Annotated in this window: 56 protein-coding genes and 4 pseudogenes (1 of these 60 running past the window's edge); 9 read left to right on the top strand and 51 right to left on the bottom strand. The window is 37.1% G+C overall.

Features of this window, described 5'->3' with window-relative positions:
- On the top strand, positions 1 to 356 hold the final stretch of the coding sequence (locus tag ACFINO_RS02450; protein WP_375654993.1) for a DMT family transporter. Its footprint begins 589 nt before the window's first position; only the last 356 of its 945 coding nucleotides appear in the window; its start codon lies beyond the left edge, outside the window; its stop codon occupies positions 354 to 356.
- Positions 353 to 1,615 (top strand): acetyl-CoA carboxylase biotin carboxylase subunit family protein, encoded by a 1,263-nt coding sequence (locus tag ACFINO_RS02445; protein ID WP_375643036.1) that lies wholly within the window; start codon positions 353 to 355, stop codon positions 1,613 to 1,615. The genes ACFINO_RS02450 and ACFINO_RS02445 overlap by 4 nt, the downstream gene beginning before the upstream one ends.
- 271 nt (positions 1,616 to 1,886) lie before the next feature.
- Here the strand turns inward: ACFINO_RS02445 and ACFINO_RS02440 are convergent, their stop codons facing one another.
- The 11 genes and pseudogenes from ACFINO_RS02440 to ACFINO_RS02390 all read right to left on the bottom strand — a co-directional run bounded on the left by ACFINO_RS02440 (position 1,887) and on the right by ACFINO_RS02390 (position 16,005).
- Positions 1,887 to 4,640, bottom strand: coding sequence for an autotransporter outer membrane beta-barrel domain-containing protein (locus tag ACFINO_RS02440; protein ID WP_375654992.1), 2,754 nt, complete (start codon positions 4,638 to 4,640; stop codon positions 1,887 to 1,889).
- 949 nt (positions 4,641 to 5,589) lie between these two features.
- Entirely contained in the window at positions 5,590 to 6,039 is a 450-nt protein-coding gene (locus tag ACFINO_RS02435; RefSeq protein WP_375643042.1) for a hypothetical protein, read from the bottom strand.
- A gap of 164 nt (positions 6,040 to 6,203) precedes the next feature.
- Positions 6,204 to 6,605 carry a hypothetical protein gene (locus ACFINO_RS02430; protein WP_375633850.1) on the bottom strand — a complete coding sequence of 134 codons (402 nt, stop codon included), beginning with the start codon at positions 6,603 to 6,605 and terminating at the stop codon, positions 6,204 to 6,206.
- Between the two features lie 362 nt (positions 6,606 to 6,967).
- A pseudogene (locus ACFINO_RS02425) lies at positions 6,968 to 7,365 on the bottom strand (hypothetical protein).
- A gap of 19 nt (positions 7,366 to 7,384) precedes the next feature.
- On the bottom strand, positions 7,385 to 8,089 hold the full coding sequence (locus tag ACFINO_RS02420) for a filamentous hemagglutinin (protein WP_375654991.1): 705 nt from the start codon (positions 8,087 to 8,089) through the stop codon (positions 7,385 to 7,387).
- A gap of 52 nt (positions 8,090 to 8,141) precedes the next feature.
- Entirely contained in the window at positions 8,142 to 8,555 is a 414-nt protein-coding gene (locus ACFINO_RS02415; RefSeq protein ID WP_375633852.1) for a hypothetical protein, read from the bottom strand.
- 113 nt (positions 8,556 to 8,668) lie between these two features.
- A complete protein-coding gene (locus ACFINO_RS02410) occupies positions 8,669 to 8,830 on the bottom strand; it encodes a hypothetical protein (RefSeq protein ID WP_375617748.1) in 162 nt (53 codons plus the stop codon).
- A 952-nt stretch (positions 8,831 to 9,782) separates the two neighbouring features.
- Positions 9,783 to 11,165: an amino acid permease gene (locus tag ACFINO_RS02405; RefSeq protein WP_375654990.1), complete on the bottom strand. Its 1,383-nt coding sequence runs from the start codon at positions 11,163 to 11,165 to the stop codon at positions 9,783 to 9,785.
- Positions 11,166 to 11,614: 449 nt separating this feature from the next.
- Positions 11,615 to 11,974, bottom strand: a complete 360-nt coding sequence (locus tag ACFINO_RS02400; protein WP_375633777.1) for a hypothetical protein — start codon at positions 11,972 to 11,974, stop codon at positions 11,615 to 11,617.
- A gap of 398 nt (positions 11,975 to 12,372) precedes the next feature.
- Positions 12,373 to 13,911: a histidine ammonia-lyase gene (gene hutH, locus ACFINO_RS02395; protein ID WP_375654989.1), complete on the bottom strand. Its 1,539-nt coding sequence runs from the start codon at positions 13,909 to 13,911 to the stop codon at positions 12,373 to 12,375.
- 1,318 nt (positions 13,912 to 15,229) lie between these two features.
- Positions 15,230 to 16,005 (bottom strand): annotated as a pseudogene (locus ACFINO_RS02390) (class I SAM-dependent methyltransferase).
- A 422-nt stretch (positions 16,006 to 16,427) separates the two neighbouring features.
- On the opposite strand from ACFINO_RS02390, the gene ACFINO_RS02385 reads away from it, so the two are divergent.
- From ACFINO_RS02385 to parE, 4 genes are all read left to right on the top strand, one after another.
- Positions 16,428 to 17,054, top strand: a complete 627-nt coding sequence (locus ACFINO_RS02385) for a LemA family protein (protein WP_375633780.1) — start codon at positions 16,428 to 16,430, stop codon at positions 17,052 to 17,054.
- The gene (locus tag ACFINO_RS02380) at positions 17,054 to 17,905 is read left to right on the top strand and encodes a TPM domain-containing protein (protein ID WP_375633781.1); all 852 of its coding nucleotides are present in this window, start codon (positions 17,054 to 17,056) and stop codon (positions 17,903 to 17,905) included. The genes ACFINO_RS02385 and ACFINO_RS02380 overlap by 1 nt, the downstream gene beginning before the upstream one ends.
- Positions 17,906 to 18,051: 146 nt before the next feature.
- Entirely contained in the window at positions 18,052 to 18,789 is a 738-nt protein-coding gene (lipB, locus tag ACFINO_RS02375) for a lipoyl(octanoyl) transferase LipB (RefSeq protein ID WP_375654988.1), read from the top strand.
- Between the two features lie 80 nt (positions 18,790 to 18,869).
- Positions 18,870 to 20,936, top strand: a complete 2,067-nt coding sequence (gene parE / locus ACFINO_RS02370; RefSeq protein ID WP_375643287.1) for a DNA topoisomerase IV subunit B — start codon at positions 18,870 to 18,872, stop codon at positions 20,934 to 20,936.
- A gap of 17 nt (positions 20,937 to 20,953) precedes the next feature.
- On the opposite strand, the gene recJ is transcribed toward parE, so the two are convergent.
- Positions 20,954 to 22,738 (bottom strand): single-stranded-DNA-specific exonuclease RecJ, encoded by a 1,785-nt coding sequence (recJ, locus tag ACFINO_RS02365; protein WP_375634738.1) that lies wholly within the window; start codon positions 22,736 to 22,738, stop codon positions 20,954 to 20,956.
- Between the two features lie 295 nt (positions 22,739 to 23,033).
- Here recJ and rplM point away from each other — a divergent pair, with 295 nt between their 5' ends.
- Positions 23,034 to 23,498 (top strand): 50S ribosomal protein L13, encoded by a 465-nt coding sequence (rplM, locus tag ACFINO_RS02360; RefSeq protein ID WP_015856544.1) that lies wholly within the window; start codon positions 23,034 to 23,036, stop codon positions 23,496 to 23,498.
- Between the two features lie 2 nt (positions 23,499 to 23,500).
- On the top strand, positions 23,501 to 23,986 hold the full coding sequence (rpsI, locus tag ACFINO_RS02355) for a 30S ribosomal protein S9 (RefSeq protein ID WP_015856545.1): 486 nt from the start codon (positions 23,501 to 23,503) through the stop codon (positions 23,984 to 23,986).
- A gap of 312 nt (positions 23,987 to 24,298) precedes the next feature.
- On the opposite strand, the gene ACFINO_RS02350 is transcribed toward rpsI, so the two are convergent.
- From ACFINO_RS02350 to ACFINO_RS02320, 7 genes and pseudogenes are all read right to left on the bottom strand, one after another.
- A complete protein-coding gene (locus ACFINO_RS02350; RefSeq protein ID WP_273724078.1) occupies positions 24,299 to 24,664 on the bottom strand; it encodes a response regulator in 366 nt (121 codons plus the stop codon).
- A gap of 544 nt (positions 24,665 to 25,208) precedes the next feature.
- Positions 25,209 to 25,568 carry a hypothetical protein gene (locus ACFINO_RS02345; protein ID WP_375613153.1) on the bottom strand — a complete coding sequence of 120 codons (360 nt, stop codon included), beginning with the start codon at positions 25,566 to 25,568 and terminating at the stop codon, positions 25,209 to 25,211.
- A gap of 2,197 nt (positions 25,569 to 27,765) precedes the next feature.
- Positions 27,766 to 28,554, bottom strand: a complete 789-nt coding sequence (locus ACFINO_RS02340) for an ABC-2 family transporter protein (protein ID WP_375633785.1) — start codon at positions 28,552 to 28,554, stop codon at positions 27,766 to 27,768.
- On the bottom strand, positions 28,538 to 29,362 hold the full coding sequence (locus tag ACFINO_RS02335; RefSeq protein ID WP_375633786.1) for an ABC-2 family transporter protein: 825 nt from the start codon (positions 29,360 to 29,362) through the stop codon (positions 28,538 to 28,540). The genes ACFINO_RS02340 and ACFINO_RS02335 overlap by 17 nt, the downstream gene beginning before the upstream one ends.
- The gene (locus tag ACFINO_RS02330) at positions 29,337 to 29,990 is read right to left on the bottom strand and encodes an ATP-binding cassette domain-containing protein (protein ID WP_375633787.1); all 654 of its coding nucleotides are present in this window, start codon (positions 29,988 to 29,990) and stop codon (positions 29,337 to 29,339) included. The genes ACFINO_RS02335 and ACFINO_RS02330 overlap by 26 nt, the downstream gene beginning before the upstream one ends.
- Positions 29,991 to 30,124: 134 nt before the next feature.
- Positions 30,125 to 30,211, bottom strand: a pseudogene (locus ACFINO_RS02325) (ATP-binding cassette domain-containing protein); the annotation flags it as partial.
- A 929-nt stretch (positions 30,212 to 31,140) separates the two neighbouring features.
- Positions 31,141 to 32,124 carry an RluA family pseudouridine synthase gene (locus ACFINO_RS02320; protein WP_375633788.1) on the bottom strand — a complete coding sequence of 328 codons (984 nt, stop codon included), beginning with the start codon at positions 32,122 to 32,124 and terminating at the stop codon, positions 31,141 to 31,143.
- 206 nt (positions 32,125 to 32,330) lie between these two features.
- Between ACFINO_RS02320 and ACFINO_RS02315 the strand changes: the two genes are divergently transcribed.
- Positions 32,331 to 34,112 carry a glucan ABC transporter ATP-binding protein/ permease gene (locus ACFINO_RS02315; protein ID WP_375633789.1) on the top strand — a complete coding sequence of 594 codons (1,782 nt, stop codon included), beginning with the start codon at positions 32,331 to 32,333 and terminating at the stop codon, positions 34,110 to 34,112.
- 1,237 nt (positions 34,113 to 35,349) lie between these two features.
- Here ACFINO_RS02315 and alaS read toward each other — a convergent pair.
- From alaS to ACFINO_RS02155, 32 genes and pseudogenes are all read right to left on the bottom strand, one after another.
- Positions 35,350 to 38,016, bottom strand: a complete 2,667-nt coding sequence (gene alaS, locus ACFINO_RS02310) for an alanine--tRNA ligase (RefSeq protein ID WP_375654987.1) — start codon at positions 38,014 to 38,016, stop codon at positions 35,350 to 35,352.
- Positions 38,017 to 38,220: 204 nt separating this feature from the next.
- Positions 38,221 to 39,264, bottom strand: coding sequence for a recombinase RecA (gene recA, locus ACFINO_RS02305; protein ID WP_273791424.1), 1,044 nt, complete (start codon positions 39,262 to 39,264; stop codon positions 38,221 to 38,223).
- A 970-nt stretch (positions 39,265 to 40,234) separates the two neighbouring features.
- Positions 40,235 to 41,560 (bottom strand): replication-associated recombination protein A, encoded by a 1,326-nt coding sequence (locus ACFINO_RS02300; protein WP_375633791.1) that lies wholly within the window; start codon positions 41,558 to 41,560, stop codon positions 40,235 to 40,237.
- Between the two features lie 8 nt (positions 41,561 to 41,568).
- The gene (locus ACFINO_RS02295; RefSeq protein ID WP_375617731.1) at positions 41,569 to 42,963 is read right to left on the bottom strand and encodes a DegQ family serine endoprotease; all 1,395 of its coding nucleotides are present in this window, start codon (positions 42,961 to 42,963) and stop codon (positions 41,569 to 41,571) included.
- A gap of 267 nt (positions 42,964 to 43,230) precedes the next feature.
- Positions 43,231 to 43,659, bottom strand: coding sequence for a 50S ribosomal protein L17 (gene rplQ / locus ACFINO_RS02290; protein ID WP_273791421.1), 429 nt, complete (start codon positions 43,657 to 43,659; stop codon positions 43,231 to 43,233).
- Positions 43,660 to 43,683: 24 nt separating this feature from the next.
- A complete protein-coding gene (locus ACFINO_RS02285; protein WP_375611485.1) occupies positions 43,684 to 44,697 on the bottom strand; it encodes a DNA-directed RNA polymerase subunit alpha in 1,014 nt (337 codons plus the stop codon).
- Positions 44,698 to 44,791: 94 nt separating this feature from the next.
- Positions 44,792 to 45,181, bottom strand: a complete 390-nt coding sequence (rpsK, locus tag ACFINO_RS02280; protein ID WP_007347762.1) for a 30S ribosomal protein S11 — start codon at positions 45,179 to 45,181, stop codon at positions 44,792 to 44,794.
- Between the two features lie 114 nt (positions 45,182 to 45,295).
- Positions 45,296 to 45,664 (bottom strand): 30S ribosomal protein S13, encoded by a 369-nt coding sequence (rpsM, locus tag ACFINO_RS02275; RefSeq protein WP_026500557.1) that lies wholly within the window; start codon positions 45,662 to 45,664, stop codon positions 45,296 to 45,298.
- 180 nt (positions 45,665 to 45,844) lie between these two features.
- Positions 45,845 to 46,423, bottom strand: a complete 579-nt coding sequence (locus tag ACFINO_RS02270) for an adenylate kinase (RefSeq protein WP_375633793.1) — start codon at positions 46,421 to 46,423, stop codon at positions 45,845 to 45,847.
- Positions 46,420 to 47,766: a preprotein translocase subunit SecY gene (gene secY, locus ACFINO_RS02265; protein WP_375617729.1), complete on the bottom strand. Its 1,347-nt coding sequence runs from the start codon at positions 47,764 to 47,766 to the stop codon at positions 46,420 to 46,422. The genes ACFINO_RS02270 and secY overlap by 4 nt, the downstream gene beginning before the upstream one ends.
- A gap of 161 nt (positions 47,767 to 47,927) precedes the next feature.
- Positions 47,928 to 48,395 carry a 50S ribosomal protein L15 gene (gene rplO / locus ACFINO_RS02260; protein ID WP_375617728.1) on the bottom strand — a complete coding sequence of 156 codons (468 nt, stop codon included), beginning with the start codon at positions 48,393 to 48,395 and terminating at the stop codon, positions 47,928 to 47,930.
- A 20-nt stretch (positions 48,396 to 48,415) separates the two neighbouring features.
- A complete protein-coding gene (gene rpmD, locus ACFINO_RS02255; RefSeq protein WP_375611481.1) occupies positions 48,416 to 48,622 on the bottom strand; it encodes a 50S ribosomal protein L30 in 207 nt (68 codons plus the stop codon).
- Positions 48,623 to 48,653: 31 nt separating this feature from the next.
- Positions 48,654 to 49,202 carry a 30S ribosomal protein S5 gene (gene rpsE / locus ACFINO_RS02250; protein ID WP_375617727.1) on the bottom strand — a complete coding sequence of 183 codons (549 nt, stop codon included), beginning with the start codon at positions 49,200 to 49,202 and terminating at the stop codon, positions 48,654 to 48,656.
- 111 nt (positions 49,203 to 49,313) lie between these two features.
- A complete protein-coding gene (gene rplR / locus ACFINO_RS02245) occupies positions 49,314 to 49,676 on the bottom strand; it encodes a 50S ribosomal protein L18 (protein WP_273791414.1) in 363 nt (120 codons plus the stop codon).
- Positions 49,677 to 49,688: 12 nt separating this feature from the next.
- Positions 49,689 to 50,222: a 50S ribosomal protein L6 gene (rplF, locus tag ACFINO_RS02240; protein WP_273791413.1), complete on the bottom strand. Its 534-nt coding sequence runs from the start codon at positions 50,220 to 50,222 to the stop codon at positions 49,689 to 49,691.
- Positions 50,223 to 50,261: 39 nt separating this feature from the next.
- The gene (gene rpsH, locus ACFINO_RS02235) at positions 50,262 to 50,660 is read right to left on the bottom strand and encodes a 30S ribosomal protein S8 (RefSeq protein ID WP_375629006.1); all 399 of its coding nucleotides are present in this window, start codon (positions 50,658 to 50,660) and stop codon (positions 50,262 to 50,264) included.
- A 14-nt stretch (positions 50,661 to 50,674) separates the two neighbouring features.
- Entirely contained in the window at positions 50,675 to 50,980 is a 306-nt protein-coding gene (gene rpsN, locus ACFINO_RS02230; protein ID WP_273791412.1) for a 30S ribosomal protein S14, read from the bottom strand.
- Between the two features lie 24 nt (positions 50,981 to 51,004).
- Complete coding sequence (rplE, locus tag ACFINO_RS02225; protein WP_375611477.1) at positions 51,005 to 51,562, bottom strand: 50S ribosomal protein L5; 558 nt, start codon at positions 51,560 to 51,562, stop codon at positions 51,005 to 51,007.
- A complete protein-coding gene (rplX, locus tag ACFINO_RS02220) occupies positions 51,555 to 51,869 on the bottom strand; it encodes a 50S ribosomal protein L24 (RefSeq protein ID WP_015856579.1) in 315 nt (104 codons plus the stop codon). The genes rplE and rplX overlap by 8 nt, the downstream gene beginning before the upstream one ends.
- A 12-nt stretch (positions 51,870 to 51,881) precedes the next feature.
- Positions 51,882 to 52,250: a 50S ribosomal protein L14 gene (rplN, locus tag ACFINO_RS02215; protein ID WP_004855715.1), complete on the bottom strand. Its 369-nt coding sequence runs from the start codon at positions 52,248 to 52,250 to the stop codon at positions 51,882 to 51,884.
- Between the two features lie 144 nt (positions 52,251 to 52,394).
- Positions 52,395 to 52,634, bottom strand: a complete 240-nt coding sequence (gene rpsQ / locus ACFINO_RS02210) for a 30S ribosomal protein S17 (protein ID WP_012231991.1) — start codon at positions 52,632 to 52,634, stop codon at positions 52,395 to 52,397.
- 11 nt (positions 52,635 to 52,645) lie between these two features.
- The gene (gene rpmC / locus ACFINO_RS02205; RefSeq protein WP_375606714.1) at positions 52,646 to 52,846 is read right to left on the bottom strand and encodes a 50S ribosomal protein L29; all 201 of its coding nucleotides are present in this window, start codon (positions 52,844 to 52,846) and stop codon (positions 52,646 to 52,648) included.
- Positions 52,847 to 52,858: 12 nt separating this feature from the next.
- Complete coding sequence (rplP, locus tag ACFINO_RS02200; RefSeq protein WP_375611475.1) at positions 52,859 to 53,272, bottom strand: 50S ribosomal protein L16; 414 nt, start codon at positions 53,270 to 53,272, stop codon at positions 52,859 to 52,861.
- Positions 53,273 to 53,308: 36 nt separating this feature from the next.
- Entirely contained in the window at positions 53,309 to 54,019 is a 711-nt protein-coding gene (rpsC, locus tag ACFINO_RS02195; RefSeq protein ID WP_273791408.1) for a 30S ribosomal protein S3, read from the bottom strand.
- Positions 54,019 to 54,408 carry a 50S ribosomal protein L22 gene (gene rplV / locus ACFINO_RS02190; protein ID WP_273791407.1) on the bottom strand — a complete coding sequence of 130 codons (390 nt, stop codon included), beginning with the start codon at positions 54,406 to 54,408 and terminating at the stop codon, positions 54,019 to 54,021. Before rplV ends, rpsC begins: the two co-directional genes overlap by 1 nt.
- A 2-nt stretch (positions 54,409 to 54,410) precedes the next feature.
- Positions 54,411 to 54,689, bottom strand: coding sequence for a 30S ribosomal protein S19 (gene rpsS, locus ACFINO_RS02185; RefSeq protein ID WP_375617719.1), 279 nt, complete (start codon positions 54,687 to 54,689; stop codon positions 54,411 to 54,413).
- 15 nt (positions 54,690 to 54,704) lie between these two features.
- The gene (gene rplB / locus ACFINO_RS02180) at positions 54,705 to 55,538 is read right to left on the bottom strand and encodes a 50S ribosomal protein L2 (protein ID WP_375617718.1); all 834 of its coding nucleotides are present in this window, start codon (positions 55,536 to 55,538) and stop codon (positions 54,705 to 54,707) included.
- Between the two features lie 20 nt (positions 55,539 to 55,558).
- The gene (locus ACFINO_RS02175) at positions 55,559 to 55,852 is read right to left on the bottom strand and encodes a 50S ribosomal protein L23 (protein ID WP_375654986.1); all 294 of its coding nucleotides are present in this window, start codon (positions 55,850 to 55,852) and stop codon (positions 55,559 to 55,561) included.
- Entirely contained in the window at positions 55,849 to 56,469 is a 621-nt protein-coding gene (gene rplD, locus ACFINO_RS02170; protein WP_375617717.1) for a 50S ribosomal protein L4, read from the bottom strand. Before rplD ends, ACFINO_RS02175 begins: the two co-directional genes overlap by 4 nt.
- A 2-nt stretch (positions 56,470 to 56,471) precedes the next feature.
- Positions 56,472 to 57,209 carry a 50S ribosomal protein L3 gene (gene rplC, locus ACFINO_RS02165; protein ID WP_273791404.1) on the bottom strand — a complete coding sequence of 246 codons (738 nt, stop codon included), beginning with the start codon at positions 57,207 to 57,209 and terminating at the stop codon, positions 56,472 to 56,474.
- 27 nt (positions 57,210 to 57,236) lie between these two features.
- A complete protein-coding gene (gene rpsJ, locus ACFINO_RS02160; RefSeq protein ID WP_005773267.1) occupies positions 57,237 to 57,545 on the bottom strand; it encodes a 30S ribosomal protein S10 in 309 nt (102 codons plus the stop codon).
- A gap of 61 nt (positions 57,546 to 57,606) precedes the next feature.
- Positions 57,607 to 57,671 (bottom strand): annotated as a pseudogene (locus ACFINO_RS02155) (elongation factor Tu); the annotation flags it as partial.

Raw genomic sequence — 57,671 nt, 5'->3', positions numbered from 1 at the left:
TTATGCCATTATTTATTTTTGATCCTGCCCCACTCTTCTATCTTAAGTTAGAAGATATATTTAAAATATTGATTTTAGGAACTGTTTGCTCGGCACCAGTTTACGTATTATATCAAAAAGTTTTAGCCGAAGGAGGCGTATTATACGCCAACACTATCGGCGTATTATCCCCTTTTGCAGTGATTGCATGTGAATGGATAATCGGCTCGAGCCCTTCTCTCAATATGATCAAAATAATTGCTATGATTGTAGTTGTTATAGGGATGACACTCTTATTTATAGATGCATCAAAGGTATCTACATGGCAACATAAACGCCATTCTCAAAACTCCAAATTTAATAAGGAAACAAAATGAAAAAACTCGCGTTAGTTTGCCAGCGCAATGCAAAATTACCATTTATATTTGAAGCAGCACAAGCAGCTAATATCGAATTAGTAATGATCTATGATACCGCTGAAAGCGTTCCCTCTCAACACCCTGCAGCAGTAACTTCAACTTGGCAACTTCCTGTTTTTGATAACCCAGAGGCAGCTCTAGACACTTTTGCAACAGGAGCAAAAGAACGCAATATTTCTGGGGTTATGACCCTTCGCGAAGAAGCCATCCTATGGACAGCTTTGGCTGCAAAAAAAATCAATACTCCAAGTATTGAACCAGAAGTAGCAGCATTAACCAGAAATAAATATCTCATGCGTCAAACTTTCGCTAAAGCAGGCTTAAGAACACCAGGATTCTTTTATATAGATCATCCAGAAGACCTATCAAAAACACAAGCCTTGGATTATCCAGTCGTTATTAAACCCGTCTCTGGATGGGCAAGTGCAGGCGTCATGTTAGCTAAAAATTCCGCTGAACTTCCTGATCTCATTAAAGCCGTATGGAATGTTCAGCATAAAGACATGGCACGTTTTAATGATAAAAGTAAACCTGTAGGCTTAGTCGTAGAACAGTATTTGCCAGGAAAAGAGTTTGTCGTAGAATGCTTTGTTGATACAGCAGGTGTACACGTTCTATCCGTTGGAGACAAGGGACAGCCTGAGGGACCATGGTTTGAAGAAACAATTTATCGTCAACGATGTGATATAGATGATCCTTTAATTATTGCTTTATGTGAGGCTGCATGCTCTGGAGTTAAAGCTCTTGGTATAAATATGGGTGCTGCCCATGTAGAGCTACGCCTAGATGCTAATAATTTACCTTATATCATTGAGATAGGCGCTCGTATAGGTGGATCAGGTGTTTCCCATTTTATTGTTGAGCAAGGTACAGGAATTTCATTTGCAAAACTATGTATGAATGCCGCTTTAGCTGAACAAACCCCAGACCTTCCCGATATACTCCCAACTGAAAAAGTGGCGGCAAATTATATTATTCCTCTTCATGGGTATGGACGGTTTTCTGGATTTTCAGGTCTGGATAAGGTTGCACAGCATCCTCAAACCGCCAGAACTATCATTTTTTTTGAAACCAATCACATTTCACCACCTCCACCAGCATTTGGTGGATATCCTGGTTTTATTTTCTCTGTTCATAACTCAAACGAAGAAGCACGCAATTACCATAAATGGCTCGATGATACCTTAAGCATCATATGGCAAAATACTGATTTATAATGATAATTTATCGTTATTCATATTGAATGAGAACGCCGATATCGTAGGATTTTCTCATTTTAAATCTGTTTATCAGATGAACAAATTTTTTAAAGCATTTGAAAAATGCTATAGTAGATAAAAATAAATCAACACGATATTTTCATATTTATTAAAACACATGATATCATTATTAAAAGAAGCAACTAAAATTCTGCACAAACAATGGTTTTAATTCCGATAGTAGAACAAGACTTTGAAAATAACATTTATTATTTTTTTAAAAGATTTATTAAAAATGATAGCGCAAACCACCAGAAAAATGAACTCCAGAAAAACCAGCCTTGGTTAACCTATGCTGATAGCTAAGATCACTGTAAAGTGTAACTTTAGAAGAAAACTGCGCATTGATACCCAAACCTGTTTCTAAGGAAGAACCGAAAGCACTCAACTGAAAAACATCTTTAAAATGAACAAATTGTTCTTTACCAAAACAATGAGCAAGATGAATATTGCCATAAAAAGAAGTGATACGATCCTTATCAGAGGCTGTAAATGTTTTACTTAAACGCCCACCAACACGTACAAACCATTGACTCATTTTTTTCATATCAACATCAAATCCATCAATATCACGAAACTTATCAAATTGAAGATGTTGATAAATAAGCTGAAGTTGCGGATCAAAAATAAGATCTTTATATCCTGTCATAAACGTTTTACCAGCAGAAAACGAAACGTTCAAAGGATTTGCTTTTAATGTCGCCGTCTTACCCCAAACATGGCTACGCACATCCCCTTTAAACAAACCATAAGATAAAAGACCATCTATATAAAAACCAGTTTTGTGTTCCACACTACCGTATGACGTAAATGACCATTTATTAAACGTACTCTTTTGGCTTCGTTCCACGTTACGAGGTTGTAAAGAAAGCTTTCCATAGGTTCCCATAATCCCAAAAGATGTCGTACTATATGCGCTCTCTATTGTTTTGAGCAAAATATCTGTTTTTATAGCGTTATAATCAACATGACCATCGTACCCATATTTAAGTATAGAAAGATCTGAGACATAACGATAACTCCCACCATAACCGTGAACAGATAAAGCAAAGTTCCCTTCAACTTTTAATAATTTACGAGGAATAGACCGCGTAGCTTGCAACTGCTTTTGTTGATGACCAATATCCATGAGCCCAACATGAAATAAAGCATTTGGTAACAAAAGATAAGTTGGAACTTGTGGAACAACCTCTCTGACCTTTAACTCGGAAGGGGGAATAGCAGACACCTCTAAAGCAGGCTGAATATATTTACTTTCAAGGCGAAAATCCCAAAAATCTCCATCTCCTTCAACCAATCTTTGAGAAGTTTGTGCATTTCCAAGAGCAGAAGCTGGACCATAAGCATGAAGATAATATTGGTAAGGCAAACCCTCTAATGCGATATAAGCACGATTTAACTGAAAAGAATCCTCTGCCGCTTTTCCAGAAACCTGAATAAGTGAAATACTATGAGCATTTTCACCGGTTGCTATCTCACCCTGATTTCCTGCAACAAATTGCACATAAACTGTTGTTTTTCCAGAAACATCACCATGTATTAAAAGCCGATCAGTTTTTTTATTATCGAGCAAACCATCACTACTGAGATGCGTATTGAGATAAATATCTGCCCTATCTTGCGCACTATAAACTTCTTTTTCTCCCTTCCCAATATGAAGTGTCTGATACTCCTGAAACATTGGAGTCTCAAAAGCAATAAAACTATCAGAAACTTTCACAAATGAAATAGACGAACTTGTACGGTTTGCAACTTGCAAATCGATCTCTCTTCTTTTTGTCAAAAACCATTTTGATCCCCCTGTTAAATAAAGCTCAGCAATAGAATCATCGGCAACACGAGTCCCTCCTATCAATGAAGAAGAATTAGCCAAAATCGCTACACTCCCCCCCTTTTCAACTGTTAATAATAAGTCACCAAAAATTTTTGTACCTTCTGTTACTCCAATATAACTACGACTGTTATTACTATGAACAGCTGTCCCATCTGGAACCTCAAAAATCGTCCTTTTCAAAAAGACAAGCCCCTGTTCATACGCATCATTTTCCCCATCCCTCTCAAAATACATACCATGTTTGTTACCTATTGCTTTAATTGTTGAATCTTCAATATTAACCCGCGAAATTAAAATATTTCCTTCCCTGCCGTTATTGGATGGCGTGTTAGAATCTTGTCCAACTGTTAAAACATGAACATCCGTAGAAATAATATTCGTATTTTTTACATAAACAGAACCCTGATGTTTTACATTGAAAACTGTATGTGTACTTTTTTCATTTGTATTTTCTTTGTCTTCTGTTTTTTGATATTTTGAAGCAATGGTAACACCATCTAAAGTCGCACTCCCCCCTCTCCCCACATAAAGCGCAGCAGCATCATTCACATCAATAAATCCACTTTTCATCTGAATACCCGCATCAGCACTAACGAAAAGAGCACTCTCTTGACCGATACCCAAACCTTCCACTTTAATTTTTGTATTCGTTAACGTAACAGATGCTCCTCGCTTCTCTGCATAAGCAGCAATCTGAGAAGCCTCAATTGTTCCACGATTAACCTCAATCATTCCACTATCAGCTTTAAGACCTATTGATACATTTTTTAAAGCTGAATCGCTCAAAACAATTTTTCCCCCTCGTGATACAAAAACACCATAAATATCTTCTATACCCGCAGTAGCTTCAACCTCTACACGCGTTGCCTGAATAACTGTATTTGGCTCCTGCACTACTATAGCAGCAGGTAACATGAGAGAACGACCCTCCCCATTCTTTTCTTTAACAGGCGCCGTGAATTTATATACTTTATCACTAATTGTATGCTTTGAACCATCACTGCATCCGTAAGGTAATTTGTTTTCATCACATGACAGTGATGTATATGAATGAGAATGTGCCTCAATATTTATATTTAACAAAAAAGAAAAAATAGCTGCTGTAAAAAAGCACGAATACAAGTGATTGTTAGATACCTTGACTATCATTGTTTCTCAAAACTTTCTTTTTTCAACAAAAACAAAAAATGCTGGAAAAAAAATAAACCACAAATTAAACACAATAAGAACAAAACAAACAAAATTATTTTATTTTTTTATGATAAAATCATAGCATTCAATAATATGTTTTGTGTTTTATGTAAAGAAAGAACAAAAAGTTTAAAAATACCATTTAGGAGGACAATCCCTTTAAAGAAGGCATCTCAAAAACCGCTGAAAACTGTAATTACAAAAGGCCCAAAAACCAATCTTAAAAAAACGTGAAAAAATGCGAATTTTGAAGAGATATAATATTCAATTTATCTCACCACAAAAAAATAAAAATACAACAACATGAGAATAACTTTTAAGATTAAACGATTAAAACGTTTTAATAAAACACAGCACAAAAAGATACAATATACGAAATCTATAACCGCATCATCTCTTCAACCACAACAAAAAAACAAGAAATTGCACACTAATGTATAAGCTAATGTACACAATTTCTATATTAAAAATGTTAAATATCTAACAAAGAAATTTGAATAAATAAAAAACTTCTCCTAATACCCTATCATCAATGATTTGAATTAATAAATGTAATATTTTAGATCTTTTGATAAAATCTAAAATACAGTAAAACACTCACCATTCTGAACTTAAAAAACACCAAAATAAAATTTCATCAAAATTAGCTCTATGAAAGATATCTGTTTATTATCGTTAAAGCAGATATTTTAGCAAAGCTATTATTTGCCATTCTTTATATTGAATAAATTTCTCTAAACAACAACCCACTATCCTCCGCTAGCATCATCTGACCACAACACTATTGCCAATCTCGTAGCTGATGAATATAACTACATTGGAGACAAAAGAGCTATATTTCTCTCTTCTCCCGTTTAATATTTTTATTTAATTATTGCTTTAAAAATCAACGTTCTACTGTTGATGATCACTTGTACAAAGCTTTTTTTATTTTCTGGCGCTTTTTATCATTTTCAAAACGTAACATCAAATCTCGCTCTTGTTTTGTCGAATTGGTTACAACAAAAGTATCATTGTCCATAACCTGCTGATACCCTGCTACCATTAAATTGACTAAAAATGAATCACTTCGCGGCGTTGATGAAAAATAGATTCCCTTTGAATCTTGTAATTTGTACCGATAACCTGCTTTAGTCATGCACTCATAAACTGCTGCAAAATCACTTGCACGCGAATCCATATTTTTAGAAGAAGCGTAGATTGGTTTCCAACCACATTTTGACAGTGCTTGTTGGACCATAGACTTACTGACACCAGACTTTTCCCATAATTCTAACGTCGATGGGGGAGGTTTGCTAATACACCCAGCAGAGCTTAATAAAATTATAGCACTCAATAATTTCAATGTTTTTTTCATTTCCCCCTCCGTCAATATTTACGATAGAAAGACTGATAAGTCTTCTAATATTTACTCACACGCAAGATGACTTTTGTTAGCATATAGATATTGAAGAAACAATCCCACCCCCCCCCATGGAAAAACAAGAATGTAAGGATTTTTGATTACAGCAGCCTCAATACTTAAGGTTGACATTCAGGTTGTTCTTTATGCTCTTGACAATGAGGACTATTCAAACGCCTCTCTACACTTCGCTGAGGAATAACTGCATCAGGCTGACAAATTGGAAGATTTTTATATTTCTCACACCACTTCATTCTTCCCAATTTATCTTGGAAACCTGCTTGGATCATACATGCATTCACAGACTCCTCAGCATTGAATTTCTCATCCGTACTTGTTTCTGTATCAAGACGACCATCAAGATGCTGTATTCCACATTCTAACAAAGCTTTTTTGATCTCAAGCTGATCAGTACCGGATTTTTCCCATGCATCTACAGCTGTTCGAGAAGGCTGCTCAGGGTAGCATCCAGCCATAACAAATAAGGTTATCCCGCTTAATAATTTTAAAATCTGCTTCATTTTCCTATCCTTGAGTAATTTTGATATTACGAAACAATCTATAAATTATTTTACATGCTGTTTTTTATTTCCAAAACAATGATGAACATTATCAACCTATATTATTTTATCTTTCCGAAGATTATGCCATAATTATTATATCAAAAATACGGTAAAATTATTACTAAAATCATATATCTATCAACGATATGCTTATAATTATTATCAATATTTTGATTACAACCAAAATAGATATTTTATATTATTGCGCCAACAGTTGTGGTACCCATAAATAAATAGCATTGACATGCTGAATTAAGCCCCCCGCGTACGGGTATGAGAAACATGAAGGTAGGGATTGTGATCGTCACAAACAGCAAGACTTAAGGTTTGCATTCAGGTGCATTTTTATATTTTTTACAAAAAGCGCTGTTCACGCGCTTCTTGACACTGTGCCTCGGGATGACAGCACCCGGACGACAAATGGGCAAGTTTTCGGCTCTATGATTCTCGCACCAAGTCCCCCCACTTTATCACGGAAACCTGATTGGAGCATACAAGCTTCTATGGTTGCTATTGCATTGTAGCTGAGCTTTCTGCTTTCTGGATCAACATCATAAGGCGTTGGCATACCACATTCTAATAATGCTTTTGCTACCTCAGTAAAATCTGCTCCAGGTTTCTCCCACGTAGCTATCTCTCCTGGAGGAGTTTTATTAAACTGGCACCCAGCTATACTCAATAGAGTTATCGCGCTTAATAATTTTAGAGTTTGTTTCATTTTTACTCCATGATTTAATTCAAGGCTTTTGTTCTAAATGAGATGTGTCATAAAACTTTTGGCATTTATAACCCACATCTCCAAGACAAGTATGGAAGCTTATGGGATTCATGATCACTCTCCACCATTCTTTCCAAACGTTACTACCAGCAGGTATCGTCTCGTAGGTATAGCCATTACCGCCAATAATTCTGCTTACAAAGTCAAATCTATTCCCATCAAAACCAATAATGGTTTGTTTGCCATCACTCACATAACCTAACAGACCGTATGCAACTAAAACATTAGAGGCTGGTCCATAGAAATTGATATTCGTGTTGTCGGCTATCCCGCGAACACCTTCTTGTTTGAAAGAATTCAGCATATTCCCCAATGTCATTGTCCCGCGACTATGTCCATAAAGTTCTAATCCTGTAAGACCATAGCTATACATCAAATCTTTTGCTTCTTGTGTTGAATTGGTCAAACCCCAAAAGTTATTTTCCATAAACTTCTGATAGCCCGCGACTAGAAGTTCTGAGATAGCAGAATCAGCTTCTGGGAACACAACAAAATAAAGCGGTTCATTTTTATTCTCCGCATGTTGCTCTGTATAAACAGCGGCTTCCTCTGGTGGAGTAAAGATGCCATTAAAGGATACATGCACCTTGCCATCAGAACCTTCTTGCAAATGCTGCTTTTCTTCATCCGTTAAATAATGAAAGAGAGGGAACAATCCCGCCATTCCAAGCAAATGCAAAAATAGTGGGATTGTTGATCGTCACTAACAGCAAGACTTAAGGTTTGCATTCAGGTGCGTTTTTATATTTTTTACAAAAAGGGCTGTTTAAGCGCTTCTTGACACTGCGCCTCGGGATGACAGCGCCCGGACGACAAATGGGCAAGTTTTCGGCTCTAAAAGTATAACATGGCCCACCCGCTCTTGCTACCTCTTCATCTTTATAGCGGAAACCTGATTGAAGCATGCAAGCATAAGTTGTTGCTTTTGCATTGACGCTCTGCTTTCTGTTTTCTGGATCGACATCATAAGGAGTTGGCATACCACATTCTAATAATGCTTTTCCTATTTCAGTAAAATCTGCTCCTGGCTTTTCCCAAGCACTCAAATACCCTCCAGGAGTTTTATTAAACTGACATCCAGCGATACTTAACAGAACTATTATACTCAATAATTTTAAGCTTTGTTTCATTTTTTCCTCCTTAAAGGGACTTGTACTCGATTGAATGAGCCATGAACATACCGACATGCTTGGCTCGCATCTCCAAGGCAAGTATGGGGATTTATGGGATTTGTAGCCACTCTCTACCATTCTATCCAAACGTTACTGCCAGCAGGTATCGTCTCGTAGGTATAGCCATTACCGCTAATAATTCTGCTTACAAAGTCAAATCTATTCCCATCAAAACCTGTTTCACGCGTCTGTGAATGGCTGCTATGATGGTCTGTCATGCCAACAATCGTCATACTTTCTCCCATTACATTGATATCTTGATCGGAAATCAGATGAGAAGCAATAATCGTAGCATCTCATTGTACATCCATATCAACATTGCCTGTTGCCTCAAGGATAGAGAGAATTGTTGTTGTGTGTGTTTCAGAGCTATTGGAAGATTTCTCGTGTAAAAAGCCATTTTCCGATGATTGTTTTTGCTAGTCGTAGTGTTCTTGAGCGCCTTTTATGGTAATATTGAATAATTTTGCACCGAAATACAGTTGCGGAGTGCATTTTGTCCGCCTCCACTTGTAATAAAAATTACTCTTGTATCAATATTAAAAAAATAAGTTTGATCCTTCCTCTTGTGAGAACAATAACAATAAGAATCGTAAAACTGTCACACGTTCATTGTTCTCTTTAATTTACTCTTCTATGAGATTTTATTGTAATACCTTGCTGCTGTTTATTAAAGTTTTTGTAAAAACAATGATACAATGCCTCATGTAACTTTGTTATCCACTATTTTCTACAAACGCCAATCCTCTTTGAGAAAAAAATACATAAAGAACTTTATCTTCGCTTCTAAAAGCAATAGTAATTTTCTAAACAACAAAATTTAAACAACCAATTTTTTAAAGAGCTTAAAAAACAATTCTTACAATAACTTCTTTCGTGAAACAGAACTTCATTAATACGTTTAGAAAAATATATCTGCCTATAATCATGTATCTGGTAAAATCTATTTGCACTGTTAGGCATTTTAACCTGAAAGACTTATATTGATGGCACAGCTCACCATCAAAAAAACGCCTAATATTTATATGATTTTGTCGTTACCGTAAGCAATGGCTCACAAAAACTTCCAAAGCAAAATAATAACGAGCAGATTTTTTCAATCTAGATTGTTCTAACCTTTAGAGAAACAATCAAACACCTGTTCTCCTGATGACATCAGCTATTTGTTTTGAGTTTTTTCTCTATTCACATTTTATTCAGATTCTTTTGCTTAAAATTATAAAGTTTAAGTGCATAGAAACAAATAACAAGCCAAGCAATCCAAATAACACCTATAATTAAAACTGGTCGTGTCTCATCAAAGTACCATAGGAGAATAAAAATAAAAACCATAAATAAAATAGAAAAAATCGATCCTATTGGCCAAAATGGAATGGGAAATTTTAAACCATTCTGAGCTTCTTTAGGCATCTTAATTCGCATAAAAAATTGTGAAAGTAGAATCATCATCCAAACAAAAACTGTCGCAAATGTTGCCATTGCAGCAATAAGAAAAAAAAGCTTTTCATGATAAAAATAATTAAGGACAGCACCAAGAAGAAAAATACCAAAGATCATCAAAATAACAAAAACTGGTATACCGTTTTTTGATAAATATTGAAACTTTTTTAAAGCATAACCTTCTTGCGATAAACCATGGATCATACGACAAGCACCATACATTCCACTATTCATTGCTGAAATAGCCGCTGTAACAACAACAATATTTAAAATATTTGCTGCATATGAAATCCCAAGATTTTCAAAAATGGATACAAAAGGGCTATCCATGAGACCAATCTCATTCCAAGGATAAAGAGACATTAAAATAGCTAACGTCATGACGTAAAAAAGCAAAATACGAACTGGAGTAGAATTAATTGCCTTTGAAATCGTTTGATGAGGGTTTTGAACTTCCATGACTGCCATGCCAATGATTTCTATGCCACCAAAAGCAAAAACAACAACACTAAAGCAAGCTAAAAAACCAAACCAACCATTGGGAAAAAGTCCACCATTTTTCCATAAATTATGAACAGTAACGGTAGAAAAATCTGCACCTTCACCCCACCCCCAAAAAATAATTGCTATTCCTAAAATAATCATCGCAATGATAGCGATAACTTTAATAGAAGATAGCCAAAACTCTAGTTCACCATAGACTTCTACAGCAGCTAAATTAATACCTGTGATGATTAATGTAATACTCAGTGCCCATACCCAAGGAGCAACATCAGGATACCAAAACCCCATATAAGTCGCAAAAGCTGTAATATCAGCCAAACCAACAAGAATCATCTCAAATACATATGTCCATCCCGTTAAAAAACCTGCTAATGGTGATATGTAATTTGCCGCATAACGAGCAAAAGAACCAGGCAATGGATTATGAAGTATCATCTCTCCTAGAGCCCGCATAACCATAAAAATAGCTAAACCAGCAATACAATAGGCAATCAAAACACTGGGACCCGCAAGCTTAATTGCCTGTGCAGACCCATAAAAAAGACCTGTTCCAATAGCAGAACCAAGAGCTAAAAAAATAACTTGGCGCTTACTCATCCCTCTTTTCAGTTCATTTATTGCCATTTCTTTCCTTACTTTTTGAAATGCTGACAATCCACACCACGATAACAGCTCTATGAGAAATAAAGCCTCATGTTTCTTTCACAAATATATTTCAAAAAACATCGAAGACCAGCCAGTCCAACACTTTGCTCTAAACAATGAAAAAATACTTTTATTGCGAATTATTCAGCTTTTATAGCCTGCAATTTCGTATTATTTTATTCAAATAAAGTGATAATGAATTTTTTCATAATTGTCATTTAATTCATTTCGTATTCTCTAGTTTTTTTACAGAGAAAATTAACCTTAATGTAATCTAAACTTTAGGCTTCTATTTCGGTGCACTGAAATAGAAGCCTAAAAATTCATAACAAACACATTAACTATGCATACAATTAATTTTTTGTTACTTTAAGCAAACTTTCTTTGAGCCCATAAAACAAACTTTTTACGCCAATTGAATAGCTCAATTAATGATAATACGAATCTCGCAAGTTTTCAAAAGCATGAGAAAATCTATCTACAACCCATCTTTTAAGGACTCCAGCTGCCTTAACGACAAGCTTTCCAATGAAAAAAAAATATACGATAAAAAGAGCATCTTTGATTATTGGTCCGATGATAGCGTTCTCATTACCTCTGGGAATTTGCCCTGAGATAGCAATAAAATCTTTGTTTTTCGCTGAAATAAGAGGCTCTTTCTCTTGGGCCACTATCATAATGAAAACTTCCTCTGGAAAGCTAGCTCTCCTAAAATTTGCATGAATCTCAAGAATTTGAGAGAAAAAAAGAAGTGTTATTAAAACACATAATTTAGCACTTTTAAACATTCTTTTCTCCTTTTTTATTTTAAATATCAAAAATGAACTATAAAATTCATAAAGTATTAAAAATAAGAAGAATATAAAATAAAAATTTTATTTTTACTTGATACAATACATATATCATAATTTATATTTATAAAAATACAATATCACGAATATATAATTCGTATATATTATTTAACTTATATTAAAATTTCTGATATAAATCAGAAAATATAGGTGCTTTAAGTTCATAGTTTCTATAAAATAACAAAATATCTAGTTAACTACAAAAATCAGATATATACAGTAAAAAATATATAATTTATTAAATAATTCAAATATAGTATCGCTCCTCTATATTTTCATATGAGAAAGTTTTAAAATTCAATATCCGCCCTTCAGCATTGACCTTAAAACAAATACTATTGAAAACTTAATGAAGGAAAAATTGTTTCTGGTAAAACAGATAATAAGTGCCCTTCACGCACAAGTATATGTGCTTGATGAAGATCTGGAGCCAGATAGCGATCTTCCTTAAGAGAAGCAACATTTTTTCGTAGACATTCCATAACAGATTGCAAAAAAGTACTTGTTTTTAAAGGTGCACGATATTCAATTCCTTGTGCTGCAACAAGCGTTTCAATGCCAATAAGTGTAAAAAGATTTTCGCTCATTACCAATAACCGACGCGCTCCATGGCAAGCCATTGAAACATGATCTTCTTGATTGGCAGAAGTTGGGGTTGAATCAACGGAAGCAGGATGGGCCATTTGCTTATTTTCAGACATTAAAGCTGCCGCTGTTACTTCAGCAATCATAAAACCTGAATTAAGACCCGCATTATGTGCTAAAAAGGCTGGAAGTCCATAAGAAACTGCTGGATCAACCATAAGAGCAATACGCCGTTGAGAAATAGATCCTATTTCACATAAAGCAAGAGCAATCTGATCAGCAGCAAACGCTACAGGTTCAGCATGAAAATTCCCACCTGATACAACTTCACCATTCCTTAAAATCAATGGATTATCTGTAACAGCATTTGCTTCAATAATCAGTGTTTTTGCTGCTGCCAGCAAAATATCAAAACATGCCCCCATGACCTGTGGCTGGCAACGTATACAATAAGGATCTTGTACACGCTCATCCCCCTGTAAATGTGCTGCACGAATTTCTGAATCCTCTACAAGCTTTTCTAATGTTTTCGATACGGCAATCTGCCCATAATGTCCTCGTAAAATATGGATATCAGGATGAAATGGCGCCGTTGATCCCATGATAGCATCTGTCGTCAAAGCCCCTGCCAACAATCCACCACACAATGCCCGATAACCTCGAAAAAGACCAGCAAGTGCAAGGGCTGTTGATGTTTGAGTCCCATTAATAAGAGCTAGACCTTCCTTTGCCTCTAAAATAATAGGGGACAATCCCGCTTTCTCTAATGCAACCGCCCCACTCATACGAATATTTTGAAAAAATGCTTCCCCTTCTCCCATCATAACAGCCGCCATGTGAGCAAGTGGAGCTAGATCACCTGAAGCACCAACAGACCCTTTTTCAGGGATGACAGGAATGACGCCCTTTGCAAGCATATTTTCCAGCAAATTTACTAATTCTAGACGAACTCCTGAAGCCCCTCTTCCTAAAGAGATAAGCTTTAAGCTCATTATCAAACGCACAATATTTTCAGCTAAAGGCTCTCCTACCCCACAACAATGGGACAAAATAAGGTTTCTCTGTAAAACAGCGACATCGTCCGCATCAATTTTAATGGAAGCCAACTTCCCAAAACCAGTATTAATACCGTACACAGGCTCACTTCCAGCAGCAATTTCAGCAATGCGCTGAGCCCCTTTCTTGATAGCTAAATGCGTGTCATTATGAAGTTTACTCACTTCACCATTAAAATAAATAGCTGCAAGTTCACTAAGCGTCACTTCGCTCGGTTTCAGTATAATAGTCATAATTTACTTTCTTTTTTTATCAAAGTATAATGTTTAGCATTATTGATCCTTCTATAAAACAAAAAAACTATAACGACTCTTTAAAACGAGAATGCTTTCTTAAAGACATTCCTTACAGTGGAGTCATTATTCAAAAGTAGAATAGTTTACGATAAATGAAAATGAAATATTGACAAGCTCAACCAAGGTCATGGATTTCAAAAATAGACAACACATTAATTTATAATCATGATCTAGCATTATTAATATTAAATGAGAGAGCGGAATATCTTAAGATTCTTTCATTCCAAATCTGTGTATGTTTAATCAATCAAAACCATTCGCTTGCACGTCATAAGCGAGATTGTCGTATGGATAAAACTGTACAAAAAAGGACTAAAAACTCCTCTTATAAACCATGTCAAGGGCTGTCGCAACATTGGAAAATGACAAAGTGTGTGATGGTGCAGGCTTATTCTTTTATGAAGCGTAAAGATGGAGAACTCAATGGATTTATCATCAAGCTATTCCTACTAAACTTATAAAAACCTTAAATAGATAGCTGCCACAATCTATCATGATTGCAAAAATTAAACTCTATAGAAAATTAAAAAACTTATTCAACACATCACAACAGAGAAAAAATTGAGCTTATTTGCCACTTCTAAAATTGTATTTAAAGCGCCAGATTAAACCTTGAAAAACACATCTTCAATAAAACCACATAAGACTCGGACTAACCCGTTATTTAAAATAGAAAATAAAAGAAGTTTTCTTATATCAAAAAAAATTAATTAATATATTGTTTTTATATTATATATTCTAAAAAGAGAAATGCTTCATATAGCATATTTATATTTTACTTTTTGTTATATTCAATCTGAATTTAGAGATAATTTCAAAATGAGTTGTTTTTTAAAGGTTCTTCCAAGCCATTACCTTTTTTACTACAAATTTCTGATTATGATAATTTTTTGTACTTTTTCAGTTATTTTTGTCAAAATTTATTAAAAACACTCTCATTTAATAATAAAAAGCAATCATAAAAACAAAGAATTATCAAACATTTCTATTCAATCTACCTCTTTCCATTTTATAAAATAATCTGTTGTTAAACTGCAGTAAAGAAAGCGCTTCGATGCTATAATGCAGTGCATAAATTTTCTATTTAAACTCTCTCATATTAAATGAATAATGAAAATCAACGGTAATAAGATGTCAATGTGAATGCTGAAGAAAAAAACTTTCCCCCTCAAAGTCTGCCTTAATAATGCGTTAATTTCCTGAATACCGCCCACTCTGATGTGCTAAAAGAGCAAAAGCAATCATCGATATCGGATTATCCTGCATACATATAGAGCTCACTTCGATACAAAAGCTCCAAATTGCCTTGCACTTCATATTTCTTTATCAATGCGACCAATTGCCGCAAATATTCTTCCCCATAGAAAGCAATAGCGCGTTGCGCTTGCGTTGAAGAGCGGCTCATTCCAATAAAAGCTTCAGATGGGATCATCATCGTCCAATTGTGCGTATGAAAAAAATCTTTTCTGGATCTACCCCAAAGCCATCACTCATTTCCTGTAAAAAATCAAAATTACGATAATACCGAGAATAGTTCGGACTCATTTTCTCTAACAATGTCTCATAAGCCTCTAGAAATTCGCTATGCTGGAAATCGCGATTATTTTGAATAACCGCCATGACACCATTGACCCGAAGTTGATCTGAAACAGAACAAAGCAACTTAGAACGATCCATCCACTGAAACGCTTGCGCTGCAATGACAAGATCAACCTCGCCAATTTGAGGCAATAGGTCTTCGGCACGGCCCTGATACCACTGCACCGTAGGAAATTTTTTTCGCCCCTGCTTAATCATATCTGCCGATACATCGATAGCATGATATTGGTGCTCATTTCCTAAAAATTTAACAATTCCCTCTAATGCGATGCCTGTCCCAGCACCCACATCCACAATGGACAAATGCTTTTTGTTCTTAAAAGGATGGAGCATGGTTTTAAATAAAGTAAGGGGATAGCGAGGACGATAACGATCATAATCATTAGCCAATCCATCAAACTTTTCACTTTGCCGCTGAACACTTTCTATCATAGGACTTTCACCCTCCTTCTCAATTACTACCATACATAATAAAAAAGCCTTTTTTATCCAATTTATTAAACATAACTTCTAAAGGAGGAAAATAAGAACTGCCCTGACCTTCTATCTTTCCATAAGATTGATACTTACATTTTTCTCTTTTCCAATTGTTATCTGCACGTTGCGAAATCCAAAACTCCTACGAAAATAATATAATTTTCTGTAATAATAATTGATATAAATATTATTGATCTTTTATAAGATGACATCTATATTACTATTATTATTTTAATATCAACAAGTCACTTAAGCGTACCTAAAACGCATAGAGATATCAATTTATTGATAAATACGCCTGTTTATAAAGTTCAAAATACTTTCCACCAAGAAAATAAACCCTATATAATACATAAAATATCTGTGGAGACATCTTTATGTTAAATGTACAAACTTCTTCAATGTTTAAAATATTAAAAAAATTTCCAATCGTGATTTTTTTGGCATGGTTAGTGCCATTTTTAAGTGGGTGCGGATTTAATACGATACCAACAAATGAAGAAAAAGCACATGCAGCATGGAGTGAAGTGCTCAATCAATATCAACGTCGTACAGATCTCATCCCCAATCTTGTAGAAACAGTTAAAGCTTACGCAGCTCATGAACAAAGCGTTTTCACAAATGTAATTGAAGCACGCGCCAAAGCAACGCAGGTCAACATTAATGCAGATATGTTGAATAATCCAGAAGTTATGCAGCAATATCTCAAAAATCAAGCAAATTTATCAAGTGCACTTTCGCGGCTTATGGCTGTTGTTGAAAACTATCCGGATCTTAAAGCAAACCAAAACTTTCTTGCTCTTCAATCACAATTAGAAGGAACAGAAAACCGTATTTCCGTTGCGCGCCGCGATTATATTGAAACAGTACGTGCCTACAATACTGCACTCAAAACAATGCCGACGATGATTTGGGCAAAATTATGGTTTCGTGATGCTAAACCTATGCCAACTTTTACCATCGATACTGATAGCCAACAAACACCAAAGGTTAATTTTAATTAATGAAATCATTTCGATACTCTTTGCAACGTATTGTATTTCCAAAATTATGGGCTTTTATCTGCTCTCTGTATTTAGTTGCTGCATTGGGAAGTATCGCTTGTTCGCAAATAAAATTTCCTCATTTAACAGGTTATGTTAATGATGTGGCTCATTTGCTCGATAATGCAACCAAAGAAGACTTGACAAAAAAACTGGCAGCACTCGAAGAGAAAACGGGAGATCAAATTGTTCTTGTGACACTCCCTACTCTTTCTGGCAATGATATAGAAACATACAGCAATTCTCTTTTTCGTACATGGGGATTAGGCCAAAAGAAGATCAATAATGGTGTATTACTGGTCATTGCACCGAATGAACGCACAGCACGTATCGAAGTTGGATATGGTTTGGAAGGAGAGCTAACAGATGCTCTTTCCTCTGTCATTATTAATAGCTTCATGATTCCTAATTTTCGTGAAGGAAATTATCAAAAAGGAATTGCTGAAGCAGTTGATGCAATTATCAAAGTTATTACAGAAAGTGATTCTGATTTTACTTTTCGCATCAAAGAAAAAGCTAAAATCGTTGAAGAACAACGTAAACAAGCTGAAAAAGAAGAAATAATTATAAATACAATCATGTTTCTCATTCTCTTTATAGTCGTTGGTTTGCCCATTCTTGCAATGATTTTTGGTAAAAAAGTGGGTCCACAAAAGTATCTCTGGCTGGGGATCATCTTCACACCTTGGTTTCTTAACTTAAGTGCCGGTGGCAGATATCCTGGTGGAAGGTTCGGTGGTCCTCGAGGTGGAGGGGGATTTAGGGGTGGTGGTGGATCATCAGGTGGTGGTGGTGCAACAGGAAGATGGTAAAAGGAACGTGGATTTTTAAGCGTAGCAAATCTTCTTAAGATAAAATTTATGAACGTATTCTCTTTTATTCAACAATTCTATACCTTACTCTGTAATCACTTTTATTGATTACAAAATAAACTCAAACATCAAGATAAATATTACCAATGACATTTGAATTGAAACATACGGATCGTAATCACTTATCACATCATTTTAATGCAATTCTAGGAAATCCACCCGTTGAATGGAAGATAAGTGATCATCTAGTTGAGTATCCTGAAGCTCTGCGTTATATGCAAGAACGTGTAGAAAAAATTCTTGCAAAAACCGCGCATGAACAAGTTTGGCTTCTTGAACACCCTTCCCTTTATACAGCGGGAACGAGTGCAAATAAAAAAGATCTTTTAGCGCCTAATTTATTCCCTGTTTATGAAGCAGGACGTGGAGGTGAATTTACATATCACGGTCCAGGACAGCGTATTGCTTATATCATGCTTGATCTTAAACGCCGAAAACAAGACATTCGTGCTTTCATTAGTGCATTAGAAGAATGGATCATACAGATGCTTGCCAACTTTAATATTAAAGGCGAACGCAGAGAAGATCGCGTTGGTGTCTGGGTTAAACAGTCTCATTGCCCATCAAAACAAAATGATCTTTCTTCCGAAGATAAAATTGCAGCTATTGGCATTCGAGTGCGCAAATGGATAAGTTTTCATGGAGTTTCTATCAATGTTAATCCTAACTTAGCCCATTATTCAGGAATTGTTCCTTGTGGAATTACAAACCACGGTGTAACAAGCTTTCTTAATCTCGGTTGCCATGTAGCAATGCATGATGTTGATATTGCTCTCAAACACGCTTTTGAAAAAATTTTTGGCCCAACAATCGATGTTTCCTAAGTGCATTGATTTTTAAATAAAAAACAGGCATAAAATTATTTTAATAATATTTGATTTTATGAGGTGGATAGTTAAACGCTATGAGCGATAACAAAAAGGATCTTTTTAGTGTTTTAAATAAAGCCCAATCTCGGGTAAATACAAAAGAAAACACTCTGCAGTCTCCAATGAAATCAAACGCGATGATTTCAAGAAAAAGTGCAAAAGATACGCAAGAAGATGACTATAATGCCCTCTCTATTCGAGTTCTTGAGGGTTTAGAGCCTGTACGTTTACGCCCTGGAATGTATATTGGTGGAACAGACAGTAAAGCGCTTCATCATTTATTTGCCGAAATTATTGATAACGCGATGGATGAAGCTGTTGCGGGTTATGCAGATTCTATTGAGGTCTCATTAGATAGGAACGGTTATATAACCGTTACAGATAATGGACGCGGTATTCCTGTTGAAAATCATCCTCAAATGCCTGAGAAATCGACTCTTGAAGTTATTATGACACAACTCCACTCAGGGGGAAAATTTGATGGAAAGGCTTATCAAACTGCAGGTGGACTTCATGGAGTAGGAATTTCTGTCGTCAATGCTCTTTCTGATGATATGGAAGTTGAAGTTGCACGAGAACGAAAACTTTACCGCCAACGTTTCTCACGTGGTATTCCTCAATCTGGATTGGAAGATCTGGGAGATGTTTATAATCGTCGTGGTACGCGCGTTCGTTTTCATCCTGATCATGAAATTTTTGGTGAAAAAGCAGCTTTTGATCCAGAAAAAATCTATAAGATGACATGCTCCAAAGCCTATCTTTTTGGTGGCGTAAAAATTCGCTGGTCTTGTGATCCCGTCATACTTGAAGGCGTAAAAAATATTCCTGAAAAAGCTGTTTTTCATTTTCCCGATGGGCTTAAAGACTATTTACTTTCGTCACTAAAAGATGAATATCGAGTAACGTCAGAAATTTTTTCTGGCAAAACACAACACAATAATGGCCATGGCTCCGTTGAGTGGGCTATCGCTTGGCATGGTGGTGATTCTTGTGTGCAATCTTACTGCAATACGATTCCTACAGGAGAAGGCGGAACACATGAAATAGGATTACGTCAAGCTCTTTTGCGTGGATTGAAATCCTACGCTGAGTTAATAGGAAACAAGCGCGCAACGATTATTACGTCTGACGATATTATGATTTCAACAGCCGCAATACTTTCAGTCTTTATCAGTAACCCTGAATTTGTTGGACAAACAAAAGATCGATTAGCAACCATTGAAGCACAGCGTATCGTTGAGAATGCAATCCGCGATCCTTTTGATCATTGGTTAGCAAATTCCCCACAAGAAGCAACAAAACTTCTCGATTGGGTTATTGAACGTGCTGAAGAACGTGTTAAACGACGCCAAGATAGAGAAATAAGTCGAAAAACTGCTGTCCGTAAATTACGTCTGCCCGGTAAACTTGCAGATTGTAGCCAGAACCATGCTTTGGGTGCTGAACTATTCATTGTTGAAGGGGATTCTGCAGGAGGATCTGCTAAACAAGCAAGAAATAGAGCAAACCAAGCAATTTTACCTCTTCGTGGTAAAATCTTAAATGTCGCCAATGCTGCACATGAAAAAATGAACTCAAGCCAAACAATTAGCGATCTTATCCTTGCTCTTGGATGTGGAACACGCTCCAAGTATCGTGAAAAAGATCTTAGATATGAACGTATTATCATCATGACAGATGCTGATGTTGATGGTGCTCATATTGCGTCACTGCTCATTACCTTCTTCTTTCAAGAAATGCCTGACCTTATTCATCAGGGACATTTATATCTTGCCGTCCCTCCCCTTTATAGAATATCGCAAGGAGGAAAAGTTGCTTATGCTCGTGACGACATTCATAAGGATGAATTGCTCAAAACTGAATTTACTGGAAAAGCTAAAATCGAAATCGGGCGTTTTAAAGGGCTGGGTGAAATGCGCGCAGAACAACTTAAAGAAACGACTATGCATCCTCAAAAACGTACATTGCTTCGTGTTTCTATTGATGCCGTGGAAATGCAAGAAACGAAAAAGACTGTAGAAAGTCTCATGGGAACAAAACCAGAAGCACGATTTCGTTTCATACAAGAAAACTCTACTTTTGCTTCTAATCTAGACATCTAATGTAAAAAACATCCCTTTCAAACCACTGCAGCTGCGTCAATCACGCGCAGTTGCGGATTGATCGTTCCATTCCAATAATTCAAACTAAGATGACCAGCTAAATGAATCATTTCACCAATATTTTCAAAAAGAAAATCACCTAGCGATGTCCCTACAGCACGAAAAGCTATTCCTTGCAATTTTTTTCCTTCAACATTAGATACAACGAGGCGAAGATGTCCTTTACCAACTTCAGATAGATTCACCAGTCTATGAGAGGGAAGAACAAAAACAGGTGTTGCATTCCCTGCTCCAAATGGCCCTGCTTTTTCAAGCAATTCAAACAGTGCTTCATTAACACCAGAAGCAGAAAGAGAACCATCTATACTAAGAGATTTTTTTGCACGCAACTGTGAAACCATTAAAGAAACTTTTTCTTCTAGCCATTTTCGAAAGATTTCAATTTTTGTTGATTGAATTATAATTCCTGCGGCCATACTATGTCCCCCTCCTTTTTCTAATAAATTTAATGTAACAGCTTCACGAACGAGTGCTCCTAAATCTATACCATTAATTGAGCGTCCCGACCCTACGCCATTTCCATCTTCTTTCAAAGCAATAGCAAAAACAGGACAAAAAAAACGCTCTTTGAGACGGGAAGCAAGAATACCAATAATTCCCGGATGCCATTCTTTATGAGAAATTACAAGTGACAAGGGTATTTCTTGATCTTGATAAAGAGATGCAATGTAAGATTCCGCTTGTGCTAATTGAATGTTCTCCATTTCTTGGCGTTCTTGATTAAGCTGATCTAATTGTTCTGCTATTCTGTCCGCTTCATCTTTATTCTCACAGCTAAGCAAACGTGCTCCCAAAGCTTGATCACCAATGCGCCCTCCTGCATTAATTCTAGGACCTAATAAAAAACCTAAATGAAAACTATTAAGCGGCTCCCCTATTCGTGAAACCTTTGTTAAAGCTGTTATTCCTGGATTATGCATAGAACGAGCAACTTGAAGCCCTTTTATCACAAAAGCACGGTTAACCCCCTGTAATGGAACGACATCACATATGGTTGCCAATGCAACAAGATCAAGCATACTTAAAAGATCAGGCAGCTGCCCTTGGAATTGTTTTTTCCGCAGCAAATGATGAACCCAAGCTAACGTAACAAAAACAACGCCCGCTGCACATAAATGCCCCTGTTTAGAAAAATCATCAGGGCGATTAGGATTGACAAGAGCAACGGCTTCTTGATGAATCTCTGACATTTGATGATGATCTAAAATCACAACATCAGCACCAGCAAGCCTCGCTGCTTTTACCGCATCTGGACTATTTGCGCCACAATCAACAGTGATAATTAACCGAGCACCTTCTTGCACAAGCATCCTCATTGCTTGTTCATTCGGACCATAGCCTTCAACAATACGATCAGGAATATAAATTTTGACTTCAATACCAAAATAACGAAAAAAACGCGCTATGAGTGCTGAAGAACAAGCACCATCAACATCATAATCACCAAAAACAGCAACCTGTTCTTGATTGAGAAGAGCCTTAACAATACGCTCTGCAGCGCATTGCATATCCCTAAAACTTTCTGGATCCGGCATAAGTGTACGCAATGTTGGATTAATAAAAGCAATAGCCTCAGCTTCATCCACATCTCTTGCTGAAAGTACTCGAGCTAACTGATCTGGAAAACCAAATTTTTGAGAAATAGCGCGCGCATTATTTATCCCTTGAACATCAAGGGCATCTAACCAAGCTTGACCACAAGCAGAAGATTCAACATTAAGAAAATAACGAGACCACTGCATTATTACTTATTTTATAATGAAGAACGATAAAATACAATCATGCGTTAAAGATAAAATAGTCTTTTGCAACATTCATTTTAAATTTAAATGGTCCACAAACTTCTTTAATGTAGTATTATAATACCTTTCTCATAACATGTTGTTTTATAAAGTTTTTATTTTCTCTTGACGTCAATCAAAAGACATTATATCAGAACAAGTGGTATGCGTTAAATATTTCGCTATGGTAACAATTTTCAACGCAAAACAGTAAAAATTCCCTTATATTAAAAGGGTTCTAATAAAGGATACTTCTATGGCAACTTTTTCACAAAAGCCAACTGAAGTGGTGAAAAAATGGGTTATTATTGACGCAGAAAACCTTGTTTTAGGTCGTCTTGCCACATTTGTTGCTAACCGCTTACGTGGCAAACATAAAGCTACATTTACTCCACATGTTGATGATGGTGACAACGTTATTGTCATTAATGCAGATAAAATAGCTCTCACTGGCAAAAAATATACGGATAAAAAATATTATTGGCATACCGGCTATATTGGTGGAATCAAACAACGTACAGCACGTCAACTTCTTGAGGGGCGTTTTCCCGAACGCGTTATTGAAAAAGCGGTAGAGCGTATGATTCCTCGTGGACCTCTTGGTCGCCGTCAATTGAAGAATCTACGTGTTTACGCTGGAAGCCAACATCCACATGAAGCACAACAGCCTGAATCTCTTGACGTTGGTGCTTTAAACCGCAAAAACAAAAGGATTGCTTGATTATGGCTGAAATTAATTCTCTTTCTGAGCTTAGCATAGTAACAAGTATTACAGAAACACATGAAAATGTTGTTCCTGTCCACGTGCAAAAGCTTGATTCACAAGGACGTGCTTATGCAACAGGAAAGCGTAAAGACGCTGTTGCACGCGTATGGATTAAACCAGGTTCTGGAAAAATCACGATCAACAATAAGGAATTTGACAAATATTTTGCTCGTCCTGTTCTTAGAATGATTCTTCGTCAACCAATTGTTGCAACAAACAGGGATACCCAGTTTGATATTATTGCAACCGTTGCTGGTGGGGGGCTTTCCGGACAAGCCGGTGCAGTGCGCCATGGCATTTCCAAAGCTTTAACCTATTACGAACCAGAACTTCGCTCAATCTTAAAAAAAGGTGGTTTTCTTACCCGTGATAGCCGTGTTGTTGAACGTAAGAAATACGGTAAAGCAAAAGCACGTCGTTCTTTCCAATTCTCAAAGCGTTAATTTCATTTTTTGTACAATGCATAAAGCCTCGGACAAAAACGGGGCTTTTTTAAACTGCTAAAACAGACTTTTAGATGAATGTAGGAACAAATCTATACCGATTAGAAAAAACAAGAATGCAAAACAACCTCTTCTCTTAAGATAAAAGGCAAGAAAAATAGACCGAAAAAATTCAAAACTTCAGTTTCAATTTTTAAAATCTGTTTTACTAACTTGAATATATCCACGTGCTGAAGCATAAAAACATTTACGCGACGACTTTAGCAATCTTATAAGCTTTTCAATGTTTTTTCTATTATCACTTAACAAGCTTTAGTCCAAGAAATGCTTTACCATTGTGATAAAATGAGGGACAGAAATAGGCTTTGACATATATTCTTCACATCCACTGGCACGAATTCGCTCCTCATCGCCTTTCATAGCAAAAGCTGTTACAGCAACAACGGGGATTGATCGAAGTTCTTCATCTTCTTTTAATTGTTTAATAACATCTATTCCAGAGACCTCTGGCAACTGGATATCCACAAGAATAAGAGATGGCATTGATGAACGCGCCAAATCTAATGCCATAAGACCATTACGCGTTTCAACGGTTTCATAACCACTCGCTTCTACAAGATCGCGAAATAACTTCATATTAAGCTCATTATCTTCCACGATCATGACTTTTTTTGACATTCGTATAACTCCACCCTTCTCAGATAAAATAGAGAAATAGAAATGAATCCACATTCTCTTTGCTTAAGATAAAATGATAAAATGAATTGTAAACCACAAAGAGATTAAAAGATTCCAATAAAAGCATTTTTGCAAATATTTGTAAGACGCATCGCTATACTTATTCAGTTCATCAACATAAAACCCACAAATAGTCGTAAGATTGTGTGACCTTGTATTTTTTGAGTTGATATACAAAGTTTATGGATATCTCAATTAATGCATTCGCGTTTTCATCATAAAAAAAATATCAACCACAAACTTAGCTCAAATGCGCATTTTGAAGAGAAAAAATTTAAGTAAATTTAAAAAGCAACTGATTAGCTGAATTTAATGCACCATATACAGGCATCCACAAAACAATATCTTAATGATATAAAAGGATAAACTTATCAAGGTCATTAAGATTAAAAAAAATAAATAAACCGTGATTAAATATCACGGTTTATTTAATATAAAACATTCAATAACAGCATAATTCAAAGTTTATCAAGGATAATATCTTTTAATTCAAAGCCCATGAACTATGAGCAAAAGCATCGAATGTTCTTCCACCTGTCTCTCTGTTAGGACTCGGTGGCTTTCTAGTAAAGAAATATACAAGATATGCGATGAGACCAAAAATCGCTGTCTCCAACCCCATTAAACCCGCAACTTTTTGGACATTTTTCTCAGCCCCTTGTCCTCCAAACTGGCTAATAATCATATCAACAGCTTTAATAACTCTATTTTCCTGTGTCATTACAGAAATAAAACCAGCATTTTGAAATCTGCCATTTAAAGAATCAGCATTGGCTCTTAAAATCTGTGAAAAGAAAATCGCTACTGCAACAAAACATACTATACAATGCTTGAATATTTTCATCATAACCACCTAATTACAATATTTAGTAAAATAAATTTTCTTTACCGCCCCCTCTAAATAGAAAACATTCCGTTATCTATCGATAAAGTATATTTATCTTCTAATAATAAAAATATAATACAAAATTTAATTAATAATTTTATTTTATTGTTATTTTTGTGTTATATTAAACTTATAATATATCCGCTACATGTTTATTTAATAATTGTCAATTATTTTATTTGTAATTTACATTATGTATGTTTAATGATAAAAATATATTAAAATAAAATTATTTTATTGTTTTTATTATAAATTTAGCTTTATTGTTATAAATATTATTATGATTTTATAATATAAAAAATATCAATATGTTGTTTTTTTGTTACACATAATATTTTTATTTTTTGTATAATATAGTAAAATAAATATTTTTATAAAATAATTTTTCCTTAGTATAGATTGAGAAAAAATATTTGCCCCAGCTACAATTAGCGTAAGAACCAGCTTAACTCTTTGATTAAAAAAGCTAAATTAGGTAAGATAAGGGATAACTTTGGTGAATGCGCCAAATCTAATGCCATATGCTATTACACATTTCAACAATTTCACAGCCATGCGTTTCTACAAGAACGTGGAATAATTTTAATAAAGTTCATTGTCTTCCAGAATTATAACTTTCTAACATTAATATAATTCCACGACTTTAAGATAAAATAGAGAAATAAAAATGAATACACCTTCTTTCTAACTAAGATAAAATGATTAAAAATATAAATCATAAAAAATTTAAATAACGTTGATATGGATAGATTATTTGCTAGCAAACAATCTTCTCTATTAAATCAGAGTGTTCACTATTGTGATATTTTAATCTCAATCACTACAACACTTCAATAACAGACTAAAATATAGATTCACTATAAGCTTAAAATAAAAATTTTGGAATTGATCATACATACAATGAATGAACCGTAAAATACAAAAGTAATCATAACACTAGAAAATGAAAAAGCTTATCACTCTTGTTCACTATCCCTTCCTCTCTCATTTTTTCTGTGTTATTTTTAAAGTCTTGTAAAAGATATGAATTACATGCAAAAAAATTTAGCCCTTTGTAATCTCTACGCCATCAATCACATTAGTTTTATTAATGATAAGCAATAACATCTGTATAGCTCTAAGCTTAGAGAGTAACACCAGATTAAAGTATAATTTTTATTTATTGTAAAAGAGGATGTAAAACTCCATTTTACTCTTATCATTGTTAAGAAAAATTGAAAAATGAGCTTATTAATATTTAAAAAATAGAAAATATTTTTTTACAAAATAATATCTTATTTAATTACTTTTTAAAATAACCTATTTAAAATAATATAAATATATTATGTTTATATTGTATGTGTTTAAATTGTATATTTTTAATTAAATAATAATATTTATAATAATACTAAAATATTACATAATAATTATCTTTCTATTAAATAGAATAAGAAATTCACAAGAAAATAAAGTATAATTCTCTTTGTTTACAAGAACAACAAAGAAATATATTTAATTATGTTATTGAACTCAGTTGTGTTGCCATCGTTTTTGCCTGCTTGGATTGGTGAATCCTTTTATTTCCAAGCAATTATTAACTGAATTTTGACTGCTCAGCATGCTGAAAAATCTCTATGTGATTGTTGTCTTGATAATTGCTATCATGTTGTTTGGCGAAGCTCTTAGCTTTCTATCGGGCAACTTAAAAGCTTTATTCTGTCAATTTTCTTATTGTTTAAGCAAAAACTCATCCACGTAATAATATATTGAATGTACCAACAAAATCCGCACGAATAACCACATTTTGCACATATAAAAATTACCCATCTTTGACAGTTTTTTAGCACTATAAACGCAACAAAAGTAAATTTTGCTCGGAGGAGAAAGCACTACTAATATTGTACACCATCTTACAATTGGCTTGTGTCATCAAGCAGCCATCCAAACTCAAACTAAAACTGATCTAAAACCAAGAAATTTAACTCTATGATTTCTGTTGTAAATTCTTTGCTCATAGCTATAGAAATACGACCGATTTTATGCATGAATATGTCTAATAAAAATCCTCATGTGTAAATTTTACATACCCTATACCGCCAGGATAAATAACGATATTTTACAGTACGATAGAATTTTCACTCAATTTTTTATTTTTATAATCATGATGACTTTTATATTATCCCCCTAATCCATTAAATTTACGCATTGTTTTCTTATAACTTATGAAAGTCATGACCATGGAAAGAAAAGCGCTCAACAGAAGATATCCAATATTCCATTCGTCTTTACCAAGCAACAATGACACAGGCAAGGAAGCAGAAAAAGCCATGGGAAGCATAAACAAAAGCCATTTTACAATGCTTAAAGGATAAATTCCTATTGGCACAAATGAAAGCTCGTAAATCATTTCATGAAAATATTCGACAGGCATCTTACGGCTAATAATAAATGTTATAAAATTGAACATCATGAAAAAACAAATATTGACGATAAAAACACAAAATATTGCAACAATAAAAGAGATCCATCTTAGCTTAAGATCAGAAATATTCGGTAATGATACAAATAAATAGGCACTAACATAAAGGACAAAGAGCTTGATCAAATTAAGAGGTTTACACCAACCAAACAACATCAACAACCAGATTGAAACGGGCTTTATCAAGTATGGTTCAATTTTACCATCCGCTACTTTTTCAAAAAACGTTTCAATAGAATTAGTAAAAATATTCAAAAATATTCCAAGTAAAACAAAGACAACAAAGATAAAATGGATTTCATCTCTGCTATAGTTACCGATCTTTCCTGAAAAAGAAGATATTCTATCAATAAATATGAATTGAATAAAATAATAGCATAGAGAAAGCATAAACTCCCCAGCCAAATTCTTACCATAAACAATCTGTCGGCGGATATTCAGACTGATAAAATGAAGGATGATTTTCATCTCAACAACCTGCTCCATTATATGCTTTCATCCCTTTATTCCAAGCAATATAAATTAAGAATAAAAAACACAAAATATAAGTAAAACTTCCGAAAATAAACTGCTGAAACAACGCTAAATTTTGCGTCGCGAAAAACTCGGCAGGAGCTGATATCATGAAACGATAAGGATTAAATTGCATAAGCGGAATAAGCCACACCGGCCAAAAAGATGGTGGTAAAAGAACACCCCCAAGAAGCGCTGAACTGAGAATACTGAAAGAAAGTAATATATTGTACTCAATCACCCAAAAGCTTAATAAGGCAATTCCAAAAGAGATTAAAAAACAAAGCAATTGTGATAGAATAACAACCAAAAAAAAGAACAGAAAAGCGATGACCAATCCCAGAATATTTTCATAAGATAAAACAAGCTTAACAACAAAAAGAGCCAATAAGGGAATGCTATATAATACACTCTCCCCTAAAAAAGTAAAAAGCATTTGTGTCATATAACTAAAGGGCTTTGTAAGATATACTTCTAATTGACCTTCTTTAACATGATGAGAGAAAAACTTAATCACATTATAACCATTATTTAAGCGACCTAGGACTAAAGCAAAAGCATAATAATACATCATATCATAAAAGCTAAAGCCATTTATGGTGTTGCCCGTATCAGAGAAAAGTGCATTCCATAATAGAAGTTGAATAACAAATGGCGAAAGTGTCCCAATGATAATATCGGTAAAAAACATTGCTCTATCACTTAGAACAGTCAGTAATCCATTCTTGGCAAAAAGAAACATACCAAAGCAGTGGTTAGATAAATTCTTTAAATTTAACACGGAGCATCTCTTCAAGAGAGGGAGTGGATACAGAGAACGTACAGTTCAATTTGGTTGTAATTTCGCGTACAAAACGCGCAAAATCCTCACGGGGCAACGAAACCTCCAGCGAGCATTCTTCAGCGTTAAAGTACTTATCTTTTAAAGGAGTAGATAATTTCAACGCAATCTCATCAATTTTTTCTACAACAGCTGAAGGTGCCGCCAAGTGTTCACAAAAAAGTGTCATTCTCACCAAAGAAGGAATGACATTTTTAAGCGCATGAAGATTACCATGAAACTGTTTCTTTCCTTTATGCAAGAGAATAATATCATCGACGTATCCATCAATATCTCCCATATCATGACTTGTGATGATATACCCAGTGCCACGCTCCCTTTTCAGTTTTTTAAGAAGCTCCCTGATTTCATGCTTAGATGTAAGATCAAGACCAATACTTGGCTCATCGAGAAACAACAGTTTAGGTCTAAAGGAGAGATTAAATGCCAATTCACTTTTCACTCTCTCACCCAGACTAAGTATCCGCACTGGCTTATCCATAATATGCTCAAGACCCAGTAACTCAGCGATCTCTTTAAGATCACGGGTAAAAGAGGCGCGTTCAAGACCATATAATGGTTGAACCATATCCAGACTGTAGCGTAAGGGCAAATCCCACCATAAACAATTCTTATGACCAAAGACTTGAACAGATTTTTCTTCGCTTTATAAGGATCAACACCAAGGACTTTAACACATCCCTCATCAGCGTATTGTATACCAGAAAGTATTTTAATCAGTGTCGATTTACCCGCTCCGTTAGGGCCAAGAATTGCTAACGATTGCCCTGAAAAGAGGGTGAAACTCATATCTTTTAACACATAATGATTTGTATAATCCGGCTTGAAGAGAGAAAACACCTTGTTTTTAAAACCAATTTCTCTGTCAATGTTGCGATATATTTTTGAGACGTTATTAACGTCAATCAATAATGATCCCATCAGTCACTCCTAATTTCAACTTATCCCCCCTTTGAATGTTCCCATAATAAATATCTGTTTTTGTTCACTAGAAAAAACAAAAGTGTTCAAGCCCTCCCTAGAGCAATAAAACGCACCTGACGTTTTATCTCCAATTTTTTGTCTAGATATTTTTTCAATGTGATGAGTTCACTTCAATGAAGCATTAAGATACTAAAAACTTATTTCTTCTTTTATGAAAGATAATCTTTTGGATAAACTAAGTAAGTAGAAAAATAATTGGTCATTGAAAGGAGAGCTTTGCTAAGAAGGCTTCATTGTGTAAGCAAAGATACAAAGCATAAATCTATACTATAAGCATATCAAACCACATTGATAACAAAACAAAAATCCTTGACAACAGGAATTTTTTGAGAGGCTACTTTCCCTCAGCATTACTATAAAATGCCTCCATTATTCCCCATGAAAAAACTAAAATTGCTTTCACTATTTTAGTAAATATCTTTCAGATTTTATCTAACTCATCTCCCTCAACAGACACGCCTCCCCAATATATGACCTCTGTAGATAATTCAAAGGAGCAGCTTCATAAACTCAGATTATTAAACGATACATCATATCCAAAAATAACAATACAATCAATTATGGATAAAGATCTGTAGAAAGAAAGCCATGATATTCGAAAATTTCATCACTCAAAAACACAATTTTCTCATAGCAATTGACTTATCAAAAACTTTCTTCAAATGATGCCCTATTCATCTTATCAAATTTATAGACAAAATTTGTATCAATCAAAAAGAACAAATGAAGTTTGTTTAGTTGGTTTCAGCATCACTCTCATTAAAAGATAAAAGATTAAAACTTTGGACCATATGAGGTGGTAAAGGTGCAACAATGTCCAATATTCCTCCTGAAGGATGAGGAATACGAATACGACGTGCATGAAGATGAAGACGATTTTGAATTCCTCCTGGTAATGTCCAATTACTATCAGAAAAAAAATACTTTGTATCGCCAATGATAGGATGATCCATATGGGCAGCATGCACACGAAGCTGATGTGTTCTCCCTGTATAGGGTTCCATTTCAAGCCACGAAAGAGCCCGCCCTCGCGTATCTAAAACGCGATAGTAGGAAACCGCATGATGTGAATCTGGCTCCCCATGTTCACAAACACGCATTTTGTCACCTTGTGCAGTCATTTCCTTAACCATCCACGTTGAAATTTTGTCCTGCTTTTTTTTAGGCACACCCCGAACCAACGCCCAATAAGTCTTTTTTGTTTCTCGCGCTCTAAAAGCAGCAGTTAAGGACTGAGCAGCTCCCCTTGATCGCGCAACAATAAGCACACCCGACGTCTCACGATCAAGACGATGAACCAAACGCGGCTTTTCACCTTTTTTATTGCGCCATACCTCAAGCATACTATCCATATGACGTGTTAAACCAGAGCCTCCTTGTACAGCCAACCCAGCTGGTTTATTAAAAACAAATACCTTTGGATCTTCATAAAGCAGCATTTTTTTCAAAACGGTCCCATCATCCTGCCCACGAAGTGTTTTATCCGTTATTGAAAGATTTTCCTTGTCATTAATAGGGAGAGGTGGAATACGAACAGCTTGCCCTATACAAAGACGCGTATCGGCTTTAACACGTCCACTATCAACCCGTATCTGACCAGAACGCAACAATTTTTGCAAAGCTCCAAAACCAAGTCCTGGATAATGCACTTTAAACCAGCGATCTAAGCGCATTCCATTTTCATCTGCCTCAACTTTTTTTATTTCTATGCCTGCCATGAAAATTCCCTTACCTGCTAATTTTATTGATCTATTTTTGCGCCTTTATAAACACAAAAATTCATATTTTAGTTGGTTTTATCACACCATATTACAGTTAGTATCCAAAATTTCCTTTTCTTAACGTCCAAATTTTATTAGCTAAAAACTAAGCGTTGTAAAAATCAACAGCCTTTACGCTTAATAGCGAATGGAGATAATTAACCGTGTCCTTATTCAAAACCTATGCACGTGTTCTCACTTACCTAAATAGAGAAAAAAATGCATCCCTTTTAATCTGTACCGCTAATGTTATATTAGCTATTATCACTATTGCAGAACCTATTTTATTTGGACAAGTTATTGATTCTATTACAGACAAAACAGCTATCATCCCTACTCTTGCCATTTGGGTTTGTTTTGGACTTTCACATATTATTGCTTATGTCCTTGTTGCTCGCGGTGCTGACCGCTTAGCCCATAGACGCCGCTTAACGGTTTTAACGGAATCTTTCGAACGTATCATTGCCATGCCTTTAATTTGGCATCAACAACGTGGAACTTCCAACGCACTCCATACACTTTTGCGCGCAATAGATTCCATGTCAACCATATGGCTTGATTTTATGCGCCAACATCTCTCAACGCTTGTCGCCTTATTGGTTCTCATCCCCATAGCGTTTAATATGAATTGGCGTCTTTCAATAGTCTTGGTTGTGCTTGCCATCATTTATGTATTAATTGCACGTTTAGTGATGCGAAAAACAAAAGACGGACAAGCCGCTGTAGAATGCTATCATCATAACCTTTTTAAGCATGTCAGTGATTCAATCTCTAATGTTTCCATTGTACAAAGTTATAACCGAATAAAAGAAGAAACTTCCATACTGCATCAACATACAAATGCTCTTCTTAAAGCACAAAATCCTGTTCTCAATTGGTGGGCGCTCGCCAGTGGCTTAAATCGAATGGCTTCAACAATTTCAATCGTTTGTGTTCTTCTCCTTGGAGCTTTTTTTGTTGCAAAAGATCAATTACGAGTAGGTGAAGTCGTTGCTTTTGTTGGATTTGCACAACTCATGATTAGCCGCCTAGACCAAATGAGCAGTTTTATTAATTGTGCAATATCCTCACAAGCAAAACTGCAAGAATTTTTTGAAATGGAAGACTCAACCTTTCATATCAACGAACCGCAAAATCTTCCTTCCCTCCAAAATGTTAAAGGCGCCATACAATTTCATCACGTGACCTATCAATTCCAAAATTCTTCTCAAGGTGTTTTTGATATTTCCTTTGAAGTTAAAGCAGGACAAACTGTTGCGATTGTAGGACCAACAGGGGCTGGAAAAACAACATTGATCAATCTGTTGCAGCGCGTATACGACCCTACCCTTGGGCATATCTCCATTGATGGAATAAATATATGCTCAATCAATCGCGAATCTTTACGCAAATCTCTAGCAACAGTATTTCAAGACTCGGGTCTTTTCAACCGTACTATTCATGACAATATTTCAATAGGAAAAGCGAGCGCAACGAATGAAGAACTTTATGAAGCAGCAAAAATAGCAGAAGCTCACGATTTTATTCTAAAAAAAGCTGATTGTTATAACACAATAGTGGGCGAACGAGGATCTCAATTATCAGGTGGAGAAAAACAACGACTAGCAATTGCACGCGCTGTTTTAAAAAATGCCCCTATTCTCATTCTAGATGAAGCAACAAGCGCTCTTGATGTTGAAACAGAAGCACGAGTCAAAGATGCTCTCGATTGTATAAGCCATAACCGTACTACTTTTATTATAGCACATCGCCTCTCAACAGTACGCAATGCTGATGTGATACTCTTTCTGGATCATGGTCACTTAATGGAAAAAGGAAACTTTCAAGAATTAATCGATAGAGGGGGACGTTTCTCTAAATTTTTAAAGGCAAGTGGTTTAACAATCAAACCACCAAAAAGAGAAGGAGAAAATGTTATCCCCTTACATGAAGCCATAGCATCATAAAATTGACACTCTTTTCAAGCAAAAAAATCCTCCTCAGAATAACAAGAGTGCTTATATATGATACAAGTAAAAAGATTTCTAAAAATACCACAATCCATTTTAGGTATTTAAGAAAAATATTAAAACAGTCTAGTATTTTCTCTGCTATTGCAATTTTACTAGATTGGGACAGAAATATTTCCCTATATCTGTGAATATTGACGAGTATACATTCTCATTTAGGGAAAATGTAAAGGTAAAAACAATTTCCAGTTTTACCGTCTTCTTTTTACTCAGCTTTACGAATTTCAAAACGAACTAAAGAAATATCTTTTAAATAATGAATATTATGTATTGCGTTGCACTTTGTTTATCACTTTCTTTATAGTCCTCTCATAAAGAACAGAACATCATTGTTTTGCACATTCATATGACTTTTTTTAAGAAACATTTCTCAATGCTCTTAAGCCCATTTCACAACGACATTCGTGAGTGGTTTTGATTAATTTAACATACACAGAATTTGAAATAATAAAATCCTACGAATATTCGTAGCTCTTATTCAAAAGATAAAACGATAAATTATCATTATAACTCAATGTATTAAAGCAATTTTATCATAAATAAATTAGATGTTAATCTAAATCTTTAGATTTATGTGATATTCCTTTGATTCATATTGATAATTCATTACTTTATAATATGAAATAAAGATTTATAAAGATAGGAGAATATTCCTTTCAAGACCTTTTAATAATAAACCAAAAAACTGTTTTTTTGTACATAACAAGCAAAATGAAAACAATAGCTCTAAGATATAACAACGCTTTTATAAGCCTTTTCAAGGAAAGAGATTTTATTCATTTGAAAACTAATCGAATAATGATAGCTTATAACTTTATAAGGATAATCGTATGCAATAAATCTTGTATTTTTCCTTTCATAAAAAGAGATGTTTCTTCAAAAAATCTATAAGAGCAACACAATAACTAGTCTCCCTAGTAAAAGAATACACAGCAAAGCATGAAGTGCTGCATAGTCTATCTTATCTTAAAAAGGTGATTCCTGAAACGCTTGGAAGCTATAAAGCCAAATGATAAAGTGGTGATAAAGACAAACACTGTCTTTATCTTTACAATTGTATTTTCCCCAATTACGCTGTATCTGCATTTCAGAAATACACCAGACAGATATTCATGATACATAGATGCCAACCAAATATAACAATGTAAAAAACACCTATGCAGAATGATTTAATTTAATTTTTTTCAAGAAAATCTTTTAGTGCCGCAAATGCCTCATCAGCTTTGTTCCCCTCAGGACCACCAGCCTGTGCCATATCAGAACGGCCACCTCCACCTTTACCACCAAGCATCGCTGAAAGAATACGAACGAGATCTACAGCATTTAACTTATCCGTTAAATCATCCGTAACGCCGACAACAGCACTCCCTTTTCCATCCTCCGAGACACTAATAAAAGCAACCACTCCAGATCCAATTTGTTTTTTCTCAGAATCGACGAGCGCCTTAAGATCCCGTGGTAAAATATTTTTAACAATGCGTCCAGTAAAAGAAAGCCCATTGATGATGGTAATATCACCTTGGCTCCTTTCTGTTACTCCACCACTCAACATCATTTTCTTGCGTACATCATTCAATTCTTTTTCAAGTTTACGACGATCATCAAGCAAAATTCGCACCCGTTCTTCCACGCCAACAGAAGAAATTTTTAAAAGATCAGCAATTTCATGAATACGTTCATCTTGGCGGCTAAGATAAAGACGTGCTTCTTTGCCTGTTAAAGCTTCAATACGCCGCACTCCAGCTGAAACAGAACTTTCAGAAACAATATGAATTAAACCAATATCACCTGTTCGCTCCACATGTGTCCCTCCACAAAGCTCAATTGACCAACGCTTTTTTAATCTTTCCTGTTCAAGTGGCTCCCCCATAGAAACAACGCGAACTTCATCACCATATTTTTCACCAAACAATGCCATGGCTCCTTCAGAAATGGCCTCATCTACAGCCATGAGGCGCGTTATTACTTTACTATTTTGCAAAATAATCTCATTGGCTAAATCTTCTATTTTTTTCAACTCTTTTGGTGAAACGGATTTTGGATGGGAAAAATCAAAACGCAACCGATCTGGCGATACAAGAGAACCCTTTTGTGTAACATGGTCCCCCAATGTTTGGCGTAAAGCTTCGTGTAACAAATGAGTAGCAGAGTGATTCGCACGAATTTTCTTACGACGAACAATATCAACCGTTAATTCTACACAATCAGACCTCGATGCCTGACCAGATTTCACCTCCCCAATATGGATAAAAACACCATCACCCTTTCTTTGGGTATCATGCACCTTAAAAATAAAATTTTCACCAGAAATGATACCGCTATCACCAATTTGCCCACCAGATTCACCATAAAAAGGTGTCTGATTAACAACAAGCATAGCTTTCTGATCTGAAGAAATATGATCAACAATTTTACCATCACATACAAGAGCTGTAAGAATACCTTTCGCTGTCTCAGTTTCATAACCTAAAAACTCTGTGGCCCCCACTTGATCACGAACAGAAAACCAGATTTTCTCTGTTCCAGCTTCTCCAGAACCAGACCAATTGGCACGTGCCTCCTCTTTTTGGCGTTCCATCGCTTTATCAAAAGCACCAACATCAACAGATATTCCGCGACGACGAAGAACATCTTGCGTCAAATCAAGCGGAAAACCATAGGTATCATAGAGCTTGAAAGCAACTTCACCATTCAAATAGTCCCCTTCTTTAAGATCGGTACTTGCTTCGTTCAACAAACCAAGTCCTCGTTCAAGCGTTTTACGAAAACGTATTTCTTCTAACCTTAAAGTTTCTGAAATCAAAGATTCAGCACGTGTCAACTCAGGATAAGCTTGTCCCATTTCGCGAATTAAAGCAGGTAAAAGTCGCCACATTAAGGGCTCTTTAGCACCAAGAAGATGCGCATGACGCATAGCACGACGCATAATACGACGTAAAACATATCCTCTTCCTTCATTAGAAGGAAGCACACCATCAGCAATCAAAAATGCAGATGAGCGAAGATGATCAGCAATGACACGATGGCTGGCAATAAAATCACCCTTTGCCTCAATCCCTGTAATTTCTTCTGACGCGTCAATTAATGCACGAAAAAGATCAATGTCATAATTATCATGAACACCCTGTAAAACAGCTGCAATACGCTCTAACCCCATACCGGTATCAATAGAAGGGTGAGGTAAGTTAACACGTTCTTCCTTGGAAACTTGCTCATACTGCATAAAAACAAGATTCCAAATCTCAATAAAGCGATCCCCATCTTCATTAGCACTTCCAGGAGGACCGCCCCAGATTTCATCACCATGATCATAAAAAATCTCCGAACAAGGCCCACAAGGGCCTGTTTCTCCCATCGACCAAAAATTATCAGCCGTCGCAATACGGACAATTTTTTCATCTGGAAGACCAGAAATTTTACGCCACAGTTCAGCAGCAACATCATCACTCTGATAAACTGTCACCAACAATTTATCTTTTGGCAGGCAAAATTCCTTTGTTAAAAGATTCCATGATAAAAAAATAGCTTCTTCCTTGAAATAATCACCGAAAGAAAAATTACCCAGCATTTCAAAAAATGTATGATGGCGCGCCGTATAACCAACATTATCAAGATCATTATGCTTTCCACCCGCACGAACACATTTTTGTGCCGTTGTTGCCTGCGTATAAGAAGGTTGTTCAAGTCCAGTAAAAACATTTTTAAACTGCACCATCCCTGCATTTGTAAACATAAGTGTAGGATCATTCCGCGGAACAAGCGGACTAGAAGAAAGAACTTTATGCCCATTACGATGAAAATAATCCAAAAATATTGACCGAATATTATTAACACTATTCATGTTGACACCTGCTCAATACAGCACAAAACCATAAAAGAAAAATCCCCCTCATTAAATCCTCTTCGCCACGCATGGAGTCAATTTAATCAAAAATGGAATATTTGTTTTAAAAAATTGAGAAACAACGACTGCGTATTTAAAAACTCAAACAAAAAAACAGAAAAATCTTAAAGGAAAAAAATTATAAACGAAAAAAACGCCCCATCAAATGGCTTCATCACTTTCTATATTTTCTGACCCTGCATTTTCTAACAATTCAATCGCAATCAAACCAGCATTTTGGCGCAAAGCTGCTTCAATCTCTGTAGCTATTTCCACATGTTCACGTAAAAACTGCTTTGCATTCTCACGCCCCTGCCCTAAACGCTGAGAATTATAAGAAAACCATGCACCAGATTTTTCCACAACACCAACCTTGACACCCAAATCAATCAATTCACCTACTTTGGAAATACCTTCACCATAAATAATATCAAACTCAACCTGTTTGAATGGAGGTGCCAATTTATTTTTCACCACTTTAACGCGCGTCTGATTACCAACGATTGAATCCCTATCTTTAATGGATCCAATGCGACGAATATCTAAACGAACAGAAGCATAAAACTTTAAAGCGTTTCCACCCGTTGTCGTTTCAGGAGAACCAAACATCACACCAATTTTCATGCGAATTTGATTAATAAAAACAACCATACAGTTAGAGCGAAAAATTGCTGCGGTTAATTTTCGTAACGCTTTACTCATTAACCGAGCTTGCAATCCGGGCAAAGCATCACCCATTTCACCGTCAATTTCTGCTCGCGGTGTTAAAGCTGCGACAGAATCCACAACAAGCACATCAACGGCACCAGAACGAACCAACGTTTCTGTAATTTCCAATGCCTGTTCACCGGTATCTGGCTGAGAAATGAACAAGTTTTCTAAATCAACACCAAGCTTACGCGCATAAATAGGATCAAGCGCATGCTCTGCATCAATAAAAGCACAAATCCCACCACCTTTCTGTGCCTCAGCAATAGCATGGAGAGCCAATGTTGTTTTCCCAGAACTTTCTGGTCCATAAATCTCAACAATACGCCCCTTCGGTAATCCACCAATCCCTAAAGCAATATCCAAGGACAACGACCCTGTTGGAATTGTTTCAATTTCAACAACCTGCTCTTTTTGCCCAAGACGCATAATCGAGCCTTTACCAAAAGAACGTTCAATTTGTGAGAGAGCAGCATCGAGAGCTTTTGTTTTATCCACGATTATATCCTTGACCGAATCCATAATAACCTAAAACTTTAGTGTACACTGTACTTTTAATTTAACTAAAGGCTTGAGTTTAGATTTTCACAGACTATTTCCATTCCTATCTCCACATTATGTCCATAAACATTCATGACCATCACAATAAAGAATTGGCATTGCTTATCTTATGACACATAATAAACTTCAATAAAGTAATATCTCTATGGGAGCATAGTTAACATATTTATATCTCTCTAGAAAAGGAACAATTTAATTTTAAACACAATGTTCTACAACCCTTCTGCTTATCCCTTTGATTAAATACTTGAGAGACTAAGAATTCTCCCACTATTGATCACACAAAAAACGCATCATCAATCAACCTCATACCCTATTGCATCGAAGAACAAAACGCTATTGTGTTGCATATTCATGCACTTGATTTAAGAAACATCTCTCAAAACTTCCAAGCTCATTTTGTGACAACACCTATGAATGTGGTATACTGCAAAACCCTTTAGGCACCACCATCTTTACTCTATAGAAGGAGCAAGCCGGCACCATCACACTATTTATCATCCCCCAATGTTGCGACAACTCTCGGCACTTGAGACGATTCATAAGAGGGATTTTTAGTCCTTTCTTGTACAGTTTTTATCACACGCTAATCCTGCTTGTAACATGCAAGCGAATAACTTGATTGCTTCAACAAATAACAGACTTGGGATGAGAGAAATTTACGGTATTTGAAACTTTCATTCAACTTACGAAACAGTCAATTATCATTATAAGTCAATATATTATTTAATAAAAACCAAAAAAAATAAAGCAGCTTAAAAGTTGAATGACATATTTAAATTTGAAAAAATATGCAATTTTGGAGATATCAAAAAAAAATCTCTACAAGCAATGCAATAAATGTTTAAAATATAAGCTAAATTTCTCATACAATAACATAAGAGATCAATAAAAAACGTATTTCAACTCAAATTTTATTTTGATCTTTACGTTTTTTGCGCAACTGTTGCCACCACTCAAGACGTTTCACAATTTCACGCTCAAAACCACGCTCAACTGGTTTATAATAACTCTGACGCCCAAGTTTTTCGGGAAAATATTCTTGTCCTGAAAAAGCATCTGGTTCATCATGGTCATAACAATAACCACTTCCATACCCTTCTTCCTTCATAAATTTCGTAGGAGCATTAAGAATATGCTTAGGAGGTGGTAAAGAGCCATTTTTGCGTGCACAACGCAGTGCTGCTTTATACGCAAGATATGCTGCATTTGACTTTGGCGCAGTTGCAACATAAAGACATGCTTGCGCCAAAGCCAATTCTCCTTCTGGTGATCCTAAATAATCATAGGCATCTTTTGCTGCATTACAAATGACAAGAGCTTGAGGATCCGCCAAACCAACATCTTCAACGGCTATACGAACCAATCTTCGCCCAATATAGAGAGGATCTTCACCAGCATCCAACATACGTGCCAAATAATAAAGCGCAGCATCAGGATCAGATCCACGAACAGATTTATGCAACGCTGAAATGAGATTATAATGCCCATCTCGTCCTTTATCATAAATAGGCGCACGACGCTGAATAACTTTTTGCAAAGCAACAACATCAAGAATCTCTCCCAATGGTGCAATAGACCAAACTTCCTCTGCCAATGTTAACGCAACCCTCGCATCACCATCAGACATCTCTATCAAAACGTCTCTGGCATCATTATCCAAGGGAAGAGTTTTTCCCTCCACTTCTTCAGCACGCCTCAAAAGCATGTCCAAACTTTCATGATCATGAGAAAGAAATGTTAAAACACGTGCACGCGAAAGAAGGGCAGCATTCAGTTCAAAAGAAGGATTTTCGGTTGTTGCACCTATAAGTACCACAGTACCCTCTTCCATCACAGAAAGAAAACTATCCTGCTGTGCACGATTAAACCGATGAATTTCATCAACAAAGAGAAGTGTTTTATCCCCAGATATAAAACGCCTCTGCGCAACTTCAAAAATCTTTTTAAGTTCAGAAACTCCTGTAAAAATAGCAGAAACCTGTTCAAACGCGAAATTTGTTTCAAGGGCTAACAAACGTGCAACGGTCGTTTTTCCCGTCCCTGGAGGTCCCCAAAAAATCATCGATCCAATTGAGCCTGTTGCCGCCATACGTGAAAGCAAACCATCCTCTCCAATCAAATGCTTTTGTCCCACAACATCATTGAGAGAACAAGGGCGCATTCTTTCTGCTAGTGGCTGATTTTTATTAACTTGAAAATCAAACGACGAAGTAAAAAAATCTTTCTTCAAAAAAAACCTCAACGAATAAATTGGCGAATATACATACCATCACGTTCATATTCCAATTGCCACATATTTGAGCGACCTTGCATAAGAACCTTTTTCAACTGATGAACTGTTTGAATTTTATGGCCATTTACAACACGTAGAATATCTCCTGACTGAAAAATTCCAGCAGCATTGCTCATTTCCTCAAGATTGGTAATCACAACCCCTTTTGCAGATATAGGAAGATGAAAACGTCGACTATTTTGCGGTGTTAAATCTAACACCTCAGCACCAGCAAGAGGACTGTCACCCGTAATTTTTTCAGATTTTAAAAATGCAGTTTCTGATATCGATGAAACTGTTATTTGTGTTTTTAAAGTTTTTCCACTTCGTAAATATTCCAAAGCAAGACTATGCTCAACGTCAGCTGTCATCAAACGATACCCAAGACTATCTGGGCTGTCAACGCGTACCCCCTGCACACTCAAAATAACATCACCTACTTTCAATCCAGCTTTTTCAGCAGGACTATCTTTGATAACTTCAATAATCAGAGCACCATAGGGACGTTCTAAACCTAAACCACCAGCAATATCAGGTGTAACATTTTGAAAAGAAGCCCCAATATAAGGCGGCACAAAATATTTTCCACCGCGTTTAACAGTATCAAGCATTACTTTTACAAGATTAACTGGAATAGCAAAACCAATCCCTACAGAACCACCGGAACGCGAATAAATAGCCGTATTAATTCCGATTAACTGACCTTTCATATCAATTAAAGCGCCACCAGAATTCCCTGGATTAATGGCTGCGTCTGTTTGAATAAAAAAGTCAAAATCAGAAATCCCAACACGTGTACGCGCTTGCGCTGAAACAATACCACTTGTAACTGTTTGACCAACACCAAAAGGATTACCAATAGCAAGAACAAGATCACCAACTTCAACAGTATCAGAATTTCCCAAAGAAAGAACCGGAAATTGAGCATCTTTTTCCTTAACTTCAAGAATTGCAATATCAGTTGCTTCATCTTTGAGCACGACCTTACTCTCAAACTCCCGTCCATCAGAAAAAGCCACTTTAATTTCGCTTGCATCTTTAATGACGTGGTAATTTGTAACGATCAAACCACGTGCATCAACAATCACCCCTGATCCTAATGACGATTGCTTACGAACAGGAAATTTATTTTGAAAACGACCAAAAAATTGCTCAAAAAATGGATCGCCTTCAAAAGGTGATCTAGCTCTAATTTGTCGAGCTGCATAAATATTTACAACAGATGGAACTGTCTTTTTAACTAAAGGAGCAAATGAAAGAGTGATTTCTGTTTGTGTTTGAGGAACATGAGCATATACATGATCAAATGATATCTGCATCATAATTACAAAAAAAATCCGCACCCAAAAAGAACACCTCATAATCCACTCCTTATAAAATCAGCACATTCTGTTGAAGATTAATAGAATAAAAAAACGTATCCCCGCAAATTAAGGACCTCTATTAATATTTCATAATAGAGAATAAAAACAACCTATTTGAACAATAAATATTATAAAAATAAGATAATTCAATATTCTATAATTTTCTCTCTGCACCTATTTCTCAACTAAAACAAACTTAAAAATGCTCACAAAAAAACCGCCCAAGACAAGGCGGCCTTTAAAAATCCAACAGAATAAAAAACTCTACGAAGATGTTCCCTTTTCATTCTCAGAAGCTTCCATGCGAGCACGATCCCCAGCACCCTTCGCTTCAACATCGCGATCAACAAATTCTATAACAGCCATGGGCGCATTATCACCGGTACGAAACCCCGCTTTCATAATACGCAAATACCCACCGTTGCGTGATGCATAACGTGGCGCAAGCGTATCAAATAATTTCGCAACCTTTCCTGCATCACGAAGTGCTGCAATAGCTTGCCGACGCGCATGCAAACCACCACGCTTACCAAGAGTAACAAGTTTTTCAACAATAGGACGAATTTCTTTAGCTTTTGGAAGCGTTGTCACAATCTGCTCATGCTCGATCAACGAAGTTGCCATATTTGCAAACATCGCTTTACGGTGACTGGCAGTACGGTTCAACTTGCGTCCTGACTTACTATGGCGCATAAGCCCTCTCCTTAAATTCTAATTTTAATATTGATCTTCATAACGTTTTGCAAGATCATCAATGTTTTCAGGCGGCCACGCAGGAATCTCCATCCCAAGATGTAAACCCATACACGCCAAAACTTCTTTAATCTCATTCAACGATTTTCGACCAAAGTTCGGTGTCCGAAGCATTTCAGATTCTGTTTTCTGAATCAGATCACCAATATAGACAATATTATCATTCTTAAGACAATTTGCCGAACGAACTGAAAGTTCTAATTCATCCACTTTTTTGAGAAGAGCAGGATTAAAAGAAAGCTCAGAATCAGCCTCTTCAACAGGCTCCTTCTGTGGCTCTTCAAAGTTAATAAATAACGATAATTGATCCTGAAGAATGCGTGCTGCAAAAGCAACAGCATCCTCACCATTAACAGCACCGTTTGTTTCAATCGTGAGCGTTAATTTATCATAATCGAGAACTTGACCTTCGCGTGTATTTTCTACTTTATAAGATACCTTACGGATCGGTGAATAAAGACTATCAATTGGAATAAGCCCTATACGTGCATCATCAACACAATTACGATCAGATGGAACATACCCCTTTCCTGTGTTGACAATAAATTCCATACGAATTTCAGCTTCTTCATCAAGAGTACAAATAACATGATCTGGATTTAGAATTTCCATATCCCCAACTGTACTGATATCTCCCGCTTTCACGACACCAGGACCCTCTTTATAAACGACGACACGTTTAGGACCTTCTTCTTCCATACGAAGCGCAATTTCTTTTATATTCAGAATAATATCCGTAACATCCTCACGCACACCTGGAATCGATGAAAATTCATGCAAGACACCGTCAATCTGCACAGCAGTAATAGCCGCACCACGAAGCGAAGATAACAAAACGCGACGAAGCGCATTTCCTAACGTTAAACCAAAACCACGCTCAAGAGGTTCAGCAATCACACTTATAATATTTGGATTATCATGTGCACATGATTCAACCTTATTGGGTTTAATAAGTTCCTGCCAGTTTTTCTGGATCATATTTTTATTCCCGTTCTTTAGTTCCGTTACCATTCAATCGTAACGACCAATGTGAACATCAGAGAAATCTCCGACAACAAAAAACAACACCCAATTAAACACGCCGCCTTTTCCGCGGACGACATCCATTATGAGGAATTGGTGTTACATCGCGAATAGAAGTAATGACAAAACCAACAGATTGCAATGCTCGTAGAGCAGATTCACGCCCTGATCCAGGTCCACAAACTTCAACTTCCAAAGAACGCATACCATGCTCTTGCGCTTTTCTTGCACAATCCTCCGCAGCAACTTGAGCAGCAAAAGGTGTCGATTTACGCGCACCTTTAAACCCCTGAGCTCCCGCAGATGACCAAGCAATTGCATTACCCTGAGCATCAGTAATAGTAATCATTGTGTTATTAAATGTTGAATTAATATGAACAACACCCGATGAAATATTTTTACGTTCGCGACGACGAACACGTGTGGCTTCCTTGGCCATAATTTCCCTTTCAACGATCTCATCACTGCCGTAACATCAGCAGCTCCACCTTTTTTTTCTTGTCAAACAAATCAAACAAGAAAAAGAATATATAAAAACCTTCCACAAAGGCCCTTATTTCTTCTTACCGGCAATTGCCTTAGCCGGACCTTTACGCGTACGAGCATTCGTATGTGTACGCTGTCCTCGGACAGGCAAAGACCGGCGATGACGCAATCCTCGATAACAACCAAGATCCATCAAACGCTTAACATTCATAGCAACCTCACGACGAAGATCACCTTCAACTTGATACCCCTGATCTATTGCCTCACGAATCTGCAGCACCTCAGCATCTGAAAGCTCATGCACACGACGCCCCAAAGGAATGCCAACTCTTTCAATAATTTCTTGAGCAAATTTTGGTCCAATCCCGTGGATATATTGAAGCGCAATAATTACACGCTTATTTGTCGGGATATTGACGCCAGCAATACGAGCCACGCCTACTCTCCTTAGTTATTTTTGACAAATTGTTATAAAATACCTGATATACCTTATAGAAAAAAATAGACTCAGAAAAAAATTCTTCCGAATCCTATTATTTCACTAAAATAAATTAAATTCACTTTTGATAGATTTCATCTCAAAAGTCAACTCTTTTCATTTATTTCTAAAAAAATCTCATGAAAGAAACCCTCTAATCATACGTGTCACTTCAGCAACACCAATCATTCCATCAATAACCTTCAACATTCCCCTCTCTGAATAAAATTTTGATAAGGGAGCTGTTTTTTCACGATATTCTACTAATCTTTTTGCAAAAGCAACAGGATTGTCATCTAAACGAACCTGTCCACCAGCCGCTATTGTTTCTTCAACGCGCTTCTTCATACGTTCAATCAACACGTCTTCATCAACACACAACTCAATAACAGCATTAAGCTGCGTATTTTTTGAATTCAGTATCTGTTGCAACGCTTCTGCCTGCCCTACAGTTCGCGGATATCCATCCAAAACAAAACCGTTTACACAATCAGCTTCATCAATCCGATCTGATACGATTTGATTAACAATACTATCAGGTACCAAAGCACCAGAACTTATAATAGCTTTAGCTTTTTTACCAATCTCCGTTTCTTTGGCAATCACCTCACGCAACATATCCCCTGTTGATAAATGAGGAATGCTATATTCCTCAGTCAACATTTTTGCTTGCGTACCTTTTCCCGCTCCAGGAGGACCTAAAAGAATAACTCTCATCGATTCCTTCTACCTCCACGAAGTTTTGATTTTTTTATCAACCCTTCATATTGGTGGGCAACAAGATGCCCCTGAATTTGAGCAACCGTATCAAGTGTAACAGTAACAACAATCAACAAGGATGTTCCCCCAAGATAAAAAGGAACCTGTAATGCAGATATCATAAATTCAGGTAACAAACAAACCAAGATAATATAAAGTGCCCCCACAACAGTAATACGCGTCAAAACGTAATCAATATATTCGGCTGTACGCTCACCTGGACGAATCCCTGGAATAAAACCAGAATGTTTTTTCAACTGATCTGCAGTATCACTTGGATTAAACACAATAGCTGTATAAAAAAAGCAAAAAAACGCCATTAAAAATGCATAAACAATCATATAAAGTGGCTGTCCATGACCAAGAGCATAAGAAATCTCCTGAACCCATTGTGGCATTTTATCAGAAAAATTATTAATAGTGGCAGGTAATAATAATAAAGATGAAGCAAAAATAGGTGGAATAACACCAGCAGTATTCAACTTTAAAGGAAGATGCGACATATCTCCTTGAAACATTTGATTACCGACCTGACGTTTCGGGTATTGGATAAGAATTCGCCGTTGCGCACGCTCTATAAAAACAATAAGCCCAATAACCAAAACAGCAATAAGAACGATTCCTATTAAAAGAAAAGTTGATAAATCAGCCTGACTATGAGCTGTCAAAAGCTGAGCAAAAGTAGAAGGAAAGTTGGCTACAATCCCTGTAAAAATGATAAGAGAAACCCCATTACCAATACCACGTGACGTAATTTGCTCGCCAAGCCACATAAGAAACATCGTTCCGCCAACAAGCGTAATAACAGAAGAAATACGAAACATAAGACCTGGTTCTAAAACAATTTGAAGCCCCGACCCTATACCGCTTTCAAGCGCAACCGCAATACCAAAAGCTTGTAGGATTGCCAATACGACTGTTACATAACGCGTATATTGATTGATAATCTTACGACCTAAATCTCCTTCTTTTTTAAGAGTTTCCAAAGAAGGAATAATAGATGTTAACAATTGCACAATAATAGATGCCGATATATAAGGCATGATACCCAGCGCAAAAATAGCCATACGCCCAACGGCACCTCCAGCAAACATATTAAAGAGTCCTAATACACCCGACGCGTGATGTTCAAATGTTTGCCGCAAAGCATCGATATTGATACCTGGAAGAGAGATGTAAGTGCCAAAACGATATACAAGAAGCGCCAACAGAGTAAACCAGATACGTTTCTTTAATTCAGTTGCACGCGAAAAGGTGCCGAAGTTTATATTGGAAGCAAATTGCTCTGCTGCTGATGCCATAAAACGTCTCCACTTTACACTCCAGTTCTTTAAATCACAGAAGTATAATCCTAAAATTCATATATGCATACATAAACAAATGCAGAACTTAAACAATTCTCCACAAAAGATCCCACAAAACAGATATCATTCTTCTTTAGGTCTCTATTCATATTAAAAAATTATCGAGCAATATCAGGAAGAATAACCTGACCACCCACTTTTTCAATCTTAACACGAGCAGCTTGTGAAGCACCAGAAACATGAAAGGTAATCTTAGTTTTCAAATCACCAGCAGAAAGAAGACGAACCCCATCTTTTTCACGACGAATAATACCAGCCTCTTTCAAAGAAACCATATCAACAGGCTTTTCAATATTCAACTTACCTGCATCAACTGCCAACTGAATACGTCCTAGTGAAACTTCATTGTAGGTTTTAGCAAAGAAATTCCTAAATCCACGTTTTGGCAAACGACGATAGATAGGCATTTGCCCACCTTCAAAACCATTAAGGGAAACACCAGAACGTGACTTTTGCCCTTTTACACCACGACCACCAGTCTTACCCATACCGGAACCAATACCACGCCCAACACGCTTACGATTTTTTGTTGCGCCTTCGCAATCACGCAGTTCATTGAGTTTCATATCTAATACTCCCGCAACCCTTAACCTTCATCTATAACGCGAACAAGATGCCGAACCCGAGCAATCATACCCCGCACACAAAGTGTATCATCTAAAACGCGCCGACGACGCATTTTATTTAGTCCAAGCCCCTTTAAGGTTGCACGCTGAATCTGTGAGTTTCGAATAGGGCTTCCAATTTGTTCCACAGTCACAGTTTTACCACTCTGAGATTTTTTCTGAACCATTTCCTAATTCCTTTTCTGATAATCTCAGAAACTACCCTTCTAGGTCGACTAAATGGCGACGACGCGCCTGCAAAGTCGAATACTTTATACCACGTTGAGCAGCAATATCTCTAGGATGCACTTGATGTTTCAATGCATCAAATGTTGCACGAACCATGTTATAAGGATTCGACGATCCTAGTGATTTTGCAACGACATCCTGCATACCAAGAGCTTCAAAAATAGCACGCATCGGTCCCCCAGCAATAATACCAGTACCAGCAGAAGCCGAACGTAGCAAAACACGCCCAGCTCCGTGACGACCTTCAAGATCATGATGCAATGTACGCCCAGACCGAAGCGGAACATAAATCATCCCACGTTTTGCTGATTCCGTTGCTTTACGAACGGCTTCTGGAACTTCACGGGCTTTACCATGTCCAAAACCCACACGCCCTTTTTGATCTCCAACGACAACAAGAGCGGCAAAACCAAAACGCCGACCACCCTTTACAACTTTAGCAACACGATTGATATGAACGAGCCTATCGACAAATTCATTATCGCGTTCTTCTCTCTCACCACGTTCTTTTTGTGCCATTCCTCATTCCTTTTTCTTTTCCGGAAGCACGATAACAAAGTCCCTCATCAAACTGGAAGAACTTAAACGAAATACTCTAAACTCTCCTTACTCATTCATAAATAAGAAATTTTAGAAATTCAAACCACCTTCACGAGCAGCTTCAGCTAAAGCTTTGACGCGACCATGGTACACATACGCTCCACGATCAAAAACCACCTCATTAACACCCGCTTTCTTCGCACGCTCAGCAATTAACTTACCAACAGCAAAGGCCGCCTTTTTATCAGCACCACTCTTTAACGATTTTTTCAAATCACTTTCAAGAGTAGAGGCTGAAACAAGTGTACATCCCCGCAAATCATCGATAACTTGAGCATAAATGTTCTGATTTGAACGATAAACACTAAGCCGAGGACGATCATGAGAAACCATTTTAATTCTACGACGAACACGCCTTGCACGACGTTGGATAATGTCCTTAGATGAAACCATAATACAAAATCCTTATTTCTTTTTACCTTCTTTACGGAAGATACGTTCATCTGCATGCTTAACACCTTTACCTTTATAAGGCTCAGGCCTACGATACTCACGAATCTCCGCTGCAACTTGTCCAACTTGCTGTTTATCAATTCCAGAAACAACAATTTCCGTTGGCTTAGGAACAGTCACAGTAACACCCGACGGAACTTTATAAACCACATCATGCGAAAAGCCCAGAGATAGTTGAACATCCTTACCCTGCAAAGCAGCACGATAACCAACCCCATTAATCTCCAACCTCTTTTCAAAACCATCTTTCACACCACAAAAAATGTTCTCAATCATTGAGCGCGACATACCCCATTTAGAACGCGCATCTTTTGACTGATCCCGCGGCATAACTGATATGATATTTTCCTCAAGTTTGACTAAGACTTCATCATTGACGACGTAACTCAGCTCACCTTTTGGACCTTTTGCCTTAACCAGCTGACCTTCAACAGTAGCAGTAACTCCAGAAGGAATTGAAATGGGTTTCTTTCCAATACGAGACATTGTTCTAACCTACTTTTTCTTCCGTTTTCTTGACATAACTTAGAAAACACGACAAAGGAGTTCTCCACCAACATTCTGTTCACGCGCCTTATGATCTGCCATGACACCTTTAGGAGTCGATAAAATCGAAATACCAAGGCCATTTGCCACCTGAGGAAGTGACTTAGCAGAAACATATACACGACGCCCTGGTTTTGATACACGTGAAATCTCACGAATAGCAGCCAGCCCTTCAAAATACTTCAATTCGATTTCAATCTCAGCTTTCCCATCACCTAAATCAATTTGATTATATCCGCGAATATAACCTTCCGACTGAAGAACATCAAGAACGTGCGCACGAAGCTTCGAAGCTGGAGTAACTACTTTACCTTTTTTACGACCAAGTGCATTACGAATACGTGTTAGCATATCACCAAGAGGATCTGACATAGACATTAAATAATCTCCTCTTACCAACTAGACTTTACAATACCAGGAATATAGCCAATAGAGCCAAGCTCACGCAACGCAATTCGCGACATTTTTAATTTACGATAATAAGCCCGCGGACGACCTGAAACCTCACAGCGATTACGAATACGAACTTTCGAAGAATTACGCGGCAACTCTGCCAACTGAACAGAAGCTTTAAAACGTTCTTCAAGAGAAACCTTCTGATCCATAACTATTGCTTTCAAACGTGCACGACGGGCAGCATAGCGCTTTACCATCACCTCACGACGCTTATTTTTTTCAACGGCACTTACTTTGGCCATAATTTCACCTCACTACGTTTGCCGTTACGAACGAAAAGGAAAATTAAAAGCACGCAATAACTCACGAGCTTCATCATCCGTTTTTGCTGTCGTACAAACGATAATATCCATGCCCCAAATTTGATCAACTTTATCATAGTTGATTTCTGGAAACACAATGTGTTCTTTAATACCCATAGCAAAATTGCCACGACCATCAAAACTCTTTGGATTTAAACCACGAAAGTCACGAACCCGCGGAAGAGCAATCGTCACAAGACGATCTAAAAACTCAAACATACGATCTTTACGCAATGTAACTTTAGCCCCAAGAGGCATTCCTTCACGAACCTTAAAGGTCGCAATAGAATTACGCGCACGCGTAACAACAGCCTTCTGACCCGTTATTAGCCCTAAATCCTCAGCGGCAAGGGAAGGTTTCTTGGAATCAGCAGTTGCTTCACCTATCCCCATATTTATTACAACTTTATCAATCCGCGGAATTTGCATCGCATTTCTGTAATTAAACTTCTCTTGAAGCACTTTACGAATCACTTCGAAATAATGCGCTTTCATACGCGGTATTTGTCTTTCCTCAGCCATTAATCAACTCTCCCGAACGCTTGGCAAAACGAACTTTATTACCATCTGCATTCATACGAAAGCCTACACGTGTAGGCTTACCATCTTTAGGATCAGCAATCGCCAAATTAGACAGATGAATCGGAGCTTCTTTAGAAATAATTCCAGCTTCTTGCTTCTGCGTTTGACGTTGATGACGTTTAATCATATTAATCCCACGAACAAAAGCCTTATTCTCTTTTGGACTAACCTTAATTACTTCACCACTACATCCTTTATCCTTACCGGACAAAACAACAACTTTATCACCTTTTCGAATCTTTTGCATAACATTTACTCCTTACAGAACTTCAGGAGCAAGCGAGATGATCTTCATATGATTCCTACCACGCAATTCACGGGGAACAGGTCCAAAGATACGAGTACCGATCGGCTCTTTTTTGTTATCCACTAAAACCGCAGCATTACTATCAAAACGAATGACACTACCATCTGCGCGACGAATATCCTTAGCAGTACGAACCACAACAGCTTTCATAACATCACCTTTTTTAACACGGCCACGAGGAATTGCATCCTTAACCGAAACAACAATAATGTCACCGACCGAAGCATATTTCCGCTTTGAACCGCCTAACACTTTGATGCACATGACACGACGCGCTCCAGAATTATCAGCAACGTCGAGGTTTGTTTGCATCTGAATCATGACTGGCCACCTTCTCTTAACACATATATCCGATTGTACCTTTTACACACTCGGATTTGCCTGCCAAATAACGATAAAGTTATCGCCTTCAAATTTATCAATGATAACCACACTGTTAAATTCTAAAACAATAAGCTTAACTCATTACGCTACATTGTCTTTTACAACAATCCAACATTTATCTTTCGAAATTGGTCTAGATTCTTGAATAGAAACTTGATCCCCAATCTTAAATTGGTTGTTTTCGTCATGCGCTTTATAATTTTTAGACTGCCGAACAGTCTTCTTAAGAAGCGGATGAGAATAACGGCGTTCAACTTTGACAACAACAGTCTTATCACTTTTGTCGCTAATAACAACACCCTGCAAAACGCGTTTAGGCATCTCTTATTTCCTTAAACCTTACTTTCACTTATCTTTTGACGAAGAAAAGTTTTAATACGCGCAATATCACGACGAACTTGTCTAACGCGCGCAGTCTTTTCTAATTGACCTGTTGCTTTTTGAAAACGCAAATTAAATTGCTCTTTCTTTAACTTAGCCAATTCATCTTTCATTTGGTCGAGCGTTTGCGCCCGTAATTCTGTGGCTCTCATCGCTTAACCTCACTATTCAGCAATACGCTGGATGAAACGCGTTTTTATAGGCAACTTTGCAGCACCCAATCTTAGTGCTTCACGTGCAACATCCTCCGGAACTCCATCAAGCTCAAACATGACGCGCCCAGGAGCAACACGTGCAGCCCAATAATCAACACTTCCCTTACCTTTACCCATACGAACTTCAGTCGGTTTAGATGTAACCGGAAGATCTGGAAAAATACGAATCCACACACGACCAGAACGCTTCATATAACGTGTAATCGCACGACGCGCCGCTTCAATTTGACGAGCAGTGACCCGCTCCGGCTCAACAGCCTTCAAACCGTAGGCACCGAAATTCAAATCCGTACCACCCTTCGCAAAACCGTGAATACGGCCTTTGAACTGTTTACGGAACTTTGTGCGCTTTGGCTGCAACATTGTTCTCTACTCCAAATTTTAGTTCAATCTCAAAAACTAAGCATTTTCGCGGCGACGATTCGATGAAGAACCAGATTGATCAGCTTCCGTAGCACGACGTTCTGAAGCCATCGGATCATGCTCAAGAATCTCACCCTTAAAGACCCAAACTTTAATACCACAAATACCATAAGCGGTCTTAGCTTCTGCTGTACCGTAATCAACATCAGAACGCAAGGTATGAAGTGGAACACGACCTTCACGATACCATTCCATACGAGCAATTTCAGCACCACCAAGACGGCCAGAACAATTGATACGAATACCTTCCGCACCAAGACGCATAGCAGACTGAACAGCACGCTTCATTGCACGACGAAAAGCAACACGACGCTCTAACTGTTGAGCAATTGATTGCGCAATAATTGTCGCATCAATCTCCGGTTTACGAATCTCCACAATATTCAATGAAGTTTCAGCATCCGTCATTTCTGATAGCTTACGACGAAGTTTTTCGATATCAGCACCCTTTTTACCAATAATCAAACCAGGACGTGCAGAATGAATCGTAATACGACACTTTTTATGAGGACGCTCAATAACAACCTTAGAAATAGCTGCCTGTTTAAGCTCCTCAAGCACATATGAACGAATTTTCAAATCTTCATGAAGAAGGCGCCCATATTCACCACTATCAGCATACCAACGAGAGTCCCAAGTCCGATTAACACCAAGACGAAGTCCTATTGGATTGATCTTCTGCCCCATTACGCGGCCTCCACTTTTTCGGTAACTTCACGAACAATAACAGTAAGATGCGAAAATGGACGTTCAATTCTACTAGCACGCCCTCGACCACGAACATGAAAGCGCTTCATCACTATCGACTTACCAACATAAGCTTCCGCCACAACAAGCGAATCAATATCAAGATCGTGGTTATTTTCTGCATTTGCAATTGCTGATTCAAGCGTTTTTTTCACAGTAGCAGCAATACGCTTGCGTGAAAACATCAAATCAGCGAGCGCTACATTAACTCTTTTACCACGAATCATTGCAGCAACTAAATTAAGCTTCTGCGGACTAACACGAATTGTCCGCGTGACAGCTCTTGCTTCATTATCTTTAAGCTGGCGCGAAACTTTAGCTTTTCCCATTCCTACTTCCTCTTCGCTTTCTTATCGGCACCATGACCATAATAAGTTCGGGTAGGAGCGAACTCACCAAACTTATGCCCAACCATCTCTTCAGAAACAGAAACAGGAATATGCTTATTACCGTTGTAAACACCAAAAGTTAAACCAACAAATTGCGGTAAAATAGTAGAGCGACGACTCCATATTTTTATAACTTCGTTGCGCCCACTTGAACGTACCTTCTCTGCTTTACCAAGAAGATAGCCGTCAACAAACGGACCTTTCCACACTGAACGAACCACCTCAGACTACCTTTCTCATTTCTTGCGTTGATGACGCGTACGCATAATAAATTTATCAGTAGCTTTATTGGAGCGCGTACGCTTACCTTTCGTAGGTTTACCCCAAGGAGATACTGGATGGCGCCCCCCCGATGTACGACCTTCACCGCCACCGTGTGGATGATCAACGGGGTTCATAGCAACACCACGAACATGTGGACGCTTACCACGCCAACGTGACCGACCTGCTTTACCATCATTAATATTCCCATGATCAGGATTTGAAACAGCGCCAACAGTTGCAAAACAGCTACTCGGAACCAAACGCTGCTCACCAGAATTTAAACGAAGAATAGCCATACCATGATCTCGTCCAACCAACTGCGCATAAGCACCTGCTGAACGTGCAATCTGCCCTCCTTTTCCTGGCTTCATCTCAACATTATGAATAATTGTACCTACAGGCATATTAGCAAGAGGCATAGCATTACCTGGTTTAACATCCACATTTAAACCAGCCATAACAGAATCACCGACACCAAGACGCTGTGGTGCAAGAATATAACTCAATTGCCCATCCTCATAGCGGATTAAAGCAATAAAAGCGGTACGATTAGGATCGTATTCTAAACGCTCAACCTTTGCTGAAACATCACGTTTAAGACGCTTAAAGTCGACAAACCGATAACTACGTTTATGTCCACCACCCTGAAAACGAGCAGTAACACGACCGCGATTATTACGTCCACCCTTTGAAGACAAACCTTCTGTTAACATCTTTACAGGTTTTCCCTTATAAAGACAAGAACGTTCCACAATAACAAGCTGACGCTGCCCAGGTGTCATTGGATTAAATTGCTTAAGTGCCATTATTCCTATCTCCGAGCCTCTTAAAGACCTGTCGAAACGTCGATAGCCTGACCACTGGCCAGAGTTACGATCGCTTTTTTGACATCACTCTGCCGACCAACTATACCTTTGAAACGCTTCACTTTACCCTTACGGACTATCGTGTTAACTGCTTTAACTTTTACGCTAAAAAGCGCTTCAATAGCAGCCTTAATCTCAGGCTTCGTCGCTTTCGGCGCGACATTAAAAGCAACTTGATTATACTCAGAAATCATAGTCGCCTTTTCAGTAATAACTGGACTAATAATTATATCATAATGGCGAAGATCTGTCATTTAAAACGCTCCTCAAGAGCCTCAATAGCTGCTTTTGATAAAACAAGTTTGCTGCGACGCAAAATATCATAAACATTAATTCCCTGAATAGGCAAAATGTCAATATTAGGGATATTAGAGGCTGCACGAAAAAAGTTAATATCAATCTCTTTACCACCAATCAAGAGAGCGTTATTAAATCCAAGCTTAGAAAAATGAGAAACAAGCATTTTCGTTTTAGCATCCTTAACAGTCAACTCATCCACAACAATTAAATCTTTTGCTTTTAATTTTGCAGATAAAGCAAGACGTAACCCAAGAGCACGAATCTTTTTAGGAAGATCATGCGCATGGCTACGAACCACCGGTCCATGTGCCTTACCCCCACCTCTAAACTGCGGTGCACGTGCAGATGAATGTCGAGCACGCCCAGTTCCTTTCTGTTTAAACATTTTTGCCCCTGTTCGCGACACATCAGAACGACCTTGGGATTGATGACTTCCCTGCTGACGACGTGCAAGCTGCCAACGAACAACACGTTGCAAAATATCCTCACGCGGTACAAGATCAAAAATAGCTTCAGAAACCTTTAATTTGCCAGCTTCATTACCATCAAGAGTTTTAATTACAAGATCCATTATTAGGCTCCCTCAACTTCAGAGGTTTCCGTCACCGGAGTAACCATTTCCGCTTTCTCCTTCACAAGACGGCGAATACCAGCAGGCTTTGGAGCATTATCAGGAAGACGCTTCTTCACAGCATCCCGTATCAAAATCCAAGAACCTTTAGAACCAGAAACAGCACCACGCACTAAAATTAAACCACGCTCACTATCAGTGGAAATAACTTCAATATTCTGTGTTGTTACACGCACTTGCCCCATATGGCCAGCCATTTTTTTACCTTTAAAAACTTTACCAGGATCTTGGCACTGCCCTGTAGAACCATGAGCACGATGTGTAATCGAATTACCATGAGAAGCACGATGCCCACCAAAGTTATGTCGTTTCATAACACCAGCAAACCCCTTACCAATACTGGTACCAGTCACATCAACTCTTTGTCCTGGAACAAAATGTTCCACTGTAATCTCAGTACCAACATCAAGAAGATTGTCGGGACTCACACGAAATTCTGCTATTTTGGCTTTAGGCTCAACAGAAGCCTTAGCAAAATGTCCACGAAGAGCTTGTGAAGTATTCTTAACCTTAGCAAAGCCTACACCTAATTGAACAGCAGTATAACCATTCTTTTCAACTGTACGCTGAGCAACGACTTGACAATTCTCCAAACGAAGTACCGTCACCGGCACATGCTCACCAGCATCATTATAAATACGGGTCATGCCCAGCTTCTGTGCTATTACACCTGAACGCATCGGGTCTGTTCCTTCTGTCCTCAAACCTCAGAGCTTAATTTCTACATCCACACCAGCAGAAAGATCGAGCTTCATAAGCGCATCCACTGTTTGCGGCGTTGGATCAACAATGTCAAGAAGACGCTTATGTGTTCGCATCTCAAACTGCTCACGACTTTTCTTATCGATATGCGGTCCACGATTGACCGTAAACTTCTCAATCCGCGTCGGAAGCGGAATGGGACCACGGACATTTGCACCGGTACGTTTAGCAGTCGATACGATCTCACGCGTCGACGTATCAAGAATTCTATGATCAAACGCTTTCAAGCGAATGCGAATATTCTGACTGTTCATGCTCTTTATTTCCCTGTTATACAAAGTGCCTTCAATAATCAAAGCACTCAACAAGCATTATTTATTCAATGATCTTAGAGACGATACCGGCACCAACAGTACGACCACCTTCACGAATAGCAAAAC

Origin of the sequence: Bartonella sp. AA83SXKL (assembly GCF_042196965.1) — a bacterium.
In the GTDB taxonomy this organism is placed as follows: domain Bacteria; phylum Pseudomonadota; class Alphaproteobacteria; order Rhizobiales; family Rhizobiaceae; genus Bartonella.
Note: the sequence above shows the minus strand (reverse complement) of the source record. Positions and strands in the feature narration are given on the sequence as shown.

Excerpts from the sequence above, each read along its gene's own strand:
- ACFINO_RS02440 (WP_375654992.1), bottom strand. The coding sequence starts at position 4,640 with ATGATAGTCAAGGTATCTAACAATCACTTGTATTCGTGCTTTTTTACA.
- lipB (WP_375654988.1), top strand. The coding sequence starts at position 18,052 with ATGACATTTGAATTGAAACATACGGATCGTAATCACTTATCACATCAT.
- ACFINO_RS02330 (WP_375633787.1), bottom strand. The coding sequence starts at position 29,990 with ATGGTTCAACCATTATATGGTCTTGAACGCGCCTCTTTTACCCGTGAT.
- rplM (WP_015856544.1), top strand. The coding sequence starts at position 23,034 with ATGGCAACTTTTTCACAAAAGCCAACTGAAGTGGTGAAAAAATGGGTT.
- ACFINO_RS02175 (WP_375654986.1), bottom strand. The coding sequence starts at position 55,852 with ATGACAGATCTTCGCCATTATGATATAATTATTAGTCCAGTTATTACT.
- secY (WP_375617729.1), bottom strand. The coding sequence starts at position 47,766 with ATGGCATCAGCAGCAGAGCAATTTGCTTCCAATATAAACTTCGGCACC.
- rplE (WP_375611477.1), bottom strand. The coding sequence starts at position 51,562 with ATGGCTGAGGAAAGACAAATACCGCGTATGAAAGCGCATTATTTCGAA.
- ACFINO_RS02320 (WP_375633788.1), bottom strand. The coding sequence starts at position 32,124 with ATGGCAGGCATAGAAATAAAAAAAGTTGAGGCAGATGAAAATGGAATG.
- rpsN (WP_273791412.1), bottom strand. The coding sequence starts at position 50,980 with ATGGCCAAAGTAAGTGCCGTTGAAAAAAATAAGCGTCGTGAGGTGATG.
- rpmC (WP_375606714.1), bottom strand. The coding sequence starts at position 52,846 with ATGAGAGCCACAGAATTACGGGCGCAAACGCTCGACCAAATGAAAGAT.
- rpsE (WP_375617727.1), bottom strand. The coding sequence starts at position 49,202 with ATGGCACAAAAAGAACGTGGTGAGAGAGAAGAACGCGATAATGAATTT.
- rplB (WP_375617718.1), bottom strand. The coding sequence starts at position 55,538 with ATGGCACTTAAGCAATTTAATCCAATGACACCTGGGCAGCGTCAGCTT.
- rpsK (WP_007347762.1), bottom strand. The coding sequence starts at position 45,181 with ATGGCCAAGGAAGCCACACGTGTTCGTCGTCGCGAACGTAAAAATATT.
- ACFINO_RS02350 (WP_273724078.1), bottom strand. The coding sequence starts at position 24,664 with ATGTCAAAAAAAGTCATGATCGTGGAAGATAATGAGCTTAATATGAAG.
- ACFINO_RS02405 (WP_375654990.1), bottom strand. The coding sequence starts at position 11,165 with ATGGCAATAAATGAACTGAAAAGAGGGATGAGTAAGCGCCAAGTTATT.
- ACFINO_RS02385 (WP_375633780.1), top strand. The coding sequence starts at position 16,428 with ATGTTAAATGTACAAACTTCTTCAATGTTTAAAATATTAAAAAAATTT.
- rplX (WP_015856579.1), bottom strand. The coding sequence starts at position 51,869 with ATGCAAAAGATTCGAAAAGGTGATAAAGTTGTTGTTTTGTCCGGTAAG.
- recJ (WP_375634738.1), bottom strand. The coding sequence starts at position 22,738 with ATGCAGTGGTCTCGTTATTTTCTTAATGTTGAATCTTCTGCTTGTGGT.
- rplV (WP_273791407.1), bottom strand. The coding sequence starts at position 54,408 with ATGGGAAAAGCTAAAGTTTCGCGCCAGCTTAAAGATAATGAAGCAAGA.
- ACFINO_RS02380 (WP_375633781.1), top strand. The coding sequence starts at position 17,054 with ATGAAATCATTTCGATACTCTTTGCAACGTATTGTATTTCCAAAATTA.
- rplN (WP_004855715.1), bottom strand. The coding sequence starts at position 52,250 with ATGATTCAGATGCAAACAAACCTCGACGTTGCTGATAATTCTGGAGCG.
- rplQ (WP_273791421.1), bottom strand. The coding sequence starts at position 43,659 with ATGCGCCATAGTAAGTCAGGACGCAAGTTGAACCGTACTGCCAGTCAC.
- ACFINO_RS02345 (WP_375613153.1), bottom strand. The coding sequence starts at position 25,568 with ATGAAAATATTCAAGCATTGTATAGTATGTTTTGTTGCAGTAGCGATT.
- rplD (WP_375617717.1), bottom strand. The coding sequence starts at position 56,469 with ATGGATCTTGTAATTAAAACTCTTGATGGTAATGAAGCTGGCAAATTA.
- rpsQ (WP_012231991.1), bottom strand. The coding sequence starts at position 52,634 with ATGCCTAAACGCGTTTTGCAGGGTGTTGTTATTAGCGACAAAAGTGAT.
- ACFINO_RS02415 (WP_375633852.1), bottom strand. The coding sequence starts at position 8,555 with ATGAAACAAAGCTTAAAATTATTGAGTATAATAGTTCTGTTAAGTATC.
- ACFINO_RS02295 (WP_375617731.1), bottom strand. The coding sequence starts at position 42,963 with ATGAGGTGTTCTTTTTGGGTGCGGATTTTTTTTGTAATTATGATGCAG.
- rplP (WP_375611475.1), bottom strand. The coding sequence starts at position 53,272 with ATGTTGCAGCCAAAGCGCACAAAGTTCCGTAAACAGTTCAAAGGCCGT.
- rpsJ (WP_005773267.1), bottom strand. The coding sequence starts at position 57,545 with ATGAACAGTCAGAATATTCGCATTCGCTTGAAAGCGTTTGATCATAGA.
- ACFINO_RS02400 (WP_375633777.1), bottom strand. The coding sequence starts at position 11,974 with ATGTTTAAAAGTGCTAAATTATGTGTTTTAATAACACTTCTTTTTTTC.
- ACFINO_RS02410 (WP_375617748.1), bottom strand. The coding sequence starts at position 8,830 with ATGACGATTGTTGGCATGACAGACCATCATAGCAGCCATTCACAGACG.
- parE (WP_375643287.1), top strand. The coding sequence starts at position 18,870 with ATGAGCGATAACAAAAAGGATCTTTTTAGTGTTTTAAATAAAGCCCAA.
- hutH (WP_375654989.1), bottom strand. The coding sequence starts at position 13,911 with ATGACTATTATACTGAAACCGAGCGAAGTGACGCTTAGTGAACTTGCA.
- rplC (WP_273791404.1), bottom strand. The coding sequence starts at position 57,209 with ATGCGTTCAGGTGTAATAGCACAGAAGCTGGGCATGACCCGTATTTAT.
- rpsH (WP_375629006.1), bottom strand. The coding sequence starts at position 50,660 with ATGTCTATGTCAGATCCTCTTGGTGATATGCTAACACGTATTCGTAAT.
- ACFINO_RS02340 (WP_375633785.1), bottom strand. The coding sequence starts at position 28,554 with ATGGAGCAGGTTGTTGAGATGAAAATCATCCTTCATTTTATCAGTCTG.
- ACFINO_RS02430 (WP_375633850.1), bottom strand. The coding sequence starts at position 6,605 with ATGAAGCAGATTTTAAAATTATTAAGCGGGATAACCTTATTTGTTATG.
- ACFINO_RS02420 (WP_375654991.1), bottom strand. The coding sequence starts at position 8,089 with ATGGCGGGATTGTTCCCTCTCTTTCATTATTTAACGGATGAAGAAAAG.
- ACFINO_RS02445 (WP_375643036.1), top strand. The coding sequence starts at position 353 with ATGAAAAAACTCGCGTTAGTTTGCCAGCGCAATGCAAAATTACCATTT.
- rpsI (WP_015856545.1), top strand. The coding sequence starts at position 23,501 with ATGGCTGAAATTAATTCTCTTTCTGAGCTTAGCATAGTAACAAGTATT.
- ACFINO_RS02435 (WP_375643042.1), bottom strand. The coding sequence starts at position 6,039 with ATGAAAAAAACATTGAAATTATTGAGTGCTATAATTTTATTAAGCTCT.
- ACFINO_RS02285 (WP_375611485.1), bottom strand. The coding sequence starts at position 44,697 with ATGATCCAGAAAAACTGGCAGGAACTTATTAAACCCAATAAGGTTGAA.
- rplO (WP_375617728.1), bottom strand. The coding sequence starts at position 48,395 with ATGAAACTCAATGAACTGCGTGATTGCGAAGGCGCAACAAAAAATCGT.
- rpmD (WP_375611481.1), bottom strand. The coding sequence starts at position 48,622 with ATGGTTCAGAAAAAATCTCAGAGTGGTAAAACTGTGACTGTGGAACAA.
- alaS (WP_375654987.1), bottom strand. The coding sequence starts at position 38,016 with ATGAATAGTGTTAATAATATTCGGTCAATATTTTTGGATTATTTTCAT.
- ACFINO_RS02270 (WP_375633793.1), bottom strand. The coding sequence starts at position 46,423 with ATGAGAGTTATTCTTTTAGGTCCTCCTGGAGCGGGAAAAGGTACGCAA.
- rpsC (WP_273791408.1), bottom strand. The coding sequence starts at position 54,019 with ATGGGGCAGAAGATCAATCCAATAGGACTTCGTCTTGGTGTTAATCGG.
- rplR (WP_273791414.1), bottom strand. The coding sequence starts at position 49,676 with ATGGTTTCATCTAAGGACATTATCCAACGTCGTGCAAGGCGTGTTCGT.
- rplF (WP_273791413.1), bottom strand. The coding sequence starts at position 50,222 with ATGTCTCGTATTGGAAAGAAACCCATTTCAATTCCTTCTGGAGTTACT.